Origin of the sequence: Embleya hyalina, assembly GCF_003967355.1 — a bacterium.
In the GTDB taxonomy this organism is placed as follows: Bacteria; Actinomycetota; Actinomycetes; order Streptomycetales; family Streptomycetaceae; genus Embleya; species Embleya hyalina.
Genome location: NZ_BIFH01000019.1, coordinates 343,348 through 395,756 on the forward strand (window position 1 = coordinate 343,348; position 52,409 = coordinate 395,756).

General features: G+C 70.1%; 59 protein-coding genes and 4 pseudogenes. 24 read left to right on the top strand and 39 right to left on the bottom strand.

The genetic code is table 11. From position 1 onward, the window contains the following. The first annotated feature begins 144 nt into the window (after positions 1-144). Complete coding sequence (locus EMA17_RS18820) at positions 145-633, top strand: VOC family protein (RefSeq protein ID WP_160161458.1); 489 nt, start codon at positions 145-147, stop codon at positions 631-633. 352 nt (positions 634-985) lie between these two features. Here EMA17_RS18820 and EMA17_RS18825 read toward each other — a convergent pair whose 3' ends face one another. Then, positions 986-1,258, bottom strand: coding sequence for a hypothetical protein (locus EMA17_RS18825; RefSeq protein WP_126638216.1), 273 nt, complete (start codon positions 1,256-1,258; stop codon positions 986-988). A gap of 115 nt (positions 1,259-1,373) precedes the next feature. Beyond that, positions 1,374-1,520: a hypothetical protein gene (locus EMA17_RS51835; protein WP_160161459.1), complete on the bottom strand. Its 147-nt coding sequence runs from the start codon at positions 1,518-1,520 to the stop codon at positions 1,374-1,376. Positions 1,521-1,988: 468 nt separating this feature from the next. Here EMA17_RS51835 and EMA17_RS18830 point away from each other — a divergent pair, with 468 nt between their 5' ends. After that, positions 1,989-2,180 carry a hypothetical protein gene (locus EMA17_RS18830; RefSeq protein ID WP_126638217.1) on the top strand — a complete coding sequence of 64 codons (192 nt, stop codon included), beginning with the start codon at positions 1,989-1,991 and terminating at the stop codon, positions 2,178-2,180. A gap of 502 nt (positions 2,181-2,682) precedes the next feature. On the opposite strand, the gene EMA17_RS51840 is transcribed toward EMA17_RS18830, so the two are convergent. After that, on the bottom strand, positions 2,683-2,826 hold the full coding sequence (locus tag EMA17_RS51840) for a hypothetical protein (RefSeq protein WP_160161460.1): 144 nt from the start codon (positions 2,824-2,826) through the stop codon (positions 2,683-2,685). 716 nt (positions 2,827-3,542) lie between these two features. Here EMA17_RS51840 and EMA17_RS18835 point away from each other — a divergent pair. The 3 genes and pseudogenes from EMA17_RS18835 to EMA17_RS18850 all read left to right on the top strand — a co-directional run. Beyond that, complete coding sequence (locus EMA17_RS18835; RefSeq protein WP_126638218.1) at positions 3,543-4,121, top strand: TetR/AcrR family transcriptional regulator; 579 nt, start codon at positions 3,543-3,545, stop codon at positions 4,119-4,121. A 268-nt stretch (positions 4,122-4,389) separates the two neighbouring features. Further along, positions 4,390-5,684: pseudogene (locus tag EMA17_RS18840) on the top strand (hypothetical protein). A gap of 38 nt (positions 5,685-5,722) precedes the next feature. Next, positions 5,723-5,998: pseudogene (locus EMA17_RS18850) on the top strand (alpha/beta fold hydrolase); the annotation flags it as partial. 81 nt (positions 5,999-6,079) lie between these two features. Here the strand turns inward: EMA17_RS18850 and EMA17_RS18855 are convergent. The 12 genes from EMA17_RS18855 to EMA17_RS18910 form a co-directional block, all read right to left on the bottom strand. Next, positions 6,080-6,463: an ATP-binding protein gene (locus EMA17_RS18855; RefSeq protein ID WP_126638281.1), complete on the bottom strand. Its 384-nt coding sequence runs from the start codon at positions 6,461-6,463 to the stop codon at positions 6,080-6,082. A gap of 337 nt (positions 6,464-6,800) precedes the next feature. Then, a complete protein-coding gene (locus tag EMA17_RS18860; RefSeq protein ID WP_218042901.1) occupies positions 6,801-7,829 on the bottom strand; it encodes a phosphotransferase family protein in 1,029 nt (342 codons plus the stop codon). A gap of 124 nt (positions 7,830-7,953) precedes the next feature. Further along, a complete protein-coding gene (locus tag EMA17_RS18865; protein WP_246126752.1) occupies positions 7,954-8,619 on the bottom strand; it encodes a TetR/AcrR family transcriptional regulator in 666 nt (221 codons plus the stop codon). Between the two features lie 73 nt (positions 8,620-8,692). Continuing rightward, entirely contained in the window at positions 8,693-9,922 is a 1,230-nt protein-coding gene (locus tag EMA17_RS18870) for an acyl-CoA dehydrogenase family protein (RefSeq protein ID WP_126638220.1), read from the bottom strand. A gap of 30 nt (positions 9,923-9,952) precedes the next feature. Further along, positions 9,953-11,521, bottom strand: a complete 1,569-nt coding sequence (locus tag EMA17_RS18875; protein WP_126638221.1) for a sugar ABC transporter ATP-binding protein — start codon at positions 11,519-11,521, stop codon at positions 9,953-9,955. 57 nt (positions 11,522-11,578) lie between these two features. Beyond that, complete coding sequence (locus EMA17_RS18880; protein ID WP_126638222.1) at positions 11,579-12,391, bottom strand: alpha/beta fold hydrolase; 813 nt, start codon at positions 12,389-12,391, stop codon at positions 11,579-11,581. A 50-nt stretch (positions 12,392-12,441) separates the two neighbouring features. Then, complete coding sequence (locus EMA17_RS18885) at positions 12,442-13,446, bottom strand: ABC transporter permease (RefSeq protein WP_126638223.1); 1,005 nt, start codon at positions 13,444-13,446, stop codon at positions 12,442-12,444. Positions 13,447-13,544: 98 nt separating this feature from the next. Continuing rightward, on the bottom strand, positions 13,545-14,513 hold the full coding sequence (locus tag EMA17_RS18890) for a sugar ABC transporter substrate-binding protein (protein ID WP_126638224.1): 969 nt from the start codon (positions 14,511-14,513) through the stop codon (positions 13,545-13,547). Between the two features lie 375 nt (positions 14,514-14,888). After that, positions 14,889-16,388, bottom strand: coding sequence for an AMP-binding protein (locus EMA17_RS18895; RefSeq protein WP_126638225.1), 1,500 nt, complete (start codon positions 16,386-16,388; stop codon positions 14,889-14,891). Positions 16,389-16,469: 81 nt separating this feature from the next. After that, entirely contained in the window at positions 16,470-17,249 is a 780-nt protein-coding gene (locus EMA17_RS18900) for an SDR family oxidoreductase (protein WP_126638283.1), read from the bottom strand. A 52-nt stretch (positions 17,250-17,301) separates the two neighbouring features. Further along, the gene (locus tag EMA17_RS18905) at positions 17,302-18,468 is read right to left on the bottom strand and encodes an acetyl-CoA C-acyltransferase (protein WP_126638226.1); all 1,167 of its coding nucleotides are present in this window, start codon (positions 18,466-18,468) and stop codon (positions 17,302-17,304) included. A gap of 76 nt (positions 18,469-18,544) precedes the next feature. Next, complete coding sequence (locus EMA17_RS18910) at positions 18,545-19,300, bottom strand: SDR family NAD(P)-dependent oxidoreductase (protein WP_126638227.1); 756 nt, start codon at positions 19,298-19,300, stop codon at positions 18,545-18,547. A gap of 985 nt (positions 19,301-20,285) precedes the next feature. Between EMA17_RS18910 and EMA17_RS55965 the strand changes: the two genes are divergently transcribed. Further along, positions 20,286-20,588: an rRNA adenine N-6-methyltransferase family protein gene (locus EMA17_RS55965; RefSeq protein ID WP_126638228.1), complete on the top strand. Its 303-nt coding sequence runs from the start codon at positions 20,286-20,288 to the stop codon at positions 20,586-20,588. A 328-nt stretch (positions 20,589-20,916) separates the two neighbouring features. After that, on the top strand, positions 20,917-21,255 hold the full coding sequence (locus EMA17_RS18920; RefSeq protein ID WP_126638229.1) for a trypco2 family protein: 339 nt from the start codon (positions 20,917-20,919) through the stop codon (positions 21,253-21,255). Between the two features lie 209 nt (positions 21,256-21,464). Here the strand turns inward: EMA17_RS18920 and EMA17_RS18925 are convergent, their stop codons facing one another. The 3 genes from EMA17_RS18925 to EMA17_RS51845 are packed head-to-tail and all read right to left on the bottom strand — an operon-like array spanning position 21,465 to position 23,573. Beyond that, positions 21,465-22,949: an MFS transporter gene (locus tag EMA17_RS18925; protein ID WP_126638230.1), complete on the bottom strand. Its 1,485-nt coding sequence runs from the start codon at positions 22,947-22,949 to the stop codon at positions 21,465-21,467. Further along, the gene (locus tag EMA17_RS18930) at positions 22,946-23,404 is read right to left on the bottom strand and encodes a MarR family winged helix-turn-helix transcriptional regulator (RefSeq protein ID WP_246126754.1); all 459 of its coding nucleotides are present in this window, start codon (positions 23,402-23,404) and stop codon (positions 22,946-22,948) included. Before EMA17_RS18930 ends, EMA17_RS18925 begins: the two co-directional genes overlap by 4 nt. A gap of 31 nt (positions 23,405-23,435) precedes the next feature. Then, entirely contained in the window at positions 23,436-23,573 is a 138-nt protein-coding gene (locus tag EMA17_RS51845; RefSeq protein WP_160161462.1) for a hypothetical protein, read from the bottom strand. Positions 23,574-23,632: 59 nt separating this feature from the next. On the opposite strand from EMA17_RS51845, the gene EMA17_RS18935 reads away from it, so the two are divergent. Then, on the top strand, positions 23,633-23,875 hold the full coding sequence (locus tag EMA17_RS18935) for a hypothetical protein (protein WP_307721549.1): 243 nt from the start codon (positions 23,633-23,635) through the stop codon (positions 23,873-23,875). 88 nt (positions 23,876-23,963) lie between these two features. Further along, the gene (locus EMA17_RS18940; RefSeq protein ID WP_126638231.1) at positions 23,964-24,401 is read left to right on the top strand and encodes a recombinase family protein; all 438 of its coding nucleotides are present in this window, start codon (positions 23,964-23,966) and stop codon (positions 24,399-24,401) included. Positions 24,402-24,577: 176 nt separating this feature from the next. Here the strand turns inward: EMA17_RS18940 and EMA17_RS18945 are convergent, their stop codons facing one another. From EMA17_RS18945 to EMA17_RS18960, 4 genes are all read right to left on the bottom strand, one after another. After that, positions 24,578-25,414 (bottom strand): alpha/beta fold hydrolase, encoded by an 837-nt coding sequence (locus EMA17_RS18945; protein ID WP_126638232.1) that lies wholly within the window; start codon positions 25,412-25,414, stop codon positions 24,578-24,580. Further along, on the bottom strand, positions 25,411-26,004 hold the full coding sequence (locus tag EMA17_RS18950; RefSeq protein WP_126638233.1) for a TetR/AcrR family transcriptional regulator: 594 nt from the start codon (positions 26,002-26,004) through the stop codon (positions 25,411-25,413). The genes EMA17_RS18945 and EMA17_RS18950 overlap by 4 nt, the downstream gene beginning before the upstream one ends. 105 nt (positions 26,005-26,109) lie before the next feature. Next, complete coding sequence (locus EMA17_RS18955) at positions 26,110-26,517, bottom strand: DUF6262 family protein (protein ID WP_126638234.1); 408 nt, start codon at positions 26,515-26,517, stop codon at positions 26,110-26,112. Beyond that, positions 26,507-26,713, bottom strand: a complete 207-nt coding sequence (locus EMA17_RS18960) for an integrase (RefSeq protein ID WP_218042903.1) — start codon at positions 26,711-26,713, stop codon at positions 26,507-26,509. The genes EMA17_RS18955 and EMA17_RS18960 overlap by 11 nt, the downstream gene beginning before the upstream one ends. A 265-nt stretch (positions 26,714-26,978) precedes the next feature. Here EMA17_RS18960 and EMA17_RS18965 point away from each other — a divergent pair, with 265 nt between their 5' ends. Continuing rightward, positions 26,979-27,539 (top strand): hypothetical protein, encoded by a 561-nt coding sequence (locus tag EMA17_RS18965; protein ID WP_218042905.1) that lies wholly within the window; start codon positions 26,979-26,981, stop codon positions 27,537-27,539. 267 nt (positions 27,540-27,806) lie between these two features. Here the strand turns inward: EMA17_RS18965 and EMA17_RS18970 are convergent, their stop codons facing one another. After that, a complete protein-coding gene (locus EMA17_RS18970; RefSeq protein ID WP_126638236.1) occupies positions 27,807-28,709 on the bottom strand; it encodes a LysR family transcriptional regulator in 903 nt (300 codons plus the stop codon). A 188-nt stretch (positions 28,710-28,897) separates the two neighbouring features. On the opposite strand from EMA17_RS18970, the gene EMA17_RS18975 reads away from it, so the two are divergent. After that, positions 28,898-29,191, top strand: a complete 294-nt coding sequence (locus EMA17_RS18975; RefSeq protein WP_126638237.1) for a DUF1330 domain-containing protein — start codon at positions 28,898-28,900, stop codon at positions 29,189-29,191. A gap of 726 nt (positions 29,192-29,917) precedes the next feature. Here the strand turns inward: EMA17_RS18975 and EMA17_RS52955 are convergent. Together EMA17_RS52955 and EMA17_RS18985 are read right to left on the bottom strand one after the other, a co-directional pair. Continuing rightward, positions 29,918-30,475 (bottom strand): AAA family ATPase, encoded by a 558-nt coding sequence (locus EMA17_RS52955; protein WP_174861392.1) that lies wholly within the window; start codon positions 30,473-30,475, stop codon positions 29,918-29,920. A 212-nt stretch (positions 30,476-30,687) separates the two neighbouring features. Beyond that, positions 30,688-31,650: a zinc-binding dehydrogenase gene (locus tag EMA17_RS18985; RefSeq protein WP_170222191.1), complete on the bottom strand. Its 963-nt coding sequence runs from the start codon at positions 31,648-31,650 to the stop codon at positions 30,688-30,690. Between the two features lie 85 nt (positions 31,651-31,735). On the opposite strand from EMA17_RS18985, the gene EMA17_RS18990 reads away from it, so the two are divergent. Then, entirely contained in the window at positions 31,736-32,383 is a 648-nt protein-coding gene (locus EMA17_RS18990; RefSeq protein ID WP_126638238.1) for a TetR/AcrR family transcriptional regulator, read from the top strand. A gap of 622 nt (positions 32,384-33,005) precedes the next feature. Further along, positions 33,006-33,812, top strand: a complete 807-nt coding sequence (locus tag EMA17_RS19000) for an SDR family oxidoreductase (protein WP_126638239.1) — start codon at positions 33,006-33,008, stop codon at positions 33,810-33,812. A gap of 15 nt (positions 33,813-33,827) precedes the next feature. On the opposite strand, the gene EMA17_RS19005 is transcribed toward EMA17_RS19000, so the two are convergent. After that, positions 33,828-34,759 (bottom strand): IS5 family transposase gene (locus EMA17_RS19005; RefSeq protein ID WP_371863015.1). Its coding sequence is split into 2 segments (ribosomal slippage): positions 33,828-34,424 and positions 34,427-34,759, totalling 930 coding nucleotides; the frame shifts between segments, so codons are not numbered across the junction. A gap of 94 nt (positions 34,760-34,853) precedes the next feature. Here EMA17_RS19005 and EMA17_RS19010 point away from each other — a divergent pair. Beyond that, on the top strand, positions 34,854-35,738 hold the full coding sequence (locus EMA17_RS19010; RefSeq protein ID WP_218042925.1) for a helix-turn-helix transcriptional regulator: 885 nt from the start codon (positions 34,854-34,856) through the stop codon (positions 35,736-35,738). Positions 35,739-35,748: 10 nt separating this feature from the next. Here EMA17_RS19010 and EMA17_RS19015 read toward each other — a convergent pair whose 3' ends face one another. Beyond that, positions 35,749-36,243: a recombinase family protein gene (locus tag EMA17_RS19015; RefSeq protein ID WP_246126755.1), complete on the bottom strand. Its 495-nt coding sequence runs from the start codon at positions 36,241-36,243 to the stop codon at positions 35,749-35,751. A gap of 119 nt (positions 36,244-36,362) precedes the next feature. Continuing rightward, positions 36,363-36,998, bottom strand: coding sequence for a TetR/AcrR family transcriptional regulator (locus tag EMA17_RS19020; protein WP_126638241.1), 636 nt, complete (start codon positions 36,996-36,998; stop codon positions 36,363-36,365). A gap of 147 nt (positions 36,999-37,145) precedes the next feature. On the opposite strand from EMA17_RS19020, the gene EMA17_RS19025 reads away from it, so the two are divergent. Further along, positions 37,146-37,904 carry an SDR family NAD(P)-dependent oxidoreductase gene (locus EMA17_RS19025; protein WP_126638242.1) on the top strand — a complete coding sequence of 253 codons (759 nt, stop codon included), beginning with the start codon at positions 37,146-37,148 and terminating at the stop codon, positions 37,902-37,904. Positions 37,905-38,290: 386 nt separating this feature from the next. On the opposite strand, the gene EMA17_RS19030 is transcribed toward EMA17_RS19025, so the two are convergent. Continuing rightward, on the bottom strand, positions 38,291-39,208 hold the full coding sequence (locus tag EMA17_RS19030) for a recombinase family protein (RefSeq protein WP_126638243.1): 918 nt from the start codon (positions 39,206-39,208) through the stop codon (positions 38,291-38,293). Positions 39,209-39,518: 310 nt separating this feature from the next. Here EMA17_RS19030 and EMA17_RS55970 point away from each other — a divergent pair, with 310 nt between their 5' ends. Beyond that, positions 39,519-39,872, top strand: a complete 354-nt coding sequence (locus EMA17_RS55970; protein WP_371863016.1) for a helix-turn-helix domain-containing protein — start codon at positions 39,519-39,521, stop codon at positions 39,870-39,872. Beyond that, complete coding sequence (locus EMA17_RS19035; RefSeq protein WP_371863017.1) at positions 39,787-40,563, top strand: IS30 family transposase; 777 nt, start codon at positions 39,787-39,789, stop codon at positions 40,561-40,563. Before EMA17_RS55970 ends, EMA17_RS19035 begins: the two co-directional genes overlap by 86 nt. Positions 40,564-40,703: 140 nt before the next feature. Here EMA17_RS19035 and EMA17_RS19040 read toward each other — a convergent pair whose 3' ends face one another. The 4 genes and pseudogenes from EMA17_RS19040 to EMA17_RS51850 all read right to left on the bottom strand — a co-directional run bounded on the left by EMA17_RS19040 (position 40,704) and on the right by EMA17_RS51850 (position 42,851). Further along, entirely contained in the window at positions 40,704-41,516 is an 813-nt protein-coding gene (locus EMA17_RS19040) for a phytanoyl-CoA dioxygenase family protein (protein ID WP_126638244.1), read from the bottom strand. Between the two features lie 146 nt (positions 41,517-41,662). Further along, entirely contained in the window at positions 41,663-42,313 is a 651-nt protein-coding gene (locus tag EMA17_RS55975; protein ID WP_371863018.1) for an IS110 family transposase, read from the bottom strand. Then, positions 42,241-42,435, bottom strand: a pseudogene (locus tag EMA17_RS55980) (IS110 family transposase); the annotation flags it as partial. The pseudogene EMA17_RS55980 and the gene EMA17_RS55975, both read right to left, overlap by 73 nt. A 239-nt stretch (positions 42,436-42,674) precedes the next feature. Further along, on the bottom strand, positions 42,675-42,851 hold the full coding sequence (locus EMA17_RS51850; protein ID WP_160161463.1) for a hypothetical protein: 177 nt from the start codon (positions 42,849-42,851) through the stop codon (positions 42,675-42,677). A 52-nt stretch (positions 42,852-42,903) separates the two neighbouring features. Between EMA17_RS51850 and EMA17_RS19050 the strand changes: the two genes are divergently transcribed. Further along, the gene (locus EMA17_RS19050) at positions 42,904-43,572 is read left to right on the top strand and encodes a hypothetical protein (protein ID WP_126638246.1); all 669 of its coding nucleotides are present in this window, start codon (positions 42,904-42,906) and stop codon (positions 43,570-43,572) included. A 146-nt stretch (positions 43,573-43,718) separates the two neighbouring features. Here EMA17_RS19050 and EMA17_RS19055 read toward each other — a convergent pair whose 3' ends face one another. Next, complete coding sequence (locus EMA17_RS19055) at positions 43,719-44,657, bottom strand: SMI1/KNR4 family protein (protein ID WP_126638247.1); 939 nt, start codon at positions 44,655-44,657, stop codon at positions 43,719-43,721. 795 nt (positions 44,658-45,452) lie between these two features. On the opposite strand from EMA17_RS19055, the gene EMA17_RS19060 reads away from it, so the two are divergent. After that, entirely contained in the window at positions 45,453-45,719 is a 267-nt protein-coding gene (locus tag EMA17_RS19060; protein WP_126638248.1) for a hypothetical protein, read from the top strand. A 1,066-nt stretch (positions 45,720-46,785) separates the two neighbouring features. On the opposite strand, the gene EMA17_RS19065 is transcribed toward EMA17_RS19060, so the two are convergent. After that, positions 46,786-47,463 (bottom strand): TetR/AcrR family transcriptional regulator, encoded by a 678-nt coding sequence (locus tag EMA17_RS19065; RefSeq protein ID WP_126638249.1) that lies wholly within the window; start codon positions 47,461-47,463, stop codon positions 46,786-46,788. Between the two features lie 147 nt (positions 47,464-47,610). Between EMA17_RS19065 and EMA17_RS19070 the strand changes: the two genes are divergently transcribed. Next, positions 47,611-48,018, top strand: coding sequence for a cupin domain-containing protein (locus tag EMA17_RS19070; RefSeq protein ID WP_126638250.1), 408 nt, complete (start codon positions 47,611-47,613; stop codon positions 48,016-48,018). Between the two features lie 205 nt (positions 48,019-48,223). Here the strand turns inward: EMA17_RS19070 and EMA17_RS55380 are convergent, their stop codons facing one another. Further along, on the bottom strand, positions 48,224-48,823 hold the full coding sequence (locus EMA17_RS55380) for a hypothetical protein (RefSeq protein ID WP_126638251.1): 600 nt from the start codon (positions 48,821-48,823) through the stop codon (positions 48,224-48,226). Between the two features lie 358 nt (positions 48,824-49,181). On the opposite strand from EMA17_RS55380, the gene EMA17_RS19080 reads away from it, so the two are divergent. Further along, positions 49,182-49,304 carry a DUF4253 domain-containing protein gene (locus tag EMA17_RS19080; RefSeq protein WP_126638252.1) on the top strand — a complete coding sequence of 41 codons (123 nt, stop codon included), beginning with the start codon at positions 49,182-49,184 and terminating at the stop codon, positions 49,302-49,304. Between the two features lie 135 nt (positions 49,305-49,439). Here the strand turns inward: EMA17_RS19080 and EMA17_RS51855 are convergent, their stop codons facing one another. Both EMA17_RS51855 and EMA17_RS51860 read right to left on the bottom strand, forming a co-directional pair. Continuing rightward, positions 49,440-49,889 carry a methyltransferase domain-containing protein gene (locus EMA17_RS51855; protein WP_160161464.1) on the bottom strand — a complete coding sequence of 150 codons (450 nt, stop codon included), beginning with the start codon at positions 49,887-49,889 and terminating at the stop codon, positions 49,440-49,442. Further along, on the bottom strand, positions 49,865-50,086 hold the full coding sequence (locus EMA17_RS51860) for a hypothetical protein (protein ID WP_160161465.1): 222 nt from the start codon (positions 50,084-50,086) through the stop codon (positions 49,865-49,867). Before EMA17_RS51860 ends, EMA17_RS51855 begins: the two co-directional genes overlap by 25 nt. Before the next feature lie 95 nt (positions 50,087-50,181). On the opposite strand from EMA17_RS51860, the gene EMA17_RS52960 reads away from it, so the two are divergent. The 3 genes and pseudogenes from EMA17_RS52960 to EMA17_RS19095 form a co-directional block, all read left to right on the top strand. Then, positions 50,182-51,315, top strand: coding sequence for a HEAT repeat domain-containing protein (locus EMA17_RS52960; RefSeq protein WP_174861394.1), 1,134 nt, complete (start codon positions 50,182-50,184; stop codon positions 51,313-51,315). 106 nt (positions 51,316-51,421) lie between these two features. Beyond that, positions 51,422-51,577 (top strand): hypothetical protein, encoded by a 156-nt coding sequence (locus EMA17_RS51865; protein ID WP_160161466.1) that lies wholly within the window; start codon positions 51,422-51,424, stop codon positions 51,575-51,577. After that, a pseudogene (locus tag EMA17_RS19095) lies at positions 51,574-51,852 on the top strand (ATP-binding protein); the annotation flags it as partial. The gene EMA17_RS51865 and the pseudogene EMA17_RS19095, both read left to right, overlap by 4 nt. Before the next feature lie 161 nt (positions 51,853-52,013). Here the strand turns inward: EMA17_RS19095 and EMA17_RS19100 are convergent. Then, the gene (locus tag EMA17_RS19100; RefSeq protein WP_126638254.1) at positions 52,014-52,265 is read right to left on the bottom strand and encodes a phosphotransferase; all 252 of its coding nucleotides are present in this window, start codon (positions 52,263-52,265) and stop codon (positions 52,014-52,016) included. Positions 52,266-52,409: the final 144 nt, after the last annotated feature.

Here is a 52,409-nt window from a genome sequence, read left to right on the forward strand (position 1 = left end):
GTTCCGCAACCGTCGCACCGCTCTCCTCGCGAGTCGGCCGACTCCGGCAAGGCTCGGCGTGGCCTCATGTTCCGGCAGTGCGACAAGGTGCGCTATTCACATATTCCTGAAGAATTGGCACTGAATATAACGAAAGGATCCCTCATGGCCGTCGCCACCGCCCCCATGAACCTCACGAAGGTCGCCCACGCCGGGATCTCGGTCTCGGACCTGGACGCGTCGATCGCGTTCTACACCGCCCTGACCGGCCGCGAACCCGTCGCCCGGGGAACCATGAACAGCGTGCCCTTCGGCGGGGCGCAGGGCCTGCCCGTCGCGAGGCTGCGGTACGCGACGATCAACATCGACGGTCTCGGCATCGACCTCATCCAGTTCACGGAACCGGTGGGCGAACGCACGAACGGCAAGGCGAACCGCCCCGGTTCCATGCACCTGTGCTTCAGGGTCGACGACTTCGACGCGGTCCACCGGCGGATGAAGGAGGCCGGGTACGACTTCCTGGGCGATGCCTACACCTTCATCGAGGGCGAAGTCACCCCGGACGCCGCCCTCGGCACCAGGGTCGCCTACTTCAACGACCCCGACGGGACCAACCTGGAGATCATCGAACCCAAGGGCGGCTTCGCCGGCTAGCCGCCCGGCACCTACCGACCGACGTTGTTCGTGGTCGCGTGAGGTCGCCGCGATTCCGGAGTGCCCGAACGCGAACCCGCCGTGGTGGGCGCGGTGGGTCCTGCCGCGTTCGGTCGCCTGTGCGCGCGATGGATCTCGCGACCGGCGCCGATCCGGAAAGCGAACCGACGTCGGACCACGACGGGCCCGCGGAAATGCGCATTGCCGACCGACCGGACGAGTGCGCATCGGGCCGGGATTCCGGCATCTCGCAGACGCCAGTGCGCACGAAGTTGCGGACCCTGCACGAGTCCGGGCGAGCGGGGCCGGCGAGGCGCGCCGGATCCCTCGAGGTCGACGAACCGGGGGGCGACTACTCCGTGGGGTCGATGGCCTCGTTCGTGAGGACGGTCATGGCGGCTTTCTTGAGGGTGTCGCGGTCGGGGGCGCTGTCGGCGCCGGCGTCGGCGCGGGCGGTGATCAGCGCGCGCATGGCCCGTAGGCGGGCGGCGCGGCAGTGGTCGAGGGTGTCGTCGTCGCCGGCCTCGGCGGCGTGCAGGCACGCGAGGTGGGCCCGTTCGAAGGCGAGTTGGTGGCCCAGCAGTGGCCGGAGGCGATCGGGCAGCGACAACGAATCTTCGGACATGTGTTCGACCATACGCGCCGGCCGCGGCGACCCGACCCGGGCGCTCCGCAGGCCGTGCGCCTCGTTCGGGTGAATCCCGAACCGCGCACCGCAGCCCCGGGCCCGGCTGCGCCCGCTACCGCAGGTCGCATCCGACGATCTGCACGACGTGGCCTCCGGCGACGGCGACCACGAACGGGTGCCCGAGGAGGGTCGGTTCGGCGTCGAGGTGCAGGACGCCCTCGACACCCGTTTCCAGGGTGGGGGTGCCGTCGACGCTCACGGTCCGGGCGCGGGGGAGGGCCTCGTCCTCGACCGGCCGGTCGGCCGAACAGGCCGAGGGTGATCTCGACGTGCGGAGGCCGGGAGCACGGCGTGTTCGTGCGTCTCGGGTATGCCCTGCCCGGAGCCTGCGCCGTCCCGACGGAGTTCGTCGGCGACGGTGTCCCGGGGACGGGGACGGGAATGGCACGTTGGCCGGTCGGGGATCGACGTCGCGTGCGGGTGTGGCGTGGAACCGAACACCTCCGCCACGCCTCCCGGGTGACCGGGCCCGCCTGCCTACCGGCGCCTTTTCCGGCACGCCTTGCAGTCGGCGTACATGGCGCCGTAGGTCTGCGACCACCTGTAGATGTACCGACCGGCTCCCCCGCAGGTCGAACAGGACGGCGGAGAAGGCCGGAAGCCATCCCCGGAACCCGTCGTCCGGCCGCCGCGCCGCCCGGGGATCGACCACACCACCACCGCGACGATGCCCACCGGTACCCAGAACGCCGGCCCCGACAGGCCGTCGAGTACCGGCGAGAGCACCGCGATACCCAAGAAGAAGACGATGACGCGTCTGAAGAACCCCATGTCGCCGATCCGGCCCCACGACGCCGCCGCCCTACGGCCGGCCCTCCCCGCGTCCACACTCCTCCCGAACGCCGTCTTTGTCAGCTGATTACATGAAATAGGAAATGAGAGCGTCCTTCGGTGAGTCGGATGCCGCGTCGCCGACAGACCGGCGGGCCGACCCACTCGACCACGACCGGCTCCGCACACCGAACGCGCGACGTGCGGGCAGCGAACGCGCCACCTGCCAGCGAGACGCAGTGCCCCGCATGTGGGTGATCCGGGAAGTCACCGACACGGGAGCGGTGGGCCGTCCTGCCGCGCGGGCGCGTTCGGCAAGGGCCCGTCCGACTCCGGAACCGCCGCTTCGGCCGGGGCTGGCCGAGTGGCGATCGCCCTTCAGGTGCCGGGTCTCATGTCTTCTCTTTCAGAGCGGCGGGGCTTCTCCTTGGAGGGCCGTCGCCTCTTGGCACGGCCCAGTGTGCGTGTGGTGGTGCCCAGGGCGTGGATTGAGACGGCGAGGCGGGGGCGGTGCGTCGTGGGGTCGCGCAATCTCCGCACCCTCGACGCGGCCTCGACTGTGGCGAGTGCGGGCGGGAGCGCCGTAAGCCTCACCGCGCCGCCCGCCGCGCCGAGCACCAGGCGGTGCGCGGCCGGCCCGGTGGTCGACGCGAGCCGGCCATGTCGATGCCCGGGAAGCGGGCCGGCGTGTCGATCGCGGTGTTCGCCGCGCCGCGTCGACCGTGCGCCGACATCGCGCCAACCGTGGCGAACGGGACGTCGTTCGCGCCGTCGCCCGCGCGGGATACCTGTCCGTCGCTCTGTCGGCGGAGGACTACACCGAACTGCTGCCCGCAGTCTGGAGGACCGTCCACGATTACGGCATCAAGGTCGACGACCGCACTGACGACAGCCTCGAACTCAACCGGCTACGCAGGCAGCCGTCCGGAGTGACGGGCAAGCAGGATCAGTGGGAGGTCCACGACGACCCCTACGACGTCTCCCGCGTCTGGGTACGGCGAAGCGACAGCCGCCGTTGGGGCGTACGGCGGCGAGCATGCGCTGCCGGTCCAACGTCCACCGCCGCGCCGGGTCGTCGCGTCCGGCGGGGGTTCCAATCGGCGTCGATGGCCGCGAGTCGGGCCCGGCGTTCGCGCTCCCGGTCGAGGTTCCGGCGGGTCTCCAGCGGTCGTCGCCCGTTGGCGTTCGTGGACCGGAAGCCCATTGCCACCCCGACGGTGCCGACGAGGACCGGGGTGTGACCGAGGCACGCGCCAAAGCGACAACGGGATGATTCCCAAGTCCTGACGTGCCTGGACTCACCTGCGGCGGCGGGCGGCGGGGTCGCGTTCGGCGACCTGTCGGGCGGCCGAGCCGACGCCGGGGCGGGCGTACGGCCCGTGGGGCGGCGGGTGGTCAGGACGCGATCCCTTTTCTTGATCAATCGATCCAGATAGGTTACGGTGAGGTCATGGCAAGGACCCGGGAGTTCGACACCGAGGCGGCGGTGAGCCGCGCCATGGAACTGTTCTGGAGGCGTGGCTTCGAGGCGACTTCGGTACGCGACCTGACCCAGGAACTGGGGATCGGGCAGGGGTCCTTGTATGCCGCGTTCGGCGACAAGGACGGCCTGTACCGGGCGGCGCTGGAGCACTACCGCACCACCCTGGCGGCGGCCGCCCTGCGCAGCCTGGAGGAGGGGGCGGACGCCCGGTCGGCGATCCGCACGATGCTGGTCGAGCGGATCCGGATCGCCGTGGAAGACGACGGCCGGGGCTGCCTGGTGGTCAACGCCGCCTGCGAGCGCCTGCCGGAGGATGCGGCGATCCGGCGCACCGTGCGGGACATGCAGGAGGCCAGTCGGGACGCGCTCGCCGAGGTGCTGCGGGTCGCGGCGGAGCGGGGCGAGATCGCGACGCGACACGATCCGCACGCCCTCGCCGCCTTCCTCGTCACCTTCCTCAACGGACTGCTGGTCTCCGCAAAGATCACCCCGGACGTCCACGCCCTCGAACCCCTCGTGGAGGTCGCGCTGGCCGCCCTCGACTGATTTTTTCGGTCTCTGTCTCCGCAAGCGTGAATTCCCGGGCCGCCGCGGCTGCTTGGCAACGGCGGCGAGGAATCGGCGCTGTTCCACGCCTGGTTCACCCCACCTGATCCCGCGACTCGAAGATCATTCACGCTGTGCGGAGACAGAACCTTTTTTCATGACCGCAATCTGTATCAGACGATCCAGAAAAATTGCCTGCGCCCGCCCGAACACGGGGATCCGGCGACATCCATCCCTTCCGGGCCACCCAACAACTTACGGAGAACCCATGCCCCCCGCGCCCACCCCGAGCACGCCCGCTCTGGGTGCCGGCCGCTGGAACGTCTTTCCCGCAGCCGGTACCACCTTGACAGCCCGCGACTTCTTCGCCGCCACCGAGCCGCTGTTGCAGGGCATCATCGATGACAACGCCCTCACCGGCGCCGACGGCAAGGTGCTGGAGGATCAGGTCCGCGCGACACTTGCACTCGGCACCCGGGAGACCTCGCTGCCGCTGGGCATCGGCCCGGACAGTGCCTCGGCGGCGCGCGAACTGGGCGGGCAGGCCGAGACGATCGGCCGGGAGCTCGCCTCCTGGGCCGCCTCGGCCCTGGAGAGGCTGCTCATCAGCCGGATCCCACTGCCCGCCGGACCGCTGGTCGTCCGCAGCCACTGCTACGGCCACCTGCTCACCCCTCCCGCGGCCGACCTGCTCCGAGGCCGGCGCGGCGGGCCCGTCACGATGCAGCTCTACAACGAGTGGCTGCACCAGATGGTCCTGCTGCGCGACGCCCTGCTGCCCTTCACCAACTGGCAGGACGTTCCGCTCCTGATCACCCCGACCGGTCTGCGGCACACCGAACCGGCCCGCGACGCGTTCCTCACCGAACTGCTGGTCCGCCGGATCCGGCACGCCGCCATCGTGGACTTCGCCCGCCGCGTCGTCACCGGCACCTCCGGCCCGGCCGGCTACGGCTTCGAGGCGGGCGGCGGCACCGCCCTGCCCGCCGTCCTCGACCGGCCACCCCTCACCGCACCCCGGCACCTGCTGACCTGGCGCACCGACCCGGCCGCCGAAGACACCGTCACGTACGTCGCCGAGGTGCAGGACTACTACGCCGCCCCCGCACCCTCGTCGAGGATCTGCCGCCCGCCGTCACCGCGTCGGGGCCGCTCACCGCCCGCATCGGCACCGGGCCGGTCGGCGACGGGACCCGCACCGCCCGCATCGAGGTCACCCACGACGGCACCACCGCCCATGTCGACCTCGGCCAGGCCTTGCGCGGCCACCGCTTCGCCCACCGGCCGCACCCCGCCGAGGACGACGCACCCTCCGACGCCGCGCCTCGCACCGCGGCCGTGTGGTCCGCACTGCGCGCACCGGGGCTGGTGTGGACGCAAGCAGGCGACGCCACCCTGGACGCGAGGGGCCGGGACGACCTCGTCGTACTGGCCCTGCTCGGTCGGCTCTACCCGGAGAACGTCGTCTTGCGCTCCGCCGGCCGTATCGCCGCACGGACAACCGCGGACGGCACCGGACCCAGCCGCCTGGTGACTGTCGTCGACCCTCCCCGAGCCCACTGACACCCGTATCGCGAAGTACGACGGAAAGGTTGGGGAACATGATGTTCGACCACGACGAAATGCCCGTCCGCACGGGCCGAGCCGCCGTCAACGGAACGACTCTGCGCTACCGCACGGCCGGGTCCGGCCCCGCGCTGGTGCTGTTGCACGGCGTCCCCAAGACCGGCTACCACTGGCGCCACCTGATCCCGAAGCTGACGCCCCACTACACCGTCGTCGTACCGGACCTGCGCGGCCTCGGCGACTCCGCCCGTCCCGCGGACGGCTACGACTCCGCGACGATGAGCGACGACATCGCCGAGTTGATGACCCACCGATCCCGCTCCCGGGCCTGCGTGGACCACACCCGGGCGCCGCCCCGGGGAGCCGTTCGTCGGGGCTCCGTCGGGGCGGCCTCACGGGAGTTGCCCGCTGGCGCAACCGATTGCATCACCGGGGATTTCGGCCCACACCGTCTTGCCTCCTCGATGGCGCTCGACGGTGAGCCGTCCGCCCAGCTCACGGAGCAGGGCACCGACGATGGCCGTGCCACGGCCGCAGGTGGCGTCGGCGGAAGGGGCGAGGTGCCGTGGGGAGGCCGTGCGGTTGTCCCCGACCCCGAGTCGCAGCCGTCCCGCGTCGCCCATCTGCAGGGTGATACGGATGCTCGGCGTCGACGCCCCGGCGTGCACGACCGCGTTCGTGACCAGCTCGGTGACGACCAGCCCCACGGTGTGTACCGTCTCCGGCTCGACGAGGGAGCCCCCGGCGAGGACCTCGTCCATCACGCGCCTGCGCATCCGCGGGACGACACAGGGCTGCGGTGGCACGTCGAACGTACGGATCACGGGGCGAGACGTGGCGGTGTCCATGGCGATCTCACTTGGAGGGATGGGGCGGAACGGGATCCATAACTGAATCTGAAATCAAGTTCAACACCAGAGACCGCCACTGTCAACCGATTTGGCGAACATAATTGGACAAATCGGAGCTACTGTGTGGCCGCGATCGCCGCTCGGGCGATCGGCTCACCGGACGGCGAGGCCCCCACGATGTGCTCCCGAGCCGTGCGGGTACCGAACTCCAAGGCGTGGCCGGGGAGGCCGCCGGGTGCGGCGCCCCCGGCCCATACCGACTCTAGGGAGTCCCGAGCGCCGCCAGCCCCGCGGCGACGAGTGGCTGGACCGCCTGCCCGACGGTGCCGAACGCTCCGCCGGGTGTCTTGCCCTCCGTGTACCGCCGGTGGATGCCTTCGCAGATGACCGCGAGTTTGTAGTGGGCGAGAGCCAGGTGGAAGGACAGGTCCTCGACCGGACGGCGGCTTTGGTCGGCGTAGCGGGCGATGGTCGCCTCGGGGCCCAGGTAGCCCGGAGAGCGGCTCGCGTCGCCCAGTTCCGGCACGTCGAAGATCTCCGTCAGGGAGCTGTAGACGACGAGCAGCGCGAGATCCGTCAGGGGGTCGCCCAGCGTCGCCATCTCCCAGTCGAGAATCGCCGTGACCCGGCCATCGCTGGTCAGCAGGTTGTCGAGCCGGTAATCGCCGTGCACGATGGCGGCGGTTCCGTCGTCCAGCGAGACATCCGCGACGGTCCCCGCCCGTGCCCCGAGCGCGTGCAGCAGTTCGTCCGCCCCCTCGATGGGGCGGCGCAGGGACCCGGCCATCTGCCGTCCCCAACGCTCGACCTGGCGGCGGACGAATCCCTGCGGACGTCCGAACTCGGCGAGGCCGATCGTTCTCGGATCGACCGCGTGAAGTCGGACCAGCGTGTCGATCATCACCTCGCAGATGCGGGTCGTCGCGGCGGGTCCCTCGGCCTTCAGCTGCTCCGCCGTGCGGAACGGTGTCCCCGCGACGCGCTCCATGACGTAGAACGGGGCGCCGATGACCTCGGGATCGTCGCAGTAGGCCATGGTTTCGGGAACGGGGACATCCGTGTGGGCGAGGGCCCTCATCACCACGAACTCCCGTCTCATGTCGTGCGCGGTCGCTTGGACGTGTCCGAGCGGGGGCCTGCGGAGGATGCGCACCGTCCGTCCGTCGAATATGGCGAAGTTCAGGTTCGACCGGCCGCCGGTGACCGGTTCGACCGTCAGCTCCGGACCGAGATCGCCGGGGGCGTGCCGCGCGTACCACTTCGCGAGGCGCGCGGGATCCGGCAGTGGCACGGTTCCGGCTTCTCGGCTTCCATCGTTCTCGGTCACCAGCGCCCTCACAGCTCTTCGCCATCTGAAAACGTCCATCCCAAGACCCCCGTGGCCCCGGCTGTCCGGTTCGCCCCGATCGGCACGGTCACGCCGAGAGGTTGAGGCCGTTGACCCACAACCTGGTACAGACGGCGACGATCTCCTCGAGATCGCGTGGCCCCTCCTCCAGGGCGAAGCACTCGAAGGCCAGCCGGCTCACCATCAGGGACAGCGCACGGGCCGCCAACTCGGGGTCCACGGTGGGGTCCGCGAGTCCGCGGTCCTGCAACTCCTTGATCCGACGGGCGTTCCGCTCGCCGAAGGCGCGCGCGCTGCGCGCCCGGACTTCCTCGAATCGGGGATCGATCATCGCCACCTGCTGCATCAGCTTCATGAGCTTGGCATTGCGTTTGTAGGCGACCAGATAGGCCCGATTGCTCGCCTCGATGACGGCGGCCGGCCCCTCGTCCTCCGGCACATGGGGCATGCCGGGATGGAGCATGTCGTGCCGTGCCGCCTCGATCACCGCCGCGAAGACTTCTTCCTTGCCCTCGAAGTAGGTGTAGAAGGTCCCGATCGAGCAGGTCGCTTCGGCGGTGATGTCGACGAGTCGAGCGTTGAGGAAGCCGTCGCGCTCGAATACGACTCGAGCCGCCTTGACCAGTGCTTCACGCGTACGCAGGCCCCGGCGAGTGGTGGGCATCTCCTTGGTCGTGGCGATTCCGGTCAGCGAGCCGATCGAGGCCATGGAGTCGCCGTCCGTGGCATTCACGACATAACCATTGTCGAGTTCGGATTCATATTTGATGGTACATCCACTCCGCGGTCGGTGCCGTCACGTGCCGTCACACGGTGACGCGGGAACGCTCGCGCGTTCGTCGTGCCAGTTCACGGCGTGCGATGGCACGCTTGTGCACCTCGTCCGGGCCGTCCGCGAAGCGCAGGGTGCGCAGTTCCGCGTACATGCTCGCGAGGGGGAAGTCGTCGGACAGCCCGCCTCCTCCGTGCACCTGGATGGCACGGTCGAGGACCTTCAGGGCCACGCCGGGCGCGGCCACCTTGATCGCGGAGATCTCGGTGCGCGCGGCCTTGTTTCCGACCGTGTCCATCAGCCAGGCCGTCTTGAGGGTCAGCAGCCGGACCATCTCCAGTTCCACGCGGGACTCGGCGATCCAGTCCTGGATGTTTCCGCGTTCGGACAGCGGCTGCCCGAAGGTGGTCCGGCTCTGCGCCCGGTCGACCATGAGGTCGAGCGCCCGCTCCGCCATGCCGATCGCCCGCATGCAGTGGTGAATCCGTCCCGGCCCCAGGCGGGCCTGACCGATCATGAACCCGTCCCCCTCACCGGCCAGCAGGGCCGACTTGGGGACTCGGACGTCCTCGAAGTGGATCTCGGCGTGGCCGACACGGTCCTGATAGCCGAAGACCGGCAGGCCGCGGACGATGCTGACCCCGGGTGTGTCGACCGGCACGATCAGCATGCTCTGCCGGCGGTACGGTTCGGCGCCGGGATCGGTCTCGCCCATGACGATGAGGACCCGGCACCTCTTGTGGAGGGCGTTGGAGATCCACCATTTGCGGCCGTTCAGGATGTAGTGGTCGCCGTCGAACTCCATGCGGAGTCGGATATTGGTGGCGTCGGAACTCGCCACGTCGGGCTCCGTCATCGCGAACGCCGAGGCGATCTCGCCGGCCAGCAGCGGCCTGAGCCACCGCTCCTTCTGCTCCTCGGTCCCGAACAGGGTCAGAATCTCCATGTTCCCCGTGTCGGGGGCGTTGGAGTTGGTCGCTTCCGGGGCCAGGTGGATGCTGCGGCCGAGCATCTCGGCGAGTGGCGCGTATTCGACGTTGGTCAGACCAGGGCCCCACTCGGCGTGGGGGTGGAACAGGTTCCACAGTCCGCGCCCGCGAGCTTCCGCCTTCAGCTCCTCCAGGACGGGAGGATGGAAGTTGGGATCCCCCGACGCGCGCATCTGCTTCTCGTAGACGGCCTCCGCGGGATGGACGCAGTCGTCCATGAAGGACAGAAGCTTCTCGTGGTACGCGTGGCCGCGGTCACTGATCGAAAAGTTCACAGGGGTACTTCCTTCGCTTGCGTAGTCGCTTCACCGGGTTGTCGAGTCTTCGGGCACGACCTCGCCGCTCCGGAAGCACAGACGGGTCAGCAGGGCCTTGGTGGCCTGGGCGCCGAGTACGTCGGCCACGAGTGCGCCGTGCCTCATCACCAGGACGCGGTCGCAGACCGCCAACTCGTCGAAGTCACTGGAGATCAGCAGGATCGACGTGCCCTCGCGAGCGAGGCCGGCGATCGTCTCGTAGATCTCCGCGCGCGCTCCCACGTCGACGCCGACGGTCGGTTCGTCGAGGACGAGAACCGACGGGCCGGTGCGGACGTACTTCGCGAGAACCACCTTCTGCTGGTTGCCGCCACTGAGGCTGAGCACGGGCCGTGAGGTGTCGTCGGTCTTCACCGCGAACCGCTCCGCGAGCCGGCGCCCGGTCCGCCGGGAGGACCTGGGCGAGAAGCCCGTGAACATGGTCCGGGCCCGGCCGAGCGCCGCGACCGCCAGGTTGGTGTCGATGGATTCACCGAGCAGCAACCCCTGGCTCCGGCGTTCCTCGGGGACGAGGGCAACGCCGGCGCGAATCGCGTCGTGGGGTGAACGCGGCGCATATCGTGCGCCGTCCAGCGTCATCGTCCCGCTGCTCGGCCGGTCGGCACCGATGAGGAGGCGCGCGAGCTCGGTGCGCCCGGCCCCGGCCAGGCCCGCGATTCCGAGCACCTCCCCGACGTGAAGGTCGAAGGTCGCGCCGCTCACCTTGTCCTTCCGGCCCAACCCGCGCACGGCGAGCCGCACGGGCCCGCGCGCCGCGTCCTTCGCGCCGACATGGCGCGTCGGTTCCTCGACCTCGTGTCCGACGATGTGACGCGTCAGCGACACGACGTCGAGCCGGTCGGATCGGTGCGAGCCCACGACCCGGCCGTCCCGCATGGTCGTCACCTCGTCGGAGACGAGAAGGACCTCTTCCAGACGGTGGGAGATGTAGAGCACCCCGACGCCGTTCGTGGTGAGTTCCCGGATCACCCCGTAGAGGAGATCGGCCTCGTCCTGAGTGAACGACGCGGTCGGTTCGTCCATCGCGATGAAGCGGGCCGGTCTCATCAGCGACCGTGCGAGCGAGACCATCCATCTGTCGGAGACGGACAGCTTCTCGACCGGCACATCGAGCGGGATGTCGTAGCCGAGGAGCTCTCTCACCTCTCCGGCGCGCCCGCGCAGGGCCTTGGTGGCGACGAACCCCGACCTTCCGGCAGTGATCCCCAGTGCCATGTTCTGCAGGCCGGTGAACTTCGGCACCAGATTGAGCTCCTGGTGCACGAAATTCAGCCCGAGATCGGCTGCCCGCTGGGGCGATTCGATCGGGACCACCCGACCGTCGAGGGCGATCTCTCCCCCGTCCGCCTGCTCGACTCCGGCCAGAATCCGGACCAGGGTCGACTTGCCGGCGCCGTTGGCACCGCACAGCGCCAATACCTCTCCGCCGCGCAGCGTGATCGAGACGTCGTCGAGCGCCTGAAGTCCTCCGAAGCGCTTGGAGATTCCCCGCATCTCCAGGAGTGAGGTGTGGTCGACCAGTTCGACGGGCGTGCCCCGTGCGCTCTCGATCGTCACGAACAGGACCTTTCTTCGAACAAGGAGCCTCGGTGCGAGGCATCGGACCCGTCCCGCTCAGTGCGAGGCGAAGAACTCCAGCACGCGCGGAATGACGATGTCGGGGGCTTCGATCAGGGGGCTGTGTCCGACTTCGGGGAGCATCACCAGCTCGGAGTCGGGCAGGGCGTCCGCGAGTTCCGCGGCCCAGTCCGGCGGCCGCACCCAGCATTCCTCGCCCGAGACCACCAGCGCCGGCGCGGCGATGTCGCCGAGCAGTTCCACCGCGTCGTGGCGGAGCATCACGCCCAGCATCGCCGGCTTGAGGGACGTCGGCAGGGCCGCCAGGCGCCCGATCCACAGGCCGGTCGTGTCCCGCTTCGCCGGGTCGTTGCGCGTGGATTCGCCGAGCATGACCCGTTCGAGCATCGCCAGGCGCTCACCGGTGAAGCCGTTCTCGCCGACGTCGTTGGTCCAGGCGACGTACTCGCCCACCGCCTCGGGCGGCTCCCGGCGTACCGACGACCCCAGGAAGACGATCGAGCGCACCAGGTCCGGGCGGAATGCCGCCAGGCGCGCCGCGACATCACCGCCCATCGAGGACGCGGCGACGTGCGCCGACGTGATGCCGAGCTTGTCCAGGAGGGCGGCCATGTCGCCGGCCGCCTGCTCCATCGTGAGGATGTCGCGGTCGGCGCCGGCGCTGCGACCCTGTCCCCGGAACTCGGGGCGTACGAACCGGAACCGTCCGCGGCCGGCTTCGACGAGGTCGTCGAACATGCGGTTGTCGAGGAACAGCGAGTGGAGGCACAGCACCGGCGGGACGTCGGGTTCGTCGGTGTCGTCGACGTGCAGGGTGGTGCCTGCCACGGGAAGGGACTGCGAACTCATTGCGTCGACTCCTTTGTTGACACGGGTGTTGGGGAGGGAAGGGGAGGGGGTCAAGCGCCGGCGGTTTTGCGACGTGCGACGGTCCCGACGCCGACGCCGATGATCAGCAGCAATCCCTGGAACAGGTACTGCCAGTAGGTCTCCATGCCGATCAGTGCGATGGCGTTGAATCCCACCGCGACGGTGATCACGCCGACGAGGGTGCCGACGATGTGGAACTGGCCGTCGCGGAGCACGGCGGAGCCGAAGAACGCGGCGGCGAAGGCGCTCAGGAGATAGGAGTCCCCCGCGGAGACCGACGCACCCGCGGTACGGGTGGCGAGCAGGACGCCGGTGAGTCCGGCCAGGGTTCCGCAGATCATGAAGCCGACGACACGAACCCGCTCGACCCGGATGCCGGACAGGCGCGCCGCGACGGGGTTTCCGCCCACCGCCTGCATGGACTGCCCCAGGACCGTGCGGTTCAGCAGCAGCCAGAGCACTGCCGCCAGGACGATCATGATCCACACGGGATACGGGATCCCGAGGAACCGTCCGAGACTGATGGCGAGGAAGTCGTCCGGATCCTTCAGCCCCACGGGCCGACCGTCCGCGACGGCATAGTTGACGCCGACCGCCATCGTGCCCACGCCCAGCGTGGCGACCAACGCGTTCACGTTGAGCACGGTCACGATGAATCCGTTGAGCAGGCCGATCGCGGCGCCCACACCCACCGCGACGGCGAACGCGGCGGGGATGGACGCGCCGGCGTCCACGATCAGCTTGCACGCGAGCACGCCACTGAGGCCGGCGATATTGCCGATGCTGAGGTCGAACTCGCCGGTGACCAGCGCGAAGGTCAGTCCCATCGCGATGACGGCCGACAGCGCGCTCTGGTTGAGGATGTTGATGACGTTGTCGGAGGTGGCGAAGGTCGTCGGCGCCAGGGCGGCGACGATCGCGACCAGGATCCCCAACATGCCGAGGGAGCCGTAGCGGCCGATGACCCGCCAGGCCCGGGTCGTGCGCGCGGCGGGGGCCAACGGCGTGTGTCCTGTGTCGGTGACTGCGGTCATGGTGACTCCTCGGGGGACCGGACGAGAGCGGCTGAGCGGGGGTTGGGGGGAGAGGGCGGGCCCGGTGGAGCGGCGGGACGCCCGCCCGCCGCCCTCGTTCACCCGAGTGCTTTGGGGAACACCTTGAGGAATTCCGTGACGTTCTCGGGCGTGACCAGGTACATCGTGGGTGCGAGGTCCCGAGGCTTGGCGTTGGTGCCTTCCGTGACGAACTCGGGAGTCAGTGCGCCCAGTCGGGCGCCCTCGGCCGTCGGGTCGAAGTACGACGTCGCCCTGAGATCGCCCCGGCGCACGGCCTCGATCGCCGCCGGTGTCCCGTCGTGCCCGTAGACGAGCACGTCCTTGCGTCCCGCCGCCTGCAGCGCCGAGATCGCGCCGCGCGCCGGATCGCCGAAGCAGCCCCAGATCGCCAGCTTGCCCTTCCCCGCGGGGTGTGTGGTCAGCCATGCGCGGGTGAACTCGCTGCCGGCTTCCACCTGGCCCGGGATCGGGACCTCTTTGCGCGTGACGTGAATGCTCGTCGCCTTGAGCCGGTCCTCGACCTCCTGTTCGCGACCGACGCAGGGCAGTCCGGACTTGTAGCCCAGCAGGAGTACATCGCCCTCGTTGCCGAGGTCGTCGGTCAGCAGCTTGCCGGTTTCCTTGGCGTTGCTGCGGCCGAAGTCCAGACTGACCTGGACACCTTCGGTGGTGCCGCCCCCCACGGAGACGACGGGGATTCCCGCCCCCTTCGCCTGTCGCACTCCGGCGGCGAGAGTGTCGCTGGGGAAGATGGCGATGACGATCAGGTCGACCTTCTTCTGCACGTAGTTGCCGATACCGCTGATCGCCTTGTCCGGCGCGCCCTGCGAGTCGACCGACGAGACGCTCCAGCCCTTCTTCTCGGCGTAGTCGACGTAGGCGTCGAGGATCGACTCCGAGGCCGGGTCGCTCGATGCGAACCGCACGATGCCGACGGTGTAGGAGTCACCGCCGGCCTTCGCCGAAACGGCGCCACCGCACGCGGCCGTGGTCGTCGTCATGACGGCGGCGGCGATGGCCGACCCGATCTTCACGTGTCTTCGCACGGAGTCTCCTTCGGTTCCCGGTCCGACTGTGCGGACCCTGTTCGGACGGCGCCCGGAGCACCTCTCGGGACACCCGACGCGGCAATCACCCGAGGGCTCGTACGGGTGGTCGATTCACCCGAAAGCCGGTCTGCGGAGCCGCGCACAGCACGCTAATTGAATCTGGACTCAAGTTCAAGTATGGCCGGAAATCGATCCGGATTCCCGGGATGATCCGTGTAATGACACCGCTCCCGTGGTGCGTCAGGCGGGGGAGGAGGGGTGACGAAGGGAACCGCCGGCCGGATTTCGGCCACGGCGAAGCCCGACGGCCGGCAGAGGTGCACACGCCTGCGGTCGGGTGAGCGGACGGGGGAGTGCCGCGGAACGGAGGCCTCAGGCGCGGCCGGCGGACTCCCTCAGGAGGCCGGGGTCGATCGACCGCTTGAGGATCTTGCCCGTCGACCCCTTGGGAAGCTCGTCCACGAAGGCGATCAGATGCGGGACCTTGTAGGCGGACAGCTGGGACTTGGCCCAGGTCTTGAGCCCTTCGGGGTCGGGGGCCGCACCGGGCCGCAGGACGATCGCGGCGCCGACCTCCTCGCCGTAGTAGTCGTCCGGGACCCCGAGCACCGCCGCCTCCACGATGTCCGGATGCCGGTAGAGCACTTCCTCGACCTCGCGCGGGTAGACGTTGTAGCCGCCGCGGATGATCAGCTCCTTGGTCCGTCCGACGATGGTCAGATACCCCTCGGCGTCGATACATCCCAGGTCGCCGGTCCGCAACCAGCCGTCGACCAGTTCCGACCGGGTGGCCTCGGGCCGGTTCCAATATCCCTTCATCACGGTCGTGCCCCTGATGTACACCTCGCCCACGTCATCGGGACCGAGTACCGTGCCGTCCTTGCGGATCTGCAACTCGGCTCCGGGCATGGCGACGCCCACGGTCCCGGCCTTCCGCGGCTTGTGGATGTCGTTGAAGGCGGCGACGCCCGTCGTCTCGGAGAGTCCGTAGCCTTCGAGGAGCGTGCATCCGAGCCGCTCCTCGTAGGCACGGAGGACCTCGACCGGGATGGTCGCGCCGCCGGATGTCCCGAGCCGGAACCGCTCGAAGTCCGCCGGCCGAAACGCGCCGGCCTCCCGCAGCATCGCGATCCACATCGTGGGGACGGCCCCCAGCGCCGTCAGCCGACCGTCGCGCACCAGCTCCAGCATGGCGCGCGGTTGGAACCTTTCGCAGAGGGTCAGCGACCCGCCGGCCACCAGCGTCGTGTTCATGATGACCGCCTGCCCGTAGACGTGGAACAGCGGCAACGCCGTCCCGACGCGGTCCCGGGAACCGATCCCCGAGACCTTCGCGAACTCCACGGCGTTGGCCACCAGGTTGGCCGCCGTCAGCTCCGCGCCCTTGGGGCGGCCGGTCGTTCCCGAGGTGTAGAGGATGATCGCGGTGTCGTCGGGCTGATGTTCCCATGCCTCCAACCGGGGCGGGACCTCGAAGTGCGCGCCGGGTCCGATCCGCCAGAACGGGACGCCGGCGGTGGCCGCGGCGACCTCGGCGGACTCCGATATGCCTTCCCAGGCAATGACGAGCGAGGGCCGTGCGTCCTGTAGGACGTGGCCGATCTCGGCGGGCGTCGCCATCGTGTTGAGGGTGACCACCGTGGCGCCGAGCGTGTGCAGGCCGTAGTAGACGATCGGGAACTCCGGCACCGTCGGAACCACCAGGACGACGCGGTCCAGCGGACCGACACCGGCCCTGTGGGCCGCCGTCGCCACACGTCCGCTCGCTTCACGCAGTTGTCCGAAGGTGAGCTCCACCGACCCGGACCTGACGGCCGGGCTCCTCGGGCTCGCGTCGGCCTTCCGCCACACAAGTGATGCCACATTGACCATGTCTGTCCTCCGCGCGATCGGGAAGCCGGCCGTCAAATCAATTGAAGATCGATCCGCATCGATGCGGGCGACGGCGAATCCCTATTCGGGAAGCACCAGCGTCACGCCGCCGTCGATGACGGCCACCTGCCCGGTGATCCACGACGCGCGCTCCGAGAGCAGGAAGGCGACCATGGCGCTCACATCGGTGGGATGACCCAGACGGCGCAAGGGATACGGCCGCGCCGCCTCCGCCTCCCTGCCCTCGTAGAGGGCCGACGCGAACGAGGTGGTCACGACGGCGGGCGCGACGGCGTTCACCCGCACACGCGGGGCCAGTTCGAGAGCGAGCTGCCTGGTCAGGTGGGCGAGCATCGCCTTCGAGGCACCGTACATGCCGATGTTCTCGGCCGGACGAAGCGCGGCGATCGACGAGATGTTGACGACGGCACCCCCGTGCCGGCGCATCCAGGCGTGGTGCACCTTTCGGGTCCACGCCAGTGGGGCCAGGGCGTTGACCTCGACGACCTTGCGCGCCGCCGGAAGCCCCAGATCCATGAGCGGCCCGTGGACGGGATTGATCCCGGCGTTGTTCACGAGGAAGTCGATGCCGCCGAAGGCCTCCAGCGTCCGCGATACGACCTCGTCCTGATGCCCCTCGTCGTCCACGCGCCCGGCCACGCCGATCGTGACATTCGGCCCCAGTTCCCCGACGGTCTGCCTCAACACGTCGCCGTCGCGGGCGGTCACACAGACACGTGCGCCCCGCCGCACCAGCTCCGCCGCGATGGCGCGGCCGATGCCGCGGCTCGCCCCGGTCACGATCGCGGTCCTGCCGTCGAACGACCGATCGTCGGCCGCGCTCGTGCCGGTGTCCTTCACATACGCCCTGCCGCCCGGTTCCGGTGCGGTCGTACCTTGGGTGGTCACCCGCTCACAGGACCTCGAAGAGGCCGGCGGCGCCCATGCCGCCGCCGACGCACATGGTCACCACGACATGCCTCGCGTTGCGACGACGCCCTTCCAGGAGCGCGTGTCCCACGGCGCGAGCGCCGGTCATTCCGTACGGATGGCCGATGGCGATCGCGCCGCCGTTGACGTTGTACCGGTCCGGGTCGATCCCGAGAGCATCCCGGCAGTGGACGGCCTGCGACGCGAAGGCCTCGTTGAGCTCCCACAGGTCGATGTCGTCGACGTGCAATCCGTGCCGTTCGAGGAGCTTGGGTATCGCGAAGACGGGCCCGATGCCCATCTCGTCGGGCTCACATCCGGCCACCGCGATGCCTTTGTAGAGCCCGAGCGGCTCCAGGCCCCGGCGACTCGCGAAAGACGACTCCATCAGGACCACCGCAGCGGCGCCGTCGGACAGTTGTGAAGCGTTTCCGGCCGTGACCGAGGCCGTCCGCGTGACCTCGCCGTCTTCGAGCACGGTGCGCAGACCCGCCAGACCCGCCGGCGTCGTCGAGGGGCGGTTGCCCTCGTCCAGCAGCAGGTCGGGTGCCGACGGATGCGGAACGATCTCGCTCTCGAAGAGGCCCGAGCGTTGTGCGTGTGCCGTGCGTATTTGGGAGGCCAGCGCGTACTCGTCCTGCCTTTCCCTGCTGACGCCGTAGCGCTCGGCCACGAGTTCGGCGGTGTGGAGCATCGGGATGTACATGGGGATCCCGGCCCGGTCGAACCACGGATCGTGCGCGCGGTACCGGTTGGTGTGCTCGTTTCGGACCAGCGAGATGGACTCCACTCCGCCGCCCACGACCACGTCCATGCCGTCGGTGATGATCTGCTTCGCCCCGATCGCGATCGCCATCAGCCCGGACGAACACTGCCGGTCGATCGTCATGCCGGGAACCGTGACGGGCAGACCGGCTCGCAGCGCCGACTGCCGGGCCACGTTGTAGCCGGCCGCGCCTTCCGGGAGGCCCGAGCCCAGGATCACGTCGTCGACCTCGCCGGGCTCGAGACCCGCCCGGGTGATGGCGTGGCCGATCGCATGGCCCGCGAGGTCCTGCGGCTGTACTTCACGGAAGGCGCCCTTGTATGCGCGGCCTATGGGGGTACGCGCGGTCGTGACCACGACCGCCGCGCGGGTGGGGATGTTCATGTGTCTGCTCCGGGATCTGTGCTCGATGGGGCGCCGGGTTGTTCGATGCGTGTGATGCGAGGGCCTGGTCGCGGGGCTACCGGGGAGGCATGCGCAGTGCACCGTCCAGCCGGATCGTCTCGCCGTTGAGGTAGTCGTGCTCGATGATCATCCGTACGAGTCGGGCGTGTTCCCCGGGCGTGCACAGTCGTTTCGGGAAGGGAACGCTCTCCGCCAGGCCCGCGCGGTATTCGTCACCGACGGCCGCGAGCATCGGGGTGTCGACGATGCCCGGCGCGATGGTGCACACCCGAATGCCGTACTGCGCGAGATCCCGAGCCGCCGGGAGTGTCAGTCCCACGATGCCGCCCTTGCTGGAGGAGTACGCGGCCTGGCCGATCTGGCCGTCGAAGGCGGCGACCGAGGCGGTGTTGATGATGACGCCGCGCTGTCCGCCGCTGAGCGGTTCCGTCCGGGCCATCCTTTCTGCGGCGAGCGCCAGGACCACGAACGAACCGACGAGGTTGATCCGGACGACCTTCTCGTAGAGACCCAGGTCGTGGGTTCCGCGCCGGCCGAGGATGCGCGCCGAGGGCCCGATCCCCGCACAGTTGACAACGACCCGCAGCGGTTGCCTCTCACCGGCTCGGGCGATCGCGGCGCGAACCTGCTCCTCGTCGGTCACGTCGGCCTCCAGATAGACCACGCCCTCGATCTCCGGGGCCGCCGCGATGGAAGGCGCCAGGTCCAGGACGTGCACGGTGGCGCCGTGCTCGGCGAGCAAGGCGGCCGTGGCTGCTCCCAGCCCCGAGGCACCGCCGGTGACCACAGCCGCTGTTCCCGCCAGTTTCATCCGTGTCTCCTTGCACTTCGCATCGGTAGGCGTTCGGGGCGGTGAGAGGGCGCGGTCGAGGAAGTCGCCGACCGCGTCGTCGAATTCGACAGGTTTCTCGAGTGCCGGACAGTGGCCCGTGCCTGCCGGGACGGCGGTCTCGCCCGGCGCGATCAGGCAGCGGTGGCGTCGACCGTCTCCCGAGTGGCGAGCGGGTCGGCGTCGCCTCGGCCGGGAGCGTCGCCTCGATCGTGTGGAGGCCGTCCCGCCGATCGAACGTCGCGCATCCGGTGCGGTCGGCCTTCATGACGGCCGGCGTGGCACCGGACCGTCCCGTCCGCTCGGCGTGCGGGCGTCGGTCCGGGGTCGCGCGACGCCTCGCGTGATCGTGTCGTGCGAAGGCGGCGCCCGTACGCCGATCATGTTAGTCAAATATGAATTCAAGTTCAATATCTGGGGATCGGAGTGCACCCCGGCCGCGACTCTCGGACGCGGTGCGAACTTCGCGGCCGTGCGTGCGTGCGCGGCTACGGCCGGCGGTGTTCATCGGCTTGGCGCGGGGGAGGGGGAGACGTCGATGGCGGGACGTCACCGCGGCAAGGACGATCCGATCGAGGGCGACGGCCGACGACCCGGATGACCGATCCCGCCCGACCCGGACCCGCCCGACCCGGACCCGCCCGCCCTGCCCGAGCAATGAGCACACCCCCGGCGTCGACACCCCGGACATCGCAGCCACGACCACGACTGCGACCGCATCCCACGGCCGTGCTCGCCGCCGGCCGGCTCGCCCCGGACCGGGTCGACGCCTGGGACCGGGTGGACCACACCGCGTTCGTGCCCGACCGACGTCTGGAGCCCGCAGCCGACGGCTACCGCCGCCTGGACCGCGCCGACGACCCCACACGCCGGCACACCTTCGTCCGCACCGACACCGCCCTGATCACCCAGGTCGAGGACGGCACCCACACCCGAGTTCTCCCTGCGCCCGACCAGCAGCGCGAGCATGCCCCGCACGGTCGCCTCCATGCTCGACCACCTCCGGGCGCGCAAGGGCCAGCGGGTCCTGGAGATCGGCACCGGGGTCGGCATCACCGCCGCGCTGCTCGCCACGCGCCTCGGCGACCACGCCGTCACCTCCATCGAAACCCGACCCGACCGTGGCCGCCGGCGCCCGCGCCGCGCTGCACCGCGCGGGGCACCATCCGCGCCTGCCCGTCGGCGACGGCGTCCTCGGCTGCGCCGAACACGCCCCCTACGACCGGATGTTGTCGTCTGCGTGTGCCGATGGCTCCTCTACCCCGGGTGAGTGCTCTGCCCGACCACACCCGACCGGGCGGGCTCACCGCCACCGTCGAGCCGCACGTCCCGTAGACCCACCGTCGTTGTCACCACCGACCACCGCGACGCGGTGCCGCGCACATGGCTCGATCGGGTGTGCGCCGCGACCGGTGTGGAGGTCCCGCCGGTGTTCCTACGAGGTCACGGACGGGCATCACGCCTCCGACGGAATCGGCTTGCGCGTCGCCCGCACGGGCACCGGGCGGGAGAACCACCGGTCGGATCCGAACCCGCCTCGCGCCAAGGTGTGTTCGATGGTCTGACCGCGAACCGGAGTCGTCGGGCGGGGAGACGTAGTGGGCAACGCGCAACCGGCACCAGGCATCGAACTCGCACAGTGGATTCGGGCCCTCCGGGCGGAATTGCTCGACGCACAACGATCCGGAGCGCAGAAGTCGCTGCACATTCAAGTGGGCCTGGTAGGGCTGGAGTTGGAGGTAACCACCACGTTCAGCGCCGACGCTCGCGGCGGACTTCGGGTTTGGGTGTTGGACGCCAATACCGGAACGGCGCGGACCAGGACCTCGATCCAGTGCCTGCGATTGACACTGCAGCCAGTGGGCGCCCCCGACGGGAACGACAATCACGAACGTGTGCTGGTGTCCGACACCAAGCTCTCGGCCCATCCGGACTGATGTGCGAACCCACCGGCCTGATCCGGGAACAGGTGGTCGACGTTGCCGTCACCCGCAGCACCGGCTCTCACTGCCCTGACAACCGTCTGATGGTCCTTGGCTTCGCGGCATTGGGCGGCCACCTCCGGAAGCATGCTCGGATCCATGGCCGGCGCGCTGTGGGTCGACGGGCCGGCGGAGGCGGCGTCGCAGTCGTACGGTTTCGATTCTCAGCTTTCGGTTCGACTCGATCGGCCCGGGCCCGGCACACCGGCCGGGGCTGTGGTCGGATCGGTCTCGGGTGGGCGTCGGCGGGCGAGGGCGAGGCCGGCCATCGTCGTGATCGCCATCGCGGCGACGCCGACCAGCGCCGCGGTCGTGTAGGCGTCGTCGTTCGGGAAGAGGCGGCCCGTGGGGGTGCCGGCGGCCAGGATCAGACCGCCGATGGCGCTGCCCAGGGAGTACCCGACGCTGCGGACGACGTAGTTGAAGCTCATGGCGCTCGACGTCTCGCTCTTGGGGGTGACGGCCAGGATGACGCCGGGCATGGCGGCCGAGAAACTGCCCACGCCGAAGCCCAGCACGCCCATGGCCGCGAGCAGTTCGGCCGGGTTGGACCGGGCGGTGGCGAACAGGACGAACCCGCCGCCGACGATGGCGGCGCTGCCGGCCAGGATCAGGGGGCCGTCGATCCGTTCGCGGACCCACGGCGTGAGCTTGCCGGCGACGAACCCCAGTACGGAGAACGGGATGAGGACCAGCCCCGCCACGAAGGTGGTCAGTCCGAAGCCGTAGCCGGCGCCGTGCGGCGTCTGCGCGTAGCGGGTGATGAGCGTGAGCAGGAGGTACATGCCGCTCCCGCCGACGAACATGGCGATGTTCGCCCCGGCGACCGCCGGGTGCCGTACCGCCCGGACGTCGATCAGGGGCGTCTTGGTGCGCAGTTCGGAAACGGTCCAGACGCAGAGCAGGAGTACGGCGGCGACGGCGAGGGTCACCGCCACGGCGAGGTGTCGGCTCCACAGGCTCCTCTCGCCGGCCAGGAACAGGACGAGGAGCAGTCCACCCGCCAGGACGAGCGCACCGGCCACGTTCACGTGGGCGGAGCGGCCCTCGGGAGCCGCGGGTATGGAGCGCCACGCGGTCACGAAGGCGATGGCGGTGACGAGCAGGCCGAGGCCGTAGGCGGCCCGCAGTCCGCCGAACTCGGCGAGCAGCGCGGCCAGCGGGTAGCCGACGCCGGCTCCGATGATGGAGACCACCGAGATCAGGGCGATCGTGGCCGCGCCGCGCTCCTCGGGGAGATGGTCGCGGGCCACGCCCATCATCAGCGCCGTGAGACCGAGTCCGACGCCCTGGGCCGCTCTGCCCACGAGCAGCCAGGCGAACGGCAGCGGCAGCACGGTGAGCGCACCGCCGCCGACGACGATCGCCAGCGTGACGAGAATCGTGGCCCGCCGGTGCGGACCGGCTCCCAGCCGGCCGAGGACGGGTGTGGCGACGGCGCCGCTGAGCAGGGCGATGGTCAGCGTCCACTGCGCGCTGTCGAGGGAGACGTGGAACGTGGTTGCCACGCTGGTGACGAGCGGCGTCCCGAGGCTGCCGACCGTCGCCACGACCAGGGCGACGAACACCAGGGCGGGGACCAGCAGACGTGCCTCGGAACGTATCGGGGCAGTGCTCGTGGGCCGGTCGTGAGCCTGCTCCGCGGTCACCGGTCCGACTCCTCTCGGGCGCGGGTTTCGAGCTCCGCCAGACGCAGCAGCGCCGGAAGGGCCGCCGCCAGGGCCTCGACCTCGTCGCCGGTGAGTTCGTCGATCAACCGCGCGTACGCGTCGACGCCCGCCTGGCGTCGCGTCCGGACGTACGACGCGCCGGCCTCGGTCAGGCACACCAGCGTGACCCGCCTGTCGGACGGATCGCCCTTCCGCTCGACCAGCCCGGATTCCTCCATCACCCGGACCAGGACGGTCATCGCGGGCTGGGTGACGCCCTCGGCCACCGCCAGATCGGTGATCCGTCGCGGGCCGGTCTTGTCCAGGGTGGCCAGGGTGGCGGCGGACGTCAGACTCATGTCGCGGGGAAGGCGTCTCACGGCCCTGGTGGCCAGACCGTAGAGGGCTGACCCGATGGCATCGGAAGCGCCGTGCGCGGCGTCTCGGCGACTCATGGCAGAAACATAACAGATTTATATGAATGCTTTATGTATACCGGCTCGGGGTTCGGCGATACGAGGCGGCGTCGGCGACGCCGGTCGTGATCGCGGCGAGGATCTGCGGCCACCACGTGCCGACGTGCGGCAGCGGGTCGCGCACCGCGGTTTCGAACACGGTGCACATGTCGACGTGATGGCGGCGGCGGGGTGTGCGGCGACACTTTGGGACTACCGGTCGGCGGCGTGGGCGACGCCGGGGAGCGCGACGCCGTCGTCCTCGGGACTCCCGCCTACGCCCGCGAGTTCACCCTCGGCGACAGCCCCGCCGATCTCGACGACCTCGACCCCTGGGTACAACGCAACGTCCTCGACGAGGGACGCCCGCTCGTCCGAGAGGCCCGCTTCCTCCTCGCCGAGGAACCCGACCTGCGCGACACCGCCCTCTACAACGTATGGCGGGCGAGCCGCCGCCACACCCAACCGTGAGTCTCCAAAAGCCGCCACACACTCGACGGCGGGTCCGGCGGTCGACCACGCGGGCCCACGACCGCGACCAGACCCGCCCCGGTGGGCTATGCCCGGTGCAGCACCGCGCGACAGGAACTCCAATGCCGGCTCGACGCGCTGGAGGACGCCGGATGCGACCCCGGTCCTCTCCGAGAAGATCAGCACCCGGATCAAGGTCAGGACCGAATGCGTCAAGGCCATGGACGTCGCCCGCACCACCAAGAGGGCCGTCCCGCACCGGCGGGTGATCCTCACCGTCCACGAGATGAAGCGCCTCGGCCGCAGTGCCGCCGAACTGCCGGCCATCCCCGAGGACCTGCTCCATCACACCATCGAGCTCGAACTCCTCACCGGCCCGCTCCAGGGCGTCTACGACCCGTCCGGACACGGCGCCGCGCTGTTCGTGTTCTTCGCCGGCATGGCGGTTATCTCAAGCTCGCCGATCAAGCAGGGCTGTGACCTGGGCGGCCAGGTCAAGGACACCGTCTTCGACCTGGCCGCTTAACGTCTTCGAGGCCCGGTCAGCACGGGCCGATCGTTATTGAAGAGCGACGCGGTGCACTGGGTTCGGGGCCTGCGTGGCAGCGGTCACGAGGATTTCCCCGGGGACGGCTAGTTGCGGATGTGACATTCAGTGACCAACTTCGGTGGTGTTGGCCAGGACGGGTCTCGGATTCGGGTCTAGGCGCGGAAGGCCTTCCGAAGGAGTTCGCCGAACTCGGCGGGGTGCGTGGTCAGGCCGGTGTGCCCGCCTGGATAGTGCTGGAGTTCCGTGCCGAGACGCTCGGCCAGGAGAGCCGCAGGACGGTAGGGCAACTCGCCATGTGAGTCCTGGCCGCAGGCGAGCACGAGCTGGTCCGACAGTGCCTCCAGCCGGTGGATGTCCGGGGCGTAGGACATGAAGCTGGGCACGATGTGCCCGAGGAAGTACGGCAGGTTGGCCATTGTCCGCTCAGCCCGCGCCGCTGCTTGCGGCGGAAGCTTGAGCTCGGCCTTCGGCTCGGTGGTGTCGCCGTCCTTCTTCAGCCCCGCGGCGAACACGGCCATCGCCGGCATGAGCCCCTGAGTGTGAAGCGTTTCCTGCACGCGCGCGATGAGCGTGCGATGTTCGGCGGCGTCCGGCAGGACCTCCACCATGGGCGGCTCGTGTGCCACGACGCGTTCGATGCGTTCGGGATGGGCGGTGAGCAGGTGCAGAGCGGCGATCGCGCCCGAGCTGGCGCCGAACACCCGGGCGGGCTCATCGGGAGACAGCAGTTCCAGCATTCGGAACGCGTCGTCGGCGTGCTCGGCCACGTGCTGCTCGGCCTCGCGGTCGTCCAGCGTGCTGCGGGACATGCCGCGCGGGTCGTAGGTCGCGACCGTGTATTCGGCGGCCAGGTCGTCGGCGATGCCGTCGTAGGAGGCCGCGTCGCCTGCCCCTCCGGGGATCAGCAGCAGGAGCGGGCCCTGGCCGCGCACTTCGTAGTGCAGGGTCGCGCCGTTCACGCGCAGGCTGCCGATGGTCGGGTCGGTCATGAGGAGTCTCCTTCTCGGGACGGGGGCCAGTGCTCCAGGAGGGTGTGCAGGGCGTCGAGGGCGCGGACCCAGGAGTGTTGCGGCGAACGCTCGTGCGCGAACCCGCCCGCAGCCTCCAAGGCGACGAACCCGTGGAACGTGCTGCGCAGCAACCGGACCGCGTCGGTCAGATCGGGCTCGGCCAGTCCGTAGCCGCGCAGCATGCCGTAGGTCAGCTCGACCGCGCGCCGCGGTCCGGGCGCTTTTGCGGCCAGCTCTGGGTCGATCTGGATCGGGGTCTGCGTCGCCATGTAGCGGCCCGGATGCTGGTGGGCGTACTCCCGCCAGGCGTTGGCAAACGCGATCAGCGCGTCCTTGCCCGCCCGCCCGGCGGTCGTCTCCGCGATACGGATGGTCTTCTCGTCGGCGGCCAGCAGTGCGATCCGTCCGCGCAGATCCTCCAGACTGCGGACGTGCGTGTAAAGACTCGCGTCCTTCACGCCCAGCCGCCGCGCCACCTGCGACATGGTCACCTGGTCGAGCCCCACCTCGTCCGCCAGCTCGGCGCCCGCGATCGTCACCCGCTCCGCCGTCAGCCCAGCCCGCGCCATGCGCCCTCCCAATGATCCTAGGACCCCTAGATATAACCTAGGAGTCCTAGGAATCCAAACGGGGGGTGCGCTCACGCAGGTACCGCTGTTGCGGATGACGGGGTATCAGAGCCGGCCACCAGCGCCTGTGCGTGCGGATGCCCGCTGGTCGCCGAGCGCGTGAGCAAGTTGCCGACGCAGACTCTGGTTCTCGTCCACAAGTTGCCGGTTCCGTTCCAGGGCCGCCTCCAGGCGTGCGTGCAGCGAGGCATCGGAGGAGCGTTCAGCCGCAGGGATCTGCGGCGAGGGGGAGCGCCGAGTCGCATCACGGAGCCGTTCGATCTCGGCTCGGATGTCAGGCCGGCCATGGAGCCAGGAGCGGGAGATGCCCGCGCGCCGGGCGACGCCCTCGAAAGACACCGGAGCTCCGGTGCGGTCGAGTTCTCGCAGGGCCTGGATGGCCTTGGCGCGTGTGAGTTCGCGGCGCTTGCGGGCGGCGGCGATGAGCGGTGCGGGGTTGGGTTCAGGATGCATCGGCGGCCGCCTCACCGGTGTCTGACTGGCCGTCATCTTCGAGCGACGTGATGATCTTCTCCAGGTTGTCGGCGACCTGCCGGTTCATCTCCACGAGCCGCTTCTGCCCGCGGGCTTCGGCCGACGAGATGATCTGCAAGGTCTGCTGACGCTGTTCCCGGTGCTGGGGCAGGAACTCGGCGGTGGTGATGAACATCGGGCAGGTCAGACACGAGTTGGCGTGCGGGCAGGACTGCACCACCGGCAGTCCGCAGTAGCCGTTGGGCAGGGCCTGCGTAGCCCGGGAGAGCCTCTGTTTCGGTGATGATGAGGCGGTGTCCGGGCGCCCGGGCGGGGGTTCGGGCCGGGGCGCGATGTCCTGGGGGGAACAAGTGGGGAGTTCGGAGAGGTGGGTGCCGCCGTGGTCCGCCGGACGGATCGTTCGTGTCACGCGGTGGGCGAACCGCTCCTTTGCGGATCTCGTGGCTGTCCACGAGGAGGGCCTGCGGGCGGCGACCGTCGCGCCGCGGGTCATGAGGGGGCAGCCCGCCGAGCTGTGGTTCGCCGCGAAGGTGTGGAGCGTGGCCGTGGCGGGCAGTCACGTGGACGTGCGGCCCGACCTGGGCTCCTTGAGCTTCGGTGTCTTCGGCGACGGCGACTGGATGGAGCTGACGGCCCTGCTCGACGTGCCCGTGCCGCGGCATCGGGTGCTGCGTCCGGAATTGGAGCGGGCGTTGGACCGCACGGCGCGGGAGGGCGTCGACCGGCGGTTGGAGGATTGGGTCCTTCGGGAGGGCCATCCCCACCACGACGGCTGTCCCGAGGTGTCCCACCCCCTCTTCGGCATCCCACCGAACCGCGCGGCGCTGGTCACGGTGGAACTGGTGGCCAGGCTCCCGCAGTTCGCCCTGAAGGCGCCGGCTCCCGACGACGACTTCGTGGCCCTGGCCCACACCGCGCAGGAGTTCCTCGACGAACTGCTCTCGCACGCGAACACCACCTTCGCCCCGATGGTCGGTGTCCTGCTCGGGGAGGAGATGTAGGCACGGCCGGGGCACCCGTTTCGTCAATCGTGGGCGAGCCCAAGTGGTCGACGCGCCAATGCTGTTCGGCAGGTCGGCGTAGACCTCTGTCGGAGTGCGGCGGCCGTGGGTCTCGCGTGGGCCCGCGCTGCCGCAGGCGCCGCCCCCGTATCCGCACCGGGGACATGCCGACCGTCCTGGAGGTCGACCGTCCGGGTCGCGACCGGCTCGAAGGGTTCTCTTCGGCCTCGCCACCGCGGGCGTCCGTCTCGCTCGACCTCTCGCGTGTCAGTCCGGTAGCCAGTGCAGTTCGTGCGCCAGGGTTTCGGCGACGGCCCGGATGCGGCGGTGCAGTGGCGACTGTTCGCGGGGGAGGACCAGGTGGATCGTCAGGCCGGGGGCGCCTCGCAGGGGTCGCCAGGTGAGATCGGCCGGTTGTGTCATGGCCGCGGCTTCTCCGGCGGGGGCGAGGGTGAGCCCGTCGCGCAGGTCGTGCTGGGACATGTCGAAGGAGACCGCGGGCGTGTGGAATCGAGGGTGGGGTCGGATGTCGCGGAAGAGTGCGGACAGCTGGTCGTGGATCACGGGGTTGGCCGCACGGTCGGGCAGTCGCAGCGGATACGCGGCCGCGTCGGCGATCTCGATCTCCGGGTGTGCGGCCAGCGGATGGTGCCGCGCCAGCTGGACCCCGACGCGCTGACGCCGCAGCAGGAACCGGCGCACGCCGCGGCCCGGTTGTTCGCCGCGGGTGATCCCGGCGTCGATGCGACCGTCGGCGACCGCGGGGGAGATCTCCGGTGTCGCCATCGGGACCGCGCCGACCTCGAGTCCGCCGTTGCCGCGCATCAGCCTGTCCACCAGGGCCGGTGCCGTCTCGGCGCCGGTGCTGAGGCTGTATCCGATGCGCAGCGTGCCCGTTTCGCCGGCCGCCGCGCGCCGGGCGGTGTCCCATGCCCGGTCCAGCGCCGCCAGCGCGGGCGGCGCGGACTCCGCCAACGCCGCACCGGCCGCGGTCAACGCGACGCTGCGCGTGTCGCGGACCAGCAGGGCGGTGCCGAGTTCCGCCTCCAGTCGGCGCATCCGGGCGCTGAGTGCGGGCTGTGCGATGCCGATCCGTGCGGCCGCGCGGGTGAAGTTCAACTCCTGCGCCAGCACCAGGAAGTAGCGCAGGCTCACCGTGTCCGGAGCCACGTGCCCTCCCCGCCGATTGATAACGATCCGTTCTGAGTCTATCCGGAACCGGTCTTTCCCTCGACCGCGGATCGAGCCCTAACCTGCACATACGGCGATTCGACCGATGGCAATACCCGTCGGCGGGATCGATCGATCCGAGTGTCGATTCGACGTCGGCCGTGTCCGACCGAGCACAGGAGGTTTCCATGGCCAAGGGCTATTGGGTCAGTGTCTACCCCGCCCTTTCCGACCCCGAGGCGCTGAACGCCTACGACAAGCTGGCCGGTCCGGCCGTGCGGGCCGGGGGCGGGCGCACCCTGTCCGTGGGCGGTCGAGTCGTCGCCCACGAGGCCGGAATCACGCAACGCGCCGTTCTGATCGAGTTCGACGACTTCGAACAGGCCGTCGCGGCATACGAGAGCGAGGCGTACCAGAAGGCGCTGGTGGCCCTCCCCGACGGCTACGAGCGCGACTTCCGCATCATCGAAGGCATCGACTGACCGGCACCCTCCGGAACCGCTGCTGCCGCGCAGACACGCGCTTGCTCTCGCACGACGATCGGATGCGGAGGATGCGCGGTGGCCGCCTCCGGACGACGAGCACATCCCGCGCGGCCTTGGGCTGTTCGGGGGTCGGCCCGCCCGGCCCGCCGCAGGTGACTCCGACCCCCGATGCCCGCACGTCGGTGGTCGCGTCGAGGTCCAGTCGCTGTCGAGCCCCCACGGACGACTTTGTCATCGCTGCTCAGTGGTAGAGATTGTTGACGCCCACGAGGAGTACGTCGCCGTCTTCCGTCGAGGTGGGGCAGGCCCATCGTCTCGCCCCACTTGGCCTCGCCGATCGCCGATCGCCGGCAGCGGTTGGCGGTTGTCGTCGTCGAGGCCGAAGGCGACGACGTCCGGTTCGTGGCTCGTCTTGCGCGTGGGGTCGTTGATCGTTCCGGAACCGACCCGGTAGGGGGGTCGCCGAGGAGATCCGGGCCCGCGAGATGGCGGGTCCAGTGGCGACAGACCTGTTCGTGGTGCGGGCCCATGACGTTGCCGACGAAGCGGCGTTCGCTGCGTTGCCACAGCGCGGTCGCGTCGCGGGTGTGCTCCAGGTCGGACCACAGGGTCGCATGACGGAGTGGTGGAAGGTGGCGAGGGGTTCGGCGATGCGGAACGTGGTGCGGTTGTCCTTGCAGACGTCGGGTTCGCGGGTGATCAGGCCGCAGTCCTCGAGGACGGTCAGCGGATGCGCGAGGTCGCCGGATTTGCGGCCCATGTAGGAGGCGATGCCGCCCCGGTTGTGGTTGCTGGCGGCGATGCCCGCGAGGACGGAGTGGTAGAGGGCCGCGTCGTGCAGGTCGGTTCGTCCGCGAGGAGGTGGCGGGCTTCGCGGAAGAGCGGACTCGACCTGGAGAGCACGGTGCGGATCACCCATGCGTCGAAATCGTCGGGACCCGAGGGGGTGTCGTCGCGGGCGAACTCGCGGCGATAGGCGGGGGTGCCGCTCACGATGTCGTTGACCTTCAGGGCGGTCACGGGGTCGTCGATCCCCCAGAACTCGGCGGCCAGTCGGTAGTCGAGGGTGGGTACGAGCAGTTCCAGTCCCGCGCGACCGCGCAGAGGCGCGTTGCCGCTGAGGAGGCGGCCCATGAAGGACATCGCTGATCCGCACAGCAGCAGCCGGGTGCGGCCGGCGTCGCGTTCCTCGCGCAGCGGTGCGAGCGCGTTCTGAATGATGGACGGCAGGCGCGGGTTCGCTCTCACGAGGTACGGGAACTTGTCGATGACGACCCGCACGGCCCGTTCCCGCCCAGGGACAGCAGCGCGTCGACGACGGCGTGCCAGTCGTGGAAGACGAGGGGGCGGGGAAGCCGAGGTAGTCGGCGACGACCTGTCCGATCCGGTGCGGGGATTCACCGTCGGTGCCCTCGCCCGCCGCGAAGTACAGACCCCCGGTCGCCTGGCACCCGTGGATGCCCCAGGCGCCCCCGGAGGAGAGAGCGCGGGGGCTACGGTGTCAGCACGATCCTGCCGAAGACTTCACCCGCGTCCATCTTCCGGTGCGCCAGCACAGCTTCATCCAGTGGCAGCAGTTCGTGCACCACCGCTTCGATCTCGCCACGGCCGGCAGCGGCGAACTGCTTGCCGCGTACGGCACTCAGGTCGGCCGGGGTGACGGTGGCTGCGCTGAAAGCGGCGAAGGACATCGACTTCCGGAACGCCGCCATGATCCTCGTGCCGAAGTCGGCGGGCGGCTGACCTGCGACAGCGCCCACGGCCACCATGCGGCCGTTCGGGTTGAGCCTGTCGAGGAACGACGGCATGTCCTCACCGGCCACAACGTCGATGATGACGTCATAGCCCGCGGGAGCCTCTTTTCCTCCGTCGCCGGAGCGGTCCAGCACGTGGGTCGCGCCGAGGCGGCGCAGCCGCTCGCCGCGCTCGGATGACGATGTCGTGACCGCCACCGCGGCGGCACCACCGCGAGCCGCGAGCTGCACTGTCATGATCCCGATACCGCCGGCCGCGCCACGCACCAGGACCGTCTCCCCGGGAGCGAAACGGGCGTGGCGAAGCCCGAAGTGGGCCACCGAGCCGGAACTGCCGAGCGTCACGGCGGCAGCGGCGGACAGGCTGCCGGGCAGGGGAAGAATCTGCTCGACCGGCGCGACGGCCTGTTCGACGTAGCCTCCGCCGGTGCCGGTGAAGCCCCACACCCGCCGGCCGATCCACGACACGTCGACGTCCTCACCGACCGCGGTCACGGTGCCCGCCACCTCGCCACCCGGGATGTGGCCCTCCTTGAAGCCGTAGGCGGCCAGAGCCCCGCTTCGGATCACGGTGTCGACACCACCGACGCCCACCGCCTCGGTGGCTATCAGTACCTGTCCGGCGGCAGGTGCGGGCACCGGCAGGTCGACAACGGCCAGGCCGTCAGGACTTCCGAACGTCTGGATCGAGATTGCCTTCAATGTGGTCTCCGGGTTCTCGGACCGCTCAAGCGCGAGGGCTTCTACGTCTCGGACCGTAACGGACGCCCCCGTCCGCTTGGGTAAAGTGAGAGTGGTGGCCGACCCTTTCCCTCATACGTTGCGCTCCGACGCGCGGGACAACCGCGAACGCATCCTCGACGCGGCCCGAGCGCTGTTCTCCGCCGACGGCCTGGACGTGCCGATGCGGGAGGTCGCGCGGCGCGCCGGCGTGGGGCCTGCCACCTTGTACCGTCGTTTCCCGACCAAGCAGATGCTGGTCGCCGAGGCCTTCGCGGACCAGCTCCATGAATGTCGCGCCATTGTCGACGAGGGGTGCGCCGATCCTGATCCGTGGCGTGGCCTGTGCCTGGTGATCGAGAGGATCTGTGAGCTGCACGCACGCGATCGGGGCTTCACTCAAGCCTTCCTGTCCACCTACCCGGGGGTGAAGGATGTCGCCGCAGGCCGTGAGTACACGGTGAAAGCAGTCGCCGAACTGGCTCGGCGAGCCAAGGAAGCGGGGCGCCTGCGGTCCGACTTCGTCCTGGACGACCTGATTCTCGTACTCATGGCCAACAAGGGGATCCACGCCACCTCGACCGTCGGCCAGGTCAAGGCATCCCGACGCTTCGCAGGGCTGGTCATCCAGGCGTTCGAAGCCTGCCCCCGGCACGCACCACTACCACCACCGGCACGACTGACATCCGCACCGGCCCACGACCTGTCGCGGTAAATCCCGGATTTACCGCGGCGGAGCCCGGGGCCACGGAGTGGATTCACCGGCAGTCCGGCACCGCCCAGCTCCTGCCCAGGCTCATCGCCCGCCGCACCCGCGGCCCGCTGTTCCTCGCCGACCGCAAGGCCCCGGCCGGGACGCCGACACTCGACGTGTGCCCGGAGACCGGCCGGGCCCGGCTCTCCTACCGCCGGGCCGAAGAGATCTTCGAGGAGAACACCCGGCTGCCGGCCAACCCCGCTCGCCTCACCCGAGGACATCGAGGACCCGGACGGCTGGACACTTCACCGGCTCCGTCACAGCGCCCTCACCCACGACGCCGAAGACGGCACCTCCACCTCGATGCCGCCGGCCCGCTCCCGCCACGCGTCCGTCCGCTCCCTGGAGCGATACGCCCGTTCCGGGGTGAGTCGGCGCACCGGGCAAGGGGGGCTCTCACAGTACCTGTCTCACCAGGGTCTCCCAGACGTCCAAAACGGCTGTCAACCTGGGCGAGTCGAAAGCGCCGACAACATTCCATGGACACGCGCTGCGGCTTTATCGCCACCGGTTCGATTCAGCAGCACCGAATGCGCGACCGTGTCGGCGCATTCCTCCACGACAAAAGGGACGGAGATCAATGACGGACACCCAATTCACCACTCACACGGAACTTTTCGACCTGAGTGGGAAGTACGCCCTTGTCACCGGCGGCACCCAGGGTATCGGGATGATGATGGCGCGCGGCCTTCTCCAGGCGGGCGCCCGCGTCGTCATCAGCTCACGCAACGCGGACACATGCGCAAAGGCACAGCATCTACTGTCCGAATTCGGCGACGTTCAAGCAATCCCCGCCGACCTGTCCAGGCACGACGAGTGCCGGCGCCTCGCCGATCTTGTCGAGGCCGATTCGGGACGCCTGGACATCCTTGTCAACAACGCGGGAGCGATGCGGCGCGAGCCGCTGGAGACGTTCCCGGACGAGGCCTGGGACGCGGTGATCGACCTCAACCTCAAGTCGCCGTTCTGGCTGGTGCAGGCACTGCTCCCCGCACTGCGCAGGGCGGGCACCGCCGATGATCCCGCGCGGATCATCAACATCGGCAGTATCGCCGCCATCCACGTCGCCGAGTCGCCCAACTACTCGTATGCCAGTAGCAAAGCGGCACTCCATCAACTCACCAGAGTGCTTGCCAGAGAGCTGGGCCCGCAGCACGTCACGGTGAACGCGATAGCACCGGGCGTGTTCCCGTCGCGGATGATGGCGTCCACGCTCGACGCCGTCGGCGACACGATCGCGGCGGCGGCCCCGCTGCGCCGACTCGGCCGCGACGACGACATGGCGGGTATCGCCGTGTTTCTCGCCGGCCGGGCCGGGTCCTACCTCACGGGCACCGTCATCCCGGTGGACGGCGGCATCGCGACGACCGCATCGGGCACCCCCTAGGACTTGTCCGGCCGATCATGTTCGGAGCCAGACGGTGAGGGCTGCGACAGTCGCGGTTCCGAGGTAGATGTAGCCGCGTTTGTCGTATCTGGTGGCCACGGCCCGGTGTTGCTTGAGTCGGTTGATCGCCCGTTCGATGGTGTTGCGTTTCCTGTAGCGCTCCTCGTCGAAGCCGGGTGGCCGTCCGCCGCGTGATCCCTTGCGCAGGCGGGCGGCCCGGCTGTCGCTCTTCTCCGGAATGGTGTGCCGGATGCCGCGTTGCCGCAGGTACCTGCGGCAGGGGCCGTTGCTGTAGGCCTTGTCCGCGGCGAGGCTGTCGGGTCGGGTGCGCGGCCTGCCCGATCCGGTCCGCGGGACACGGATCCTCTCCAACACGGGCCCGAGTTGCGTGCAGTCGGCCCGCTGTCCCGGTGTCACGACCAGGGACAACGGGCGGCAACGGCCGTCCGCACTCAGGTGGATCTTGGTCGTGAACCCGCCCCGCGAGCGCCCCAGGCCCTCGCCTCCGAGACCACCTCCACCAGGCGGGAAACCAGGCTCTGCCACGGCGTCTCGTCCTGGTGTTCCACCGCCGCGTCCCCTTTTGAACCGGGGGCCGGGGGCGGGTCGATGCGAGCACCCGCCGCGTGCTGATGCGCTCGCACGATGGTGGAGTCGACCGAGACGTCCCAGTCGATACCACCGGCGGCGTCGGCCTCGGCCTGGACCTGCCGGAGCAGACGTTCCCAGGTCCCGTCGGCCGACCACAGACGATGGCGTTCGTACACGGTTTTCCAGGGGCCGAACCGTTCGGGCAGGTCACGCCATTGAACCCCGGTCCGTACCCGGTGCAGGATCCCGTCGATCACCTGCCGGTGATCCCGCCACCTGCCACAACGCCTGTTGCTTACCGGCAGGAACGGCCGCAACCGTTCCCATTCCGCATCCGTCAGATCACCCCGCCCCATGCCCACAACAACGACCAAGACGTGAAGTAGTCACATGATCGGCCGGACAAGTCCTAGAACCGCGGGACGGGCTTACGGTGAGGGGATGGCCACGATGGATCCACGCACCGAGATCCGCGAGTTCCTCAGCTCGCGTCGCGCCCGCATCGCACCCGCGCAGGCGGGCCTGCCCGCCTACGGCGGCAACCGTCGGGTCAAGGGTCTGCGCCGTGAGGAGGTGGCGCTACTGGCGGGGGTATCGGTCGACTACTACGTGCGGATGGAGCGCGGCGGCCTCGCCGGTGCCTCCGACGGCGTGCTGGACGCGTTGGCCTCCGCCCTGCAACTCGACGAGGCCGAGCGCGACCACCTGTTCCACCTCGCACGCCAATCCAGGGCGCCCGGCGGCCCACGCCGGCGCAGGCCCGCCGTGACGGTGCGCTCGACGCTGCAGCAGGTGCTCGACGCGATCTCCGACGCGCCGGCCTGGATCGGTAACGGCCGTTATGACGTGCTCGCCACGAACCGACTCGCTCGCGCGCTGTACTCACCGATGCCGGCCGACCCGCGACGGCCCGCGAACACAGCGCGGTTCGTCTATCTGAACCCCGAGGCGGCCGGAGACCTCTTTGTCGACTACGACCACATCGCCGCCACCGTGGCCGCGAAGCTGCGCATGGAAGCCGGCCGCGATCCGCACGACGAGGAGCTGATCGCCCTGGTCGGCGAACTGTCCACGCGCAGTGAGCTGTTTCGGCAGCGGTGGGCATCTCGGGACGTGCGGCTGCGCCGGTCCGGCCGCAAACGTATGCGCCATCCGATCGTGGGCCGGCTCGACTTGGACGTCGAGTCCCTGGAACTGCCCGCCGACCCCGGTCTGCACCTCAACATCTACACAGCACCCGCGGGCACACCGACCGCCGACAACCTGGCGCTCCTGGCATCGTGGGCGGCCACCCAGCAGGCGCCGACGACCGAGCACGAGGCACACAATGGATAGCCCAACCCCGTCACCCGTACTGATCGGCGGACCATGACGCAGTTCTCGTACTCGTGACGGGCCTTGCGCTGATTCGGGACCGCAGGGAGGCCCCGGCCGCCGCCGGCCGCTCGACGGCGGCGGGCAGGGCCTGCACCCTGAACTTCACGGTGGACGGCGTCCCGCCGGTGCGCGGGTGGCGGGCGGTGAGGTCCATCGCGGAGAACGCGCCGTCGTGGATGCGCAGGGCTGGACGGCCGCGGTGCAGGGCGTCGGGCACGTCGAGGATGTGCCGGTTGCCGCGCACGAGGCGGAACATCTCGGAGATGTGCACGGAGTCGCCCGGCCGCGCGCAGGTGAGCGGTTCGCCGAACTTCGGCCGCCGGAGCGGGTGGAGGCGGCCGGAGCTGCCCGGGTCTTCCTCGAAGACGACCGGGTCCTCGATCCCGGTCTCCTCCAGGTCGAGGTCCTGCCGGGCGGTGGACTGCCGGTCGGTCGAGACCCGCTTGTAGACCAGGTTCGCCACCGTGGTCCCCTTCCGTACGGAGGATCGGACCCCATCGCCCACGAACGGGGCTCGCACGCTCGCGGCTCCGCGAACCCCCTCCGGCGCCGGGCGGCGGCGTACGAATTCCAGCCCTTGGATCAGGCCGGTCGATCGCAGGCGTACCGGGCGAGCGTGGTCTCCACCGCCTGCTCGACGGCGTAGCGGATGTCGGAGGCCGAGGGGTCCCAGTCGGTCAGCAGCATGCGGGGCCACAGGACGTAGTTGGCGATCATCCCGAGGAACTGGTTGGCGGCGCTCTCGGCGTCCGGGACGTCGGCGTTGCCGGCCTCGTGCTCCGACTCCAGGTAGTGCCGGACCGAGGTGAAGTAGGGCAGCTTGCCGAGCCGGAACTGCATCTGCCCCAGTTCGGGGAAGCGAGGCAGCTCGGCGATGACGATGCGGAACAGGGCCGTCATACCGGGCCGGCCGATCAGGTCGGCGTAGCGGTGGCCGATGGAGGTCAGGCCCGAGCGCAGGTCTCCGGCCCGAGGGCGCGCGACGGTGTCCGCGGTGTCGCGCTGCCAGGATTCGGTGACGATGGCCTCGAAGAGGGCTGCCTTGGTGGGGAACTGCTTGAACAGGGTGGACTTCGAGACGGCCGCCCCTTCGGCGATGCGGGCGAGGGAAGTGCCGTCGTAGCCGCGGTTCAGGAAGAGGTCCGTGGCCGCGGAGATGATCGCCGCACGCTTCTGCTGGGCGAGACGGCGGTGGTGTGCGGAGAGCTCTGCTGCCATGCGTACAGTATGCCCCGGATCCGAGGCGAGTCACTTGACTCGCCTCTTTTGGCGTGCCTACGCTGCGATGGGAAGGCGAGTCGACCGACTCGCATCCGATGGTGGTGCCCGATGTCTCTGCGGTGCCGCGCGATGAGGGAGCAGCCGATGACAGCCGACAGGATCGCTTTGGTGACCGGCGCGAACCGTGGGTTGGGCCGGAGTACGGCTCTCGCGCTGGCGGCGCGCGGGGTGCGGGTCGTGGTCACTCATCGCGGTGATGTGGCCGGGGCCGAGGAGACCGCGCGGCAAGTGCACGCCGCGGGTGGGACCGCCGCTGTCGTGCGTCTCGACATCAGCGACATCTCCTCCTTCGGAGCCCTTACTTCCGAGCTGAGCGCACTGCTCGAGCACTGGGGGGCCTCGCGGCTCGATATCGTGGTCAACAACGCGGGGGTCGGCGTTTTCGGTCCGCTGGAAGCTGTCACGGCCGACGACTTCGACACGGTGTTCGGCACGAACGTGCGGGGCACGTTCTTCCTCATCCAGTCGCTTGTGCCGCTGCTGGCGCAGGGCGCCCGAATCGTCAACGTCTCGTCGTCGTTGACGCGCCACACCAGTCCCGCGACGTCGGTCTACTCCGCTTCGAAGGCCGCCATCGAGGCTCTGAGCCGCACTCTGGCCGCAGAGCTCGGCCCCCGAGGCATCCGGGTCAACTCCATCGCTCCGGGGCCGACCGCCACCGACTTCAACGGCGGTGCCATGCGGGACGACGCCGGTATGCGCCAGGGTCTGGCCGGGCAGACCGCGCTCGGCCGCGTCGGCGAACCCGAGGAGATCGGCGACGCCATCGCCACGCTGGCGTCCGAGGGCCTGCGCTGGATGACGGCCCAGCGCATCGAGGTCTCCGGCGGCGCCCTCCTCTGACCGACCGGGCGAGCCCGTCCCGGGCCGCGCCGGATTCGTTCCGCACCGGTCTCGTCCTCGTCCGGCCCCCGGGGCATCCGGGTCGCGCAGCGGGCGCAGAGTGCCGGCGGCCGGTTCGAGGCGGTGAAGCTGTAGCGGCCGAGCTCGGGCTTCGTCGGCTCCTCGGCGAACGTCCCGTACGCCTTGATCCGGGCGCGGGCTCCAAGTCGCTGCCCGCCGAGCGGCGCCGCCACCTGGCCCGAATCGGGGATCGGCGCGGGAGATCCACAAGAAAGTGCCCAACGCGAGGATCGTCCTGCTCGGGTATCCCGAGTTGTTCAAGGACAGCGGCACCTGTGTGAAGCCGGACTCGACATGACCGAGACCGTCATTCAGAACGATCATGGTCAGCGCGTGAGCGTGCTGACGCGGTTCTCGTACTCTCGGCGGGCCTTGCGCCGGGCCGGGACTGCGGGGACGCCTTGGCCGCCGTCGAGCGGCCGGCAGCGGGCGAGGAGCCGGCGGTGCACGGCGGGGACGGCGCTGATGCGCAGGGTGTAGCCCCGGCCGCGCCGCACGGTCACGCCCCGGTCGAGCGCGCCACGCTCGGCGGGCTCCGGCTCGGTGGTGCGGAGGTAGTCGGCGACCTTGCCCGGCATGTCGAGGGTGACCGGCAGCTCCGGGGCGGGCGCGTTCTCCTCGCCGGCGGTTTGGTCGGGCAGGAGGTCGGCGACGGCGGTCCGGATGGCGCCGCAGTTGACCCGGTGGTCGCGGGCGAGGGCGGCGATGGAGCGGCCTTCCAGGTACGCGGTGCGTACGTCGGCGGTCCGAGCGACCGTCACGGCGGGCCGGCGCCCGCCCTTCGCACACTTGGCCTCGGCGGCCCGCAGTCCGTCGTAGGTCAGCTCGCGCCGGAGGTCGCGTTGGAGTTCGCCGGCGGTGGCGAGGGTCTGCGGCATGAACTTCACGGTGGACAGCAGTTCGCCGGTGCGGGGGTGGCGGGCGGTGAGGTCCATGGCGGAGAACGCGCCGTCGTGGATGCGCAGGGCTGGACGGTCGCGGCGCAGGACGTCGGGCACGTCGAGGATGTGCCGGTTGCCGCGCACGAGGCGGAACATCTCGGAGATGTGCACGGTGTAGTCCGGCCGCGCGTAGGTGAGCAGTTCGCGGAACTTCGGGCGCCGGAGCGGGTGGAGGCGGCTGGAGGTGCCGGGCTCCTCTTCGAAGACGACCGGGTCCTCGATCCCGGCCTCGTCCAGGAAGAGGTCCTGCCGGGCGGTGGACTGCCGGTCGGTCGAGACCCGCTTGTAGACCAGGTTCGCCACCGTGGGCCCCTTCCCTACGGAGGATCGGGACCCTGTCTGTCGTCAAACCCTGTCGGCAATCACCATCGGGGCTGATTGGATTCGCGCCGCCGAGAACCCCCGGATTGCGCGGGTTCATCGGACGTTCCGGCTGCCTGTCGTCAAACGATGGCACCCTCAAGTGATCAACGCACCGCCCACAGATGATCATGTGATCGTGGAGGTACAGGTGCGTGATTACGGGTTGTCGTCGGCTCAGCAGGATGAGATTCGGAGACGCCGGCGCGAGGGGCAGTCGTTCAGCTTGATCGGCCGCGCGCTCGGGGCACCGATGCATCAAGTTCGCCAGTTCCTGTACCAGAGCGACGGCATCCGCCTTGTCCCGCAGCAGCCTTCCGAGCGGCATCCGACCGGCGGCGAACGCGAAGAGATATCCCGCGGCAGTGCGGCCGGAGAATCAGCCCGGCAGCCGGCCAAGCGGCTGGGCAGACCTCCTTCGACCGTCTCCCGCGAGATCGCTCGCAACGGCGGACGGAACCGCGGCCGCCTCCGCCCGCGGGCGCCGGCCCAAGCAGGCCAAGCTCGCCCAACGACCGGCGCTGCGCGCCCTGATGGAGGCCAAGCCGTCCTTGCGCTGGTCTCCCGATCGGATCGCAGGATGGCTGCGACGCCAGTTTCCTGGTGACGCCTCCGTGCAGATCTCGCACGAATCGATCCACCTCTCGCTCTACGATCCTCGCCGGCGCCAGGCAATCAACCGCGACCTCACCCGGCGGCTGCGGTCGGCCAGGCCCATCCGCCGCCCGAAGGTCGCTCGCCGGCCCTCCGGGCGGGGCATCATTCGCGGCATGGTGTCCATCACCGACCGCCCCGTCGAAGTCGAGGACCGCAAGGTTCCGGGCCATTGGGAGGGCAACCTCGTAATGGGCACCCGGCCCTCGGCCGTCGCCACGCTCGTCGAGCGCACCGGCCGCTTCACGACCATCGTCGCGTTGCCGGACGGCATCAAGGCCGAGCAGGTCACCCCACACCTCACCAGGAGTCTCCTCGGCATCCCGCCCCAACTACGGCGGACGCTCACCCGGGACCGGGGTCGGCAGATCGCCGAGCACCGGACCATCACCACCGAGACCAGGATGCCGATCCACATCTGCAAGCCGCGGAGCCCCTGGCAGCGCGGCACCAACGAGAACACCAACCGCCTGCTTCGGCAGGACCTCTCCAAGGGCGCGGACCTCCGCACGTTTAACCGGGCCGCCCTGGACGACATCGCCCACGAACTCAACCACCGTCCGCGCAAGACCCACGGCTACCGCACTCCGGCAGAGGCCTACGCCGACCTGCTGAACAGCAGTGATGCGCCGCTGATCACTTGAGCTCGCCATCGTTTGACGACAGGCAGTCACGCGAAGTGCTTGGTATAGCGTCGCTGTTCCGGCCGGGGAGCACCTTGATGGTGATCCAGCCGCTCCAGCACATGCCCGGCCTCCTTCCTCCTCTCTCCCAGGCATGGTGTCTATCCGGGGTTGCGGTTGGTGCGGTCTCCATCCAGACCGGGAGTGTCCTGTCCCAGACCTCGGCGGATCGCAATCTCCACGGGCGAGTATGCGCCGTCGGTCCGTTCCAGTTCGTACGGTGCTGCCGGCATCAGCGGCGGCTGCGCCATGAAGCGTGGCCGTACACCGTGGTGCGGTTGCGCGGCGTGCACCAGGAACGGATGGCACAGGAAGACGTCGCCCGGGGACCCTGTCGCAAGGGCGAGTGGCCGGTGGGCGGACGCCGCGGCCAGATCGGGGGCGAGAGTCAGTCCGCTCGCTCCGTCCTCGCCGTATTTCTCCAGTACTTTGGGCGCATCGAGGTGTGAGCCGACCCGGATGCGGGTCGGGGCGTCCTCCTCGCCGACCTCGCTGAACAGGAACAGCATCAGCAGCGCCCGGCCCCGGGAGCGCACATTGGTGAAGTACCAGCTCTCGCCCTCCGGCTGATAGCTCCCCTCGATGTGCCAGCCCGCGTCGTCCGGCTCCTCTTTGTGCGGGAATCGCAGTGGGAACGTGCCCAGCGAGTAGCGCGGCTCCCAGCGCCCGGTGCCGACGAGCAGGTCGTACGCGTGATGCAGGAACGGGGAGTTGGGCGCGGCGGCAAACGGCCCCTGAGCCATGCCGCCCACCCAGTGCACGGGCTGCGTCCACGTCGACGGGTCGGCCGGGTCGCAGCCCGTCTCCCGCCACAACAGCCGCGCACAGTCTGCTGCCACGCGCGGCGCGACGGCGCCCTCCAACTTCACGAAACCGTCGCGGAGGAAACGGGAAACCAAGGTCGTGTCGTCCATGCCCCCATCATGTGGCGGTGCCCGCGCTGGCCACCCGACATTATCCGCACTGCCTTTGTGGGGACCCAGCGCAGCACCGTCGGGCGGCACACGCCGCCAAGCCGGCCGTGACCTGACCCAGCGGCACCTTCCTCTGCCGCAGCCGATTACATCCGAAACCGCTGGGGCAATCCGTCGGGAAGAAGTGCCACGCCGGGACACCCGAAGTTACCGCTGTAACCACTCAGCGGCGGTCTCGGTGCCGATCCCGGGCAGTGCGACGAGTTCCGGGGCCGCTTGGGCGACCAGCGGCCGCAGTTCGGTGTCGGTGGCGGCGGGCGAGCCGTCGCAGCGCGACGCGCACCGCGTGGGTGGGATCTGCGGACCCGGCCCGTGGGGCGTGAGCGGGCGAGTCGGTCGATCATCTCTTTCCTGGGTGGTCCGCGGAGTTGTTCGCGCACGTCTCCGGGCGCGGCGATGATGAGGTTGTGGATCTGATTCGTCGTCTGTGTGCGGGACTTGACCGCGGAGCGGCGGACCACGCGCAGGGAGCGGATGGCCTCGACGATGCCGTTGCGGGTCTTGGGGACGCCGGCGGCGCGTCCGGACAGGACCGCGGTGGCGGCGGCGTAGGCGTCGACCGGGTCGGACTTGCCGTGGGCGCGACGGGCCCTGCGGTCGGGCGGTCGACTTCGACGACGGTGATCCGGTTCGCCTTCGGGACGCGTGCGAGTTCGGCGCCGTAGGCGCCGGTGCCCTCGACCCCGACGGCCGCCGACTCGCCTTGTGAGCGCAGCCGCTCCAGCAGTCGCCGACAGCCAGCGGGGTCCGTGGGGAACGCCTTCGTGGCGAGGCGGCGGCCGATGGAGTCCTCCCCGGCGGCTTGGTGGACATCGGTGTGGGTGTCGACTCCGCCGACCACCGTGATCTCGTTCGTCATCCGTGTTCCGCCGTCCCTTCCGTGGACCGACGAGAGGTCGCACGTGGTGGCCGGGCGACAGGACAAGACAGTGACGAGACCGCGAGAGTCGGGCTCCTATGAGGTCACGGAAGCCCCACCGACCACGTGTACTACGACACGAACGCGCGCCGACCCGGTGTCCGACCGCGACACATCGAGTACCGGATCCCGCTCGGCGTCCGGAGCGTCTGGAGCGTCCGCGTGGCCGTACGGCGACGTCAGCCCCGTCGAGCGCGCAGACCGTCACCGACCAGTCCCACGAACGCGGTGTACTCGTCGCGGTCGGTGAAGTCGGGCCGACGCTGCGCCCACCGCAGCAGGCCCAGGGTGAGGGTGGTGTCGATCGGTCGGGGCAGGGTGAGCGCGGCGCCTATCGGGTGGAGGTCGTCGAGCAAGTGCCTGGCTACGGCGCACGGCGCCGTTGTGGAGGTCGGCGTTGAGGAGTCCGTGGATGCCACCGAGCCAGGTCAGGAGGGTGATGGCGCGTTGTGTGGGGTCGGGGTGTTCGGACGCGAGGCGCTCGCGCAGTTCCTCGATTCGCGCCGGTGGGAGCGCCGTGGTCTCGTCGGGGGAGAGGGTGGTCAGGGCGGGGACGAGGGATCGTGGTGTCCGCCATGCCGCGAGCTGCCGTGTGTCGTGGATGCGTTGCCACTCGGGTTCGGTCTCCAACCCGAGTTCGAGGGTCAGCGGGGCCACGAACTGCGTGACGCCGAAACGCCATCCGTGTCCGGCGAGCAACAGCCCCAGACCCAGGGGATCCCCGATCCGGAGATCCCTTTCGAACGGGTGGTGTGTCCAGGCGACCCTGTCGGTGTGATGCAGCCCCGCAGACGCCAGGAGTTCGCCGTCGCGCGCGTGCAGCATCAGGACGGGAGTCGGCACGCACCGACACTTCCCGACCGCGTTTCCCTCGGACGTGAGCCGACGGAAGTCCGCAAGGACGTCGCCGTCGTCGACCCGAGCGATCACCGTTTCATCGCCTCCCGCGACCCGCACGCTGCGCGTCCGCGACCAGACCTGCGTCAACCACCCCTGCGGCGCCGGCGCCACATCGTCACCCCCTGGTCGTTGTGGCACTCGAGGAAGCGCACGGCACCAGTGAACCAGCGCACCTGAAGCATCCGCGAACGGCCCGCTTCCGGAGCATCCATGCCGAACCGCAGGACGTTTCACACCAATCCCACGCGGACCGAGCCGACCGGTGCGGCCTTGCCGTGTCGTCCCGAGGCGTATCGGTGGGCATGTTCACGACCTCGGTCATCTCAGAAGCGCGGGTGGTATTCGTCCCGGAAGGTTTCCCGGGCCCGTTCGACGTCTTCGACGGAGGTGAACCAGTGCGTCTCGAAGTGCCTCGCGAGTGTGTAGGGGTGACGCGGGTCGGTCAGCATGCCGAGGACGAATTCCGTCGCGGAGCAGTCGAAGCGCTCCCACGGGTCCCAGGCGTCGATGCGGACGCAGACCGGCCACCGCTGCGGATCCGGGTCCTCCACGAGCCAACTGAACGAGTACCCGGCACCGTTGCCCGCCCATTCCAGCAGCCGCAACGGGCCCGAGTCCGCCGGGGCAGGGTCGGCGAACTCGTCACGATTCGCGACGATCAGGTCCAAATCGTCCTCAGGGCGTGAGCCCGGTACGCGCAGGTCGAGGTTGTCGTCGAAGGAGCCCGCGCCGAACACCTCGGCCAGTTGCTTGTAGTCGTCGGGAAGACGAAGGCCGAGTGCCCGCTCCGCGGCCTCCCAGTCGACGATCCGAGGCGGTCGCCTCCAGCCGGTCAACGCGGCCAGGTCCTCGGCCCACGACGACCCGGCCGGCCGTACCGGATGCAAGGGCGCGCGCACGGCCGCCGGACGCGCACCTTCGCCGGACGCGCAGTCGTCGTCCGCGAGCAGGCCCACGCCGAGCCAACTGCGGCCGACGGTCCACCCGTACATCTCGACGGCCCGGCCGACGAGCACGTCCGACAGCGGCGGGCCGGGCAGATCCCGCAGCGACGGATCCGTGACACCGTCGACGGCGACCGCCCTGGGCGCCCCGAACCGCGAGCGCAACACGGCCACGCCCGCATGCAGGAAAGCGGGTCCACCCTCGCAGACGCCGAGATCGACCAGGTCGTATCCGAGGCCCGGAACTCCTTCACCGTCCACCGGCAACGGGCGGGCCAGGAGGTCCTCGATCACGGTGAGAAACGCGGCGTCGTCCACACCACGAGTAGACCGCGGAGGCGGGAAGCTCCGGAGACCGGGGTCGGACGACGCATGGCACGACCACGGGGAGACGGTGCTCGGCGTGCCGCCCGCAACGGTCGGGATTGCGTTCCCGGACGCGGTTGCGCGGTGGTACGGCGCGAGTTCGCGAAGGCGCATTCCGCGACCGGCGCTCTCGGGTATACCGTCCACTCGGGCGTCCGAAGGACCCCGGGAAGGCCACGCGCGACCCGGACGCCACAAAGACGGCGGTCCGGGTCCCAACGATGCCACGAGCGGAAGTTGATCGACGTCGGGCGAGAGCCGGGATGCCCGGGCCGCTGCGGTGGAGCCCGACGGCGGTGGTGCCCGTGCGCGGGTCGCGCCACATCACCTGCGGGAGCGTGGCGCGGCGGGTGTGGTCGTCCAGGAGCGCGGCGACGCGGGTCTCTCCCTCGCTCAGGACCAGCGCGGTCAGGCGCTCGAACCGCGGATCACGCAGCACCGTGCCGGGCATGGCCTTGGCGTGGTGGCCGCCGACCATGACCCTGATGTCCGGGTCCAGGGCGTGGGCGATGCGCGTGGAGACGGCGTAGGTGGGGCCATCGACCGCCCTCGGTCGCCGAAGCTGTTCCGGGTGTTCCGAACCGACTTCGGGCGTCGCGCGCTCTCCGATCGGACTGCTTCGACCAACTTTCGTGAGTGTCGCATCGACCCGGCCACCCGACATCGTGGTTTCCGTTCGGGTGCCCGCCGGATACGCGGACATCCGGCCATGATCGATGCCCGTTCGATGAGAGGATCGTGTAGTCCGTGAAACTTGTGTTTCGCACGCTTGCCGTCGGGATGTTCTCCGTCGCCGTACTGTGCGGCGGTGTCGGCTCGTCGGCCGCCGCCGGCCACACCCCCGTCAAACCCGACCTCACCGGTCCGAACCCCCAGGTCGAGCCGCGTACGGTCGCGGAATGTGGCGACCGCGCCACCGCGGCCTACAACTGGGGCATGCAGATGGGCTGGGGCGAAGGATTGGCCGGGGAATACGCCGTGCTGACCTACGAAGGATGCATCGCACGACTGTGACGACGGCCCCCGCGGAGTAGCCGCCACGACGTCCACGGCGCACGACTCCCCGGGCGGCGGGGGCGACCGTCGAGCCGTTCCTTCGGTGTTGCTGCCGCGGTCGTGGATCACCGACGCAGGCGCCGGTGTCGGTGACGGGCCGCGTCGTGGGTGGGCATGTGGTGTCGGGTGGGTGTATGGGCCGGTCTCGGGACGGAAACGAATCGGGGCCGGCGTGGGGTGGCGGGCCCGGGGCGGCAGCGTGCCGGTATGGCCGGCTTCGGGCGGCGGGTGTCGGCCGTGATCCGAGACCGGGATCGCGGTCGACCGGCTGCCCGGGGTCGTCCGCCCGGCCGTGCACCCCGGATCGGCCTACGGGCGCCCGCCCGATACCACCTCGCCCGTCGGGTATGACTCGTGGACACATCGCCCGCCGGGGTGCGTCGCTCATTCCGGGGGATTCAACGGTTCGGTCCGCACTCCCTGAGTTTCGGGTTCGAGCGCCCTTACCGAACGACCACGTCGTCTCACCGCTCGACGGGGCGATCCGAAACACCCCCACCGGTACCACTCCCACCCACTGCGAACCTCACGCCCCACCGCACACGAAGCCCCCGGGCCCGACACTCGCCCCACCCGCGCATGTCGAGGTCCGCCGACAGCCGTCCCCGCTCCGACCGACGGCGAACCACGCCGGGCACGCCGCTTGTCGATCGTCCGGCCGTTCCGACCGTGATGACCGCACGTGCGCGGGCCCGGCTTCTTCGACACGATCCGGGACGCCGTCCGTGTCGTCCCGCGGCCGTCGTCGCGCGGCGGCCGCGGCTCCGTGTCGGTTCGGTGCCCGACGGCGTCGTCCGCCGCGCCGTGTGTGGTCGCGGTGGAGTCACCTATCGGTTCGGTTCGGGGGCGGGTCGTGACGTGACCGAGCCCGAACCGGCGCCGCAGGGGCGGGGGTTCCTGCCACCGGTCGGGTGGACCCCGACGGCCCGCCGATCGTCCGGGTCGGGCCGCCGGCGCACGGGGTCGCGCCGTTCGAGCCGGCGGTGGAGTGGACCCGGGTGAATCCCTTGCGGGCCTGACGAGTTCACTCCTCGGTGTGACCGTGCGGCAGTAGGCCGTCGACCAGTGCGCGCAGCCCCTGTGGGTAGGTGTTCCGGGATACCAGCGCGGGCCAGCGATCGGCGAGTGCGGCCAGGTGGGGCAGTCGGGCCGGATCGGCCTCGCCGAGGACCGCGTCGCGTCGGTTGGGTCGCTGCGGGTCGGCGCGGCGGCGTTCGGCGTTGGCCCGGACCAGGATCTCGCCGACGGTGAAGTACCAGACGCTGCGGTAGAGATCGACGGCTTCCTCCGGGGTGCAGCCGCAGTCGATCGCGCCCGCGATGATCGCCTCGACCATCCACAGCGCCGATTCGCCGGTCAGGTCGTCGGCGGCGAGGACCTCGACGATCCACGGCCAGGCCGCCAGGGAGTCGTGGATGAGCGTCGCCGCCACGAGGACGCGTTCGCGGGGGGCGTCGGGAAGGTCGGGGCGCGGGATCGTGTCGGCGTAGTCGTTCAGCAACTGCGCCAGGAGGTCGTCCTTGTCGCGGAAGTGGTGGTAAAGCGTGGTCGGCGCGGCGTCGGCCTCCGTCGCCAGGCGGCGCATGGTCAGCTTCCGCCAGCCGTCCCGGTCGATGAGCCGACGGGCCGCGGTCATGATCTGCGCGCGGGAGGTCCTGGGTGGGCGGCCGGTGCGGCCGCGCGGTGGGACGGACGGGGACATCGCCCCATGATGGCGCCTCCCGCGATCCGGGGCGAACCGCGCCGGTCGGGTCCCGATCGGGCGGAGGTTCGACGGCCGTGCCGCACCGATGATACTTTCCGAACATGTTCGGAAAGTATTCCGCACCCGATGGGAAGGACCGCTCCCGTGGCCACTGACGCGACGACCCCGCTCGACCTGTTCGACTCGCTGATCCACCTTCGCGAGGGCGGCATCGTCGACGCCGGCCCCCGACGGGGCTTCGGGGATCCCGGCCTGTGGACGGTGACCGCCTTCCACGCCGCGGACGACCGCGCGGTGCACGCGGACGTGTGGGAACGACACCCCGCCGGTCAGGAGGTCCTGTGCGTGCTCTCCGGAGTCGTGTGCGTCCACCTGCGCGACCACGACGACGGCCGGGAACCGGTGGCGACGCTGACGGCCGGCACGTGCTTCGTCGTCCCCGCCGGACGGTGGCATCGACTGACCGTCCGCGAGCCCGGCGACCTGCTGGTCGTCACCCCTCGGGAAGGGACCGGGCACGAGCGCATGACCGAGCCCGCCGCGAACGTCTGACGAACGCCGCCTCGTCCACATCCGCCGCGCCGCCGAGGCGTGGTTGTCGAGTCGGCAGCGGTACTGCGGCTCGTGGTCGCGGGCGACGGCGTGCCGGGCGATCGCGCGCACCAGCCCGCGGGCGTGGTCCCTGCCGCGATACGGGGCAGCCTGAGCACGCCGAGGTCGGCCGGTGCGGCGGCGTCGGACCATGGGTACGCGCTCGTCACGGCCACCGGCACGTCGCCGTCGAAAGCGCCGTACACGGCCCAGTGGTCCAGTCGACGTACGCGTCGTCGCGATCCTGTTCCGACGCGGCCTCCTGGAACCGGGCGAACGCCGTCGCGTCGGCGTCGGTGAGCGGGCGGACCGAGGCGTCGTCGGACTCGCCGAGCAACGGCCGTCGGTCCGCAGGATCGACGGCGATCACTGCGTCGCGCTCGGGATCGAATCTGCGCACGGTGTGGGTGCAGCAGTTCACCCGCACCGTCGGTGACGGCGAACAGGAGGTGACCTGGCGGGGGAAGGACGATCTCCCGCGGGGCAGAGTATTGATCGCCTCGCTCGTGATCCGCAGGCCCGGTACGCGAAGAAGCGCGCATCCGCCTGGGTCGGTTACAAGGTCCACCTCAGTGAAAGCTACGACGATCCCGGACGGTTCGCGGTCGCCGGGATCCGCACGGCCCGCTACGTCGGGCGGGCCAAGACGCACCTCGCACACGTTTTCACCGCGACCGCCGTCAACCTCATTCGCCTGGACGCCTGGTGGAACGAAGTCCCGCTCGCCCGCACGCGCGCTTCCCGACCGGCCACCCTCGACGCGCAACGTGAACTCGATTGGGCAACAGGGTCACTCGATGTACTCGAAGACCTCGGCGCGTGCGGCGGCTCGCGTCGGCCCGGGCCGGCTCGCTCCCAGGTCGCTTTCGAAGGAGGCGAAGAACGACTCGGCGAGTGCGTGTCCCAGCACCGGCCAGAACGTCCGACCGAGAGACGGATACCGAAGTCTGCGGCGAGCAGGGCGAATTCGTGGCTGGTGTACTGGGCGGATTCGGCTGGTCGTCGCAACACCTCGATATCGGAGGTGTCGATGGGTTGGCCGGCCGGGTGGATGCGGGAGTTGACGGGCAGGGCACCGATGAAGTCGCCCCGGGAAGCCCTCGTTCCGCCGTGACGTCGAGCGGTTGTTCCGGCGTGACGCCTTCTGCCCTGACAACATCCGGCAGGGCACCCGCAGGACTCGGACCGTCCGCCACTACGCGGACACCCTGGTGAACGCACGACGCCGGTCATTCTGGTGGGACTAGCCGGCGGCAGCCCACAGCTCGACAGTGGCACCTGTCTTCAAAGCTCGGTCCTGGCACAGATCTTGGGGAGCGGTCGCGGAAGGTGACTGGTTGTTCGATTGTCTGAGATCGTCACGTCACTCCCGCGCGATCGGATCATCCGCGCGGTGTTCCCGCGCCGGAGGAATCGGGTTCGGACGAAGGAGCGTCGATATGGGCGGTGGAGATGTAGACCGTCGCCGCACGCGTGGCGGCACCCTGAGCGGTGGTCGCCTCGGGGGTGGTGTCGTCGAGCCGGAAGGCGTTCGCGCGCACGAACCGGCAGGGGAGGTTTTCGTCTTCGGCGAGTCGGGTTGCCTCGGCGACCAGTGCGGCGTGCAGGTCGGCGTGCAGGTCGACGCCGACCAACTCGACGTCGGGGCCGAGTACGTCGTGGGCGGCGAGCCACCGCACGACATGGCCCAGTCCGCACCCGACGTCGACGACGCGGATGCGATCGGGCGCGCCCGGGGTGGAGCGGACTGCGGTGAGCAGCGGCCCCAACAGGTGGGCGAGCCGTTCGGGGATGCGCAGTTCCTCGCTCAGGCGCCGGAGTTCGGTGTGCACGGCGACCGGGCGCCGGTCGACGTACGCCGGATTGAGCAGGCCCCGTCGAGCACCGGCAACCGCGCGGCGATCCGGGCCCCTTGGGCCTGACCCGCGGCGCGCAGCGTGGCGACCACGTCGGCGCGCGCGACCGGGACCCGCTCGAGCGAGCCGGGCGCGTGGTCGACGATCAGGTCGGAGACTTCGAGACGAGACACCGGAGCACAATACGCCGCAGGTCCCGCGCCGGTCGGTGGTTCGTCGTGAGCATCGTTGGTGTGCGGTCGGGTTCCTGGGTGAAGGGGAGTCGGGCATGGCGTGGTGGCGGGACGATCCGGCCTTTCGAGCGGTCGCGCGGGCGTTTCCGGTCAATGGGGAGTTCGAGGATCAGGTGGGTGGTCCGTTGGACGTGCGGGCGGTGGTGGCGTCGGTGCCGCGCGGGGTGTGGGACACGTTCGCGCACGAACGCCTGCCGTGGGACCGCTTTCCGTGCGGGCCGCAGGCCGCGACAAACGTGGCCGTGCTGCGGTCCGACGACACCGAAACGGTCCGCCGCGGTCTCCGCGGCCTGCGGGGACGGTTGGCGAACAGTTCGTGGTCGCCGTGCGCGTTGGCCGTGCCGTTCCTGCTGCGGATCGCCGCCGACCCCGCCGGCCGGTGCCGCGCCGAGGCGTTGGTCCTGGCCGCGGAGACGGCACGCCGGACCGGCGGCCCGTCGACGTGGACCCGCGAGGAATTCCTGCGCGTCGCCGACGGGTGGTGTTTCGAACCGAGCGGCTACCCGGGGAACTGGGCCATCGAGGCCGCCCGCGCGGCGATCGCCACCGACGCCGACCTCCTCCTCCCACTGCTCGACGACCCCGACCCCGGCATCCGCACCGCCGCCGCCCACGTCCTGGCGGCGACCTCCGGGCGCCTCGACGACATTCGCCGCGCCTTCCACGCACGCCTGCGGGTCGAGGACGACCCGACCGTGCGTGCCGGCCTGGTGCTCGCGATCGCACAACTCGCCCACGAACACCCCGCCACCGACACCGGATGCCGGGCCTGGGCCCGGGCCCTGTGGCGCGATCCCGCGAACCCGCCCGAGGTGCGCACGAGCGCCGCCATCGGGTGGCTGTGCCTGACCGACGCACCCGTCCCCGACGAACTGCGCACGGCCCTGGACGCCTGCGCGACCGAGACCACGGCCCGACTGATGGCGCCACTGCCCCGAATGCGCGCGATCGACCACACCGGCGACACCGCCCTCCACCGCTGCCTGCGCACACTCCTCGACCCCGACGACGTCGAAGACGAGACGGACGACCCGTGGGCAACACCCACGGAGGCCGTACCGGCAACCACGGAAAAGCGTCGCGATCCCGCCCACGACACCCACGCGCGTCCGGCGCCGCGCGATCCTTGGCCTCGCGTGGAGGGATGCGCCGACGACCCGCCCTTCTAATAGCTCATCGGCGAGCCTCGGCGCGCGGACGCGCAGAGCCGACCGTCGCGATGTCGACCGTGGTGCGGGGTGAACGAGCACGAAGGGGCGTGGTCGTCGTCGAGCGGTGCCGTCGGCCGCACTGGGCACGCTCGCCGCTCTGCTGAACCGGGCCGCCACGGCCCAGGTCGTCGTCGGCCGCCGACCGTTGTCGGTCTACGACCAAGCGGCGGGCACCCGCCCGTTCAACCCCGCACCCACCGACGACAAGGACACCGCGTGAGCGAGTCGGTCACCGCCCGGATCCGTGCCACCGCGATCAGGCTGGGACTGCCCCACCTGGCGCAAGGACTGGACGGATACCTCTCCCGCGCGGACGCCGCGAAGATGGGCTACCTCGACCTCCTGGACCTGGTCCTCGAGGAGGAACTCGCCGTTCGTGAGGACCGCCGCTTCCGCGGTGCCCTGCGGTTGTCGAAACTCCCGCACCACAAAACGCTCGACCAGTACGACTTCTCGTTCCAGCCCGACCTCGACCCGCGAAAGATCGGCGACCTGCCGCAGCCACCACCCTGGACACCCCACGACCTCGGACACGGGACAAAGAACGCATCCCCGTAGCCGACCGCCGGTCAGCGCGCACGATAGCCGGCCCACGCTCGCGCCGCGTCGGCCAGGGCACCCGACCAGGGCGCCGGCGTACGGCTCGTGACGGCCTCTCAATACCGGGCCTCGGCCTCGGCGAAGTCGCCGATCACCCGATCGGGCACCCCGCGCCACGCCGGCAGTCGCGCCGCCCACGCCTGCGCCGCGGCCGGCGACTGCCCGCCGGTGGCGATCAACCGCACGACCACCAACGCCGGATCCAACCACGCCGGCCCCCGCACCGCCCACCCCCAATCCACGAGCACCGCCCGCTCGGCCGTCACGAGGACGTTCTCGGGATTGAAGTCCGTATGACACAACGTCAACCCACCAGCGCCTCACTGTAGGTTCCGCGCTCTGATGGACACTGCCCATTTGAGATGGGCAGCGATTGGGCACTTTCGCCATTCCGTGGGCACTGACTGCGGTCGGTAACTACGGTCGCGTCCATGGTCGTTCAGAGTCCAGTA

What these genes read in the sequence shown, in the direction of transcription:
- EMA17_RS18960 (WP_218042903.1), bottom strand. Translation starts at nt 26,713, where the DNA reads ATGTTCATCACCACCGCCGAGTTCCTGCCCCAGCACCGGGAACAGCGT.
- EMA17_RS18950 (WP_126638233.1), bottom strand. Translation starts at nt 26,004, where the DNA reads ATGGCGCGGGCTGGGCTGACGGCGGAGCGGGTGACGATCGCGGGCGCC.
- EMA17_RS19025 (WP_126638242.1), top strand. Translation starts at nt 37,146, where the DNA reads ATGACAGCCGACAGGATCGCTTTGGTGACCGGCGCGAACCGTGGGTTG.
- EMA17_RS18955 (WP_126638234.1), bottom strand. Translation starts at nt 26,517, where the DNA reads ATGCATCCTGAACCCAACCCCGCACCGCTCATCGCCGCCGCCCGCAAG.
- EMA17_RS18825 (WP_126638216.1), bottom strand. Translation starts at nt 1,258, where the DNA reads ATGTCCGAAGATTCGTTGTCGCTGCCCGATCGCCTCCGGCCACTGCTG.
- EMA17_RS18835 (WP_126638218.1), top strand. Translation starts at nt 3,543, where the DNA reads ATGGCAAGGACCCGGGAGTTCGACACCGAGGCGGCGGTGAGCCGCGCC.
- EMA17_RS55965 (WP_126638228.1), top strand. Translation starts at nt 20,286, where the DNA reads ATGCCCCGCACGGTCGCCTCCATGCTCGACCACCTCCGGGCGCGCAAG.
- EMA17_RS18930 (WP_246126754.1), bottom strand. Translation starts at nt 23,404, where the DNA reads ATGAGTCGCCGAGACGCCGCGCACGGCGCTTCCGATGCCATCGGGTCA.
- EMA17_RS18820 (WP_160161458.1), top strand. Translation starts at nt 145, where the DNA reads ATGGCCGTCGCCACCGCCCCCATGAACCTCACGAAGGTCGCCCACGCC.
- EMA17_RS18880 (WP_126638222.1), bottom strand. Translation starts at nt 12,391, where the DNA reads ATGAGTTCGCAGTCCCTTCCCGTGGCAGGCACCACCCTGCACGTCGAC.
- EMA17_RS19065 (WP_126638249.1), bottom strand. Translation starts at nt 47,463, where the DNA reads ATGTCCCCGTCCGTCCCACCGCGCGGCCGCACCGGCCGCCCACCCAGG.
- EMA17_RS19000 (WP_126638239.1), top strand. Translation starts at nt 33,006, where the DNA reads ATGACGGACACCCAATTCACCACTCACACGGAACTTTTCGACCTGAGT.
- EMA17_RS18945 (WP_126638232.1), bottom strand. Translation starts at nt 25,414, where the DNA reads ATGACCGACCCGACCATCGGCAGCCTGCGCGTGAACGGCGCGACCCTG.
- EMA17_RS18905 (WP_126638226.1), bottom strand. Translation starts at nt 18,468, where the DNA reads ATGAACATCCCCACCCGCGCGGCGGTCGTGGTCACGACCGCGCGTACC.
- EMA17_RS18855 (WP_126638281.1), bottom strand. Translation starts at nt 6,463, where the DNA reads ATGCGCAGGCGCGTGATGGACGAGGTCCTCGCCGGGGGCTCCCTCGTC.
- EMA17_RS55970 (WP_371863016.1), top strand. Translation starts at nt 39,519, where the DNA reads ATGCATCAAGTTCGCCAGTTCCTGTACCAGAGCGACGGCATCCGCCTT.
- EMA17_RS18885 (WP_126638223.1), bottom strand. Translation starts at nt 13,446, where the DNA reads ATGACCGCAGTCACCGACACAGGACACACGCCGTTGGCCCCCGCCGCG.
- EMA17_RS51840 (WP_160161460.1), bottom strand. Translation starts at nt 2,826, where the DNA reads ATGTCGGCGCACGGTCGACGCGGCGCGGCGAACACCGCGATCGACACG.
- EMA17_RS52960 (WP_174861394.1), top strand. Translation starts at nt 50,182, where the DNA reads ATGGCGTGGTGGCGGGACGATCCGGCCTTTCGAGCGGTCGCGCGGGCG.
- EMA17_RS18830 (WP_126638217.1), top strand. Translation starts at nt 1,989, where the DNA reads ATGCCCACCGGTACCCAGAACGCCGGCCCCGACAGGCCGTCGAGTACC.
- EMA17_RS18975 (WP_126638237.1), top strand. Translation starts at nt 28,898, where the DNA reads ATGGCCAAGGGCTATTGGGTCAGTGTCTACCCCGCCCTTTCCGACCCC.
- EMA17_RS18910 (WP_126638227.1), bottom strand. Translation starts at nt 19,300, where the DNA reads ATGAAACTGGCGGGAACAGCGGCTGTGGTCACCGGCGGTGCCTCGGGG.
- EMA17_RS18895 (WP_126638225.1), bottom strand. Translation starts at nt 16,388, where the DNA reads ATGGTCAATGTGGCATCACTTGTGTGGCGGAAGGCCGACGCGAGCCCG.
- EMA17_RS18940 (WP_126638231.1), top strand. Translation starts at nt 23,964, where the DNA reads ATGCCCGGTGCAGCACCGCGCGACAGGAACTCCAATGCCGGCTCGACG.
- EMA17_RS19020 (WP_126638241.1), bottom strand. Translation starts at nt 36,998, where the DNA reads ATGGCAGCAGAGCTCTCCGCACACCACCGCCGTCTCGCCCAGCAGAAG.
- EMA17_RS51845 (WP_160161462.1), bottom strand. Translation starts at nt 23,573, where the DNA reads ATGTGCACCGTGTTCGAAACCGCGGTGCGCGACCCGCTGCCGCACGTC.
- EMA17_RS19010 (WP_218042925.1), top strand. Translation starts at nt 34,854, where the DNA reads ATGGATCCACGCACCGAGATCCGCGAGTTCCTCAGCTCGCGTCGCGCC.
- EMA17_RS19040 (WP_126638244.1), bottom strand. Translation starts at nt 41,516, where the DNA reads ATGGACGACACGACCTTGGTTTCCCGTTTCCTCCGCGACGGTTTCGTG.